This is a genomic window from Bradyrhizobium sp. 197 (assembly GCF_023073375.1).
In the GTDB taxonomy this organism is placed as follows: Bacteria; Pseudomonadota; Alphaproteobacteria; order Rhizobiales; family Xanthobacteraceae; genus Bradyrhizobium.
Window position 1 is genome coordinate 1 of the sequence record NZ_JADPJJ010000159.1, and the last position, 57,671, is coordinate 57,671.

General features: G+C 64.1%; 46 protein-coding genes and 1 pseudogene (1 of these 47 running past the window's edge). 15 read left to right on the forward strand and 32 right to left on the reverse strand.

All coding sequences use genetic code 11. The annotated features are described in order from the left end of the window. Window positions 1-155: 155 nt before the first annotated feature. The gene (locus IVB27_RS34970; RefSeq protein WP_247447265.1) at window positions 156-1,328 is read right to left on the reverse strand and encodes a M20 aminoacylase family protein; all 1,173 of its coding nucleotides are present in this window, start codon (window positions 1,326-1,328) and stop codon (window positions 156-158) included. A 174-nt stretch (window positions 1,329-1,502) separates the two neighbouring features. Between IVB27_RS34970 and IVB27_RS34975 the strand changes: the two genes are divergently transcribed. From IVB27_RS34975 to IVB27_RS35010, 8 genes are all read left to right on the forward strand, one after another. Next, window positions 1,503-3,122, forward strand: a complete 1,620-nt coding sequence (locus IVB27_RS34975) for a GMC family oxidoreductase (protein ID WP_247447266.1) — start codon at window positions 1,503-1,505, stop codon at window positions 3,120-3,122. A 9-nt stretch (window positions 3,123-3,131) separates the two neighbouring features. Continuing rightward, window positions 3,132-4,013, forward strand: a complete 882-nt coding sequence (locus IVB27_RS34980) for an alpha/beta fold hydrolase (protein WP_247447268.1) — start codon at window positions 3,132-3,134, stop codon at window positions 4,011-4,013. A gap of 113 nt (window positions 4,014-4,126) precedes the next feature. Then, a complete protein-coding gene (locus tag IVB27_RS34985; RefSeq protein WP_247447270.1) occupies window positions 4,127-5,071 on the forward strand; it encodes a metallophosphoesterase family protein in 945 nt (314 codons plus the stop codon). A gap of 23 nt (window positions 5,072-5,094) precedes the next feature. Next, complete coding sequence (locus IVB27_RS34990) at window positions 5,095-5,430, forward strand: cupredoxin domain-containing protein (protein ID WP_247349860.1); 336 nt, start codon at window positions 5,095-5,097, stop codon at window positions 5,428-5,430. A gap of 142 nt (window positions 5,431-5,572) precedes the next feature. Then, on the forward strand, window positions 5,573-6,121 hold the full coding sequence (locus tag IVB27_RS34995) for a sigma-70 family RNA polymerase sigma factor (protein WP_247349859.1): 549 nt from the start codon (window positions 5,573-5,575) through the stop codon (window positions 6,119-6,121). Next, a complete protein-coding gene (locus tag IVB27_RS35000) occupies window positions 6,118-6,885 on the forward strand; it encodes an anti-sigma factor family protein (protein ID WP_247447271.1) in 768 nt (255 codons plus the stop codon). Before IVB27_RS34995 ends, IVB27_RS35000 begins: the two co-directional genes overlap by 4 nt. A 68-nt stretch (window positions 6,886-6,953) precedes the next feature. Beyond that, complete coding sequence (locus IVB27_RS35005) at window positions 6,954-7,235, forward strand: type II toxin-antitoxin system RelE/ParE family toxin (protein WP_247447272.1); 282 nt, start codon at window positions 6,954-6,956, stop codon at window positions 7,233-7,235. Window positions 7,236-7,247: 12 nt separating this feature from the next. Then, on the forward strand, window positions 7,248-7,553 hold the full coding sequence (locus IVB27_RS35010; RefSeq protein WP_247349855.1) for a HigA family addiction module antitoxin: 306 nt from the start codon (window positions 7,248-7,250) through the stop codon (window positions 7,551-7,553). A 9-nt stretch (window positions 7,554-7,562) separates the two neighbouring features. Here the strand turns inward: IVB27_RS35010 and hpnO are convergent, their stop codons facing one another. Then, window positions 7,563-8,954 (reverse strand): aminobacteriohopanetriol synthase HpnO, encoded by a 1,392-nt coding sequence (hpnO, locus tag IVB27_RS35015; protein ID WP_247447273.1) that lies wholly within the window; start codon window positions 8,952-8,954, stop codon window positions 7,563-7,565. A 141-nt stretch (window positions 8,955-9,095) separates the two neighbouring features. Between hpnO and IVB27_RS35020 the strand changes: the two genes are divergently transcribed. Further along, the gene (locus tag IVB27_RS35020) at window positions 9,096-9,728 is read left to right on the forward strand and encodes a DUF2147 domain-containing protein (protein WP_247447274.1); all 633 of its coding nucleotides are present in this window, start codon (window positions 9,096-9,098) and stop codon (window positions 9,726-9,728) included. On the opposite strand, the gene hpnN is transcribed toward IVB27_RS35020, so the two are convergent. After that, on the reverse strand, window positions 9,696-12,284 hold the full coding sequence (gene hpnN / locus IVB27_RS35025) for a hopanoid transporter HpnN (protein ID WP_247447275.1): 2,589 nt from the start codon (window positions 12,282-12,284) through the stop codon (window positions 9,696-9,698). The genes IVB27_RS35020 and hpnN overlap by 33 nt on opposite strands. Before the next feature lie 542 nt (window positions 12,285-12,826). On the opposite strand from hpnN, the pseudogene IVB27_RS35030 reads away from it, so the two are divergent. Then, window positions 12,827-13,234: pseudogene (locus IVB27_RS35030) on the forward strand (4-hydroxy-3-methylbut-2-enyl diphosphate reductase); the annotation flags it as partial. Window positions 13,235-13,269: 35 nt separating this feature from the next. Then, entirely contained in the window at window positions 13,270-14,430 is a 1,161-nt protein-coding gene (gene hpnH, locus IVB27_RS35035) for an adenosyl-hopene transferase HpnH (protein WP_247349851.1), read from the forward strand. A gap of 94 nt (window positions 14,431-14,524) precedes the next feature. On the opposite strand, the gene IVB27_RS35040 is transcribed toward hpnH, so the two are convergent. The 6 genes from IVB27_RS35040 to IVB27_RS35065 form a co-directional block, all read right to left on the reverse strand. Next, window positions 14,525-15,274 (reverse strand): phosphorylase, encoded by a 750-nt coding sequence (locus IVB27_RS35040; protein ID WP_247349850.1) that lies wholly within the window; start codon window positions 15,272-15,274, stop codon window positions 14,525-14,527. Beyond that, on the reverse strand, window positions 15,271-17,268 hold the full coding sequence (gene shc, locus IVB27_RS35045) for a squalene--hopene cyclase (RefSeq protein WP_247447276.1): 1,998 nt from the start codon (window positions 17,266-17,268) through the stop codon (window positions 15,271-15,273). Before shc ends, IVB27_RS35040 begins: the two co-directional genes overlap by 4 nt. A 75-nt stretch (window positions 17,269-17,343) precedes the next feature. Further along, window positions 17,344-18,600: a hydroxysqualene dehydroxylase HpnE gene (gene hpnE / locus IVB27_RS35050; protein WP_247447277.1), complete on the reverse strand. Its 1,257-nt coding sequence runs from the start codon at window positions 18,598-18,600 to the stop codon at window positions 17,344-17,346. Continuing rightward, window positions 18,600-19,439, reverse strand: coding sequence for a presqualene diphosphate synthase HpnD (gene hpnD, locus IVB27_RS35055; RefSeq protein WP_247447278.1), 840 nt, complete (start codon window positions 19,437-19,439; stop codon window positions 18,600-18,602). Before hpnD ends, hpnE begins: the two co-directional genes overlap by 1 nt. Further along, on the reverse strand, window positions 19,429-20,313 hold the full coding sequence (hpnC, locus tag IVB27_RS35060) for a squalene synthase HpnC (protein ID WP_247447279.1): 885 nt from the start codon (window positions 20,311-20,313) through the stop codon (window positions 19,429-19,431). Before hpnC ends, hpnD begins: the two co-directional genes overlap by 11 nt. A gap of 188 nt (window positions 20,314-20,501) precedes the next feature. Continuing rightward, the gene (locus tag IVB27_RS35065; protein ID WP_247349845.1) at window positions 20,502-20,735 is read right to left on the reverse strand and encodes a hypothetical protein; all 234 of its coding nucleotides are present in this window, start codon (window positions 20,733-20,735) and stop codon (window positions 20,502-20,504) included. 461 nt (window positions 20,736-21,196) lie between these two features. Here IVB27_RS35065 and IVB27_RS35070 point away from each other — a divergent pair, with 461 nt between their 5' ends. Beyond that, on the forward strand, window positions 21,197-21,694 hold the full coding sequence (locus tag IVB27_RS35070; RefSeq protein WP_247447280.1) for a hypothetical protein: 498 nt from the start codon (window positions 21,197-21,199) through the stop codon (window positions 21,692-21,694). A 101-nt stretch (window positions 21,695-21,795) separates the two neighbouring features. On the opposite strand, the gene IVB27_RS35075 is transcribed toward IVB27_RS35070, so the two are convergent. The 4 genes from IVB27_RS35075 to IVB27_RS35090 form a co-directional block, all read right to left on the reverse strand. Then, the gene (locus IVB27_RS35075; protein ID WP_247447281.1) at window positions 21,796-24,162 is read right to left on the reverse strand and encodes an efflux RND transporter permease subunit; all 2,367 of its coding nucleotides are present in this window, start codon (window positions 24,160-24,162) and stop codon (window positions 21,796-21,798) included. A gap of 204 nt (window positions 24,163-24,366) precedes the next feature. Then, complete coding sequence (gene eutC, locus IVB27_RS35080) at window positions 24,367-25,152, reverse strand: ethanolamine ammonia-lyase subunit EutC (RefSeq protein ID WP_247447282.1); 786 nt, start codon at window positions 25,150-25,152, stop codon at window positions 24,367-24,369. Between the two features lie 6 nt (window positions 25,153-25,158). Next, window positions 25,159-26,745 (reverse strand): B12-binding domain-containing radical SAM protein, encoded by a 1,587-nt coding sequence (locus IVB27_RS35085; RefSeq protein WP_247447283.1) that lies wholly within the window; start codon window positions 26,743-26,745, stop codon window positions 25,159-25,161. A gap of 152 nt (window positions 26,746-26,897) precedes the next feature. Then, window positions 26,898-28,280, reverse strand: a complete 1,383-nt coding sequence (locus IVB27_RS35090) for an ethanolamine ammonia-lyase subunit EutB (protein ID WP_247447284.1) — start codon at window positions 28,278-28,280, stop codon at window positions 26,898-26,900. Between the two features lie 242 nt (window positions 28,281-28,522). On the opposite strand from IVB27_RS35090, the gene IVB27_RS35095 reads away from it, so the two are divergent. Beyond that, the gene (locus IVB27_RS35095; protein WP_247447285.1) at window positions 28,523-30,262 is read left to right on the forward strand and encodes a methyl-accepting chemotaxis protein; all 1,740 of its coding nucleotides are present in this window, start codon (window positions 28,523-28,525) and stop codon (window positions 30,260-30,262) included. 258 nt (window positions 30,263-30,520) lie between these two features. Here IVB27_RS35095 and IVB27_RS35100 read toward each other — a convergent pair whose 3' ends face one another. Further along, on the reverse strand, window positions 30,521-31,750 hold the full coding sequence (locus IVB27_RS35100) for an MFS transporter (RefSeq protein WP_247447286.1): 1,230 nt from the start codon (window positions 31,748-31,750) through the stop codon (window positions 30,521-30,523). 130 nt (window positions 31,751-31,880) lie between these two features. Here IVB27_RS35100 and IVB27_RS35105 point away from each other — a divergent pair, with 130 nt between their 5' ends. Next, on the forward strand, window positions 31,881-32,789 hold the full coding sequence (locus IVB27_RS35105; RefSeq protein ID WP_247349834.1) for a LysR family transcriptional regulator: 909 nt from the start codon (window positions 31,881-31,883) through the stop codon (window positions 32,787-32,789). 57 nt (window positions 32,790-32,846) lie between these two features. On the opposite strand, the gene IVB27_RS35110 is transcribed toward IVB27_RS35105, so the two are convergent. The 18 genes from IVB27_RS35110 to hpaR form a co-directional block, all read right to left on the reverse strand. Beyond that, on the reverse strand, window positions 32,847-33,338 hold the full coding sequence (locus IVB27_RS35110; protein ID WP_247349833.1) for a septal ring lytic transglycosylase RlpA family protein: 492 nt from the start codon (window positions 33,336-33,338) through the stop codon (window positions 32,847-32,849). Window positions 33,339-33,674: 336 nt separating this feature from the next. Then, a complete protein-coding gene (locus tag IVB27_RS35115; RefSeq protein WP_247447288.1) occupies window positions 33,675-34,895 on the reverse strand; it encodes an acyl-CoA dehydrogenase family protein in 1,221 nt (406 codons plus the stop codon). 193 nt (window positions 34,896-35,088) lie between these two features. Continuing rightward, on the reverse strand, window positions 35,089-36,297 hold the full coding sequence (locus tag IVB27_RS35120) for an ABC transporter substrate-binding protein (protein WP_247447289.1): 1,209 nt from the start codon (window positions 36,295-36,297) through the stop codon (window positions 35,089-35,091). 194 nt (window positions 36,298-36,491) lie between these two features. Further along, window positions 36,492-38,015 (reverse strand): FAD-dependent oxidoreductase, encoded by a 1,524-nt coding sequence (locus IVB27_RS35125; protein ID WP_247447290.1) that lies wholly within the window; start codon window positions 38,013-38,015, stop codon window positions 36,492-36,494. Window positions 38,016-38,042: 27 nt separating this feature from the next. Further along, window positions 38,043-38,669, reverse strand: a complete 627-nt coding sequence (folE, locus tag IVB27_RS35130) for a GTP cyclohydrolase I FolE (protein WP_247447292.1) — start codon at window positions 38,667-38,669, stop codon at window positions 38,043-38,045. Between the two features lie 136 nt (window positions 38,670-38,805). Continuing rightward, window positions 38,806-39,696 (reverse strand): alpha/beta fold hydrolase, encoded by an 891-nt coding sequence (locus tag IVB27_RS35135; RefSeq protein ID WP_247349827.1) that lies wholly within the window; start codon window positions 39,694-39,696, stop codon window positions 38,806-38,808. Window positions 39,697-39,743: 47 nt separating this feature from the next. Further along, window positions 39,744-40,571, reverse strand: coding sequence for a metal-dependent phosphohydrolase (locus IVB27_RS35140; RefSeq protein WP_247349826.1), 828 nt, complete (start codon window positions 40,569-40,571; stop codon window positions 39,744-39,746). A gap of 218 nt (window positions 40,572-40,789) precedes the next feature. Continuing rightward, on the reverse strand, window positions 40,790-41,668 hold the full coding sequence (locus IVB27_RS35145) for a transglutaminase family protein (RefSeq protein WP_247447293.1): 879 nt from the start codon (window positions 41,666-41,668) through the stop codon (window positions 40,790-40,792). Next, a complete protein-coding gene (locus tag IVB27_RS35150) occupies window positions 41,665-44,190 on the reverse strand; it encodes a circularly permuted type 2 ATP-grasp protein (protein ID WP_247447294.1) in 2,526 nt (841 codons plus the stop codon). Before IVB27_RS35150 ends, IVB27_RS35145 begins: the two co-directional genes overlap by 4 nt. Window positions 44,191-44,217: 27 nt before the next feature. Next, a complete protein-coding gene (locus tag IVB27_RS35155) occupies window positions 44,218-47,493 on the reverse strand; it encodes a transglutaminase family protein (protein ID WP_247447295.1) in 3,276 nt (1,091 codons plus the stop codon). Window positions 47,494-47,636: 143 nt separating this feature from the next. After that, on the reverse strand, window positions 47,637-49,160 hold the full coding sequence (locus IVB27_RS35160) for a D-arabinonate dehydratase (protein WP_247447296.1): 1,524 nt from the start codon (window positions 49,158-49,160) through the stop codon (window positions 47,637-47,639). Between the two features lie 158 nt (window positions 49,161-49,318). Continuing rightward, on the reverse strand, window positions 49,319-50,095 hold the full coding sequence (locus IVB27_RS35165) for an HpcH/HpaI aldolase family protein (RefSeq protein ID WP_247447297.1): 777 nt from the start codon (window positions 50,093-50,095) through the stop codon (window positions 49,319-49,321). Window positions 50,096-50,238: 143 nt separating this feature from the next. After that, a complete protein-coding gene (locus tag IVB27_RS35170; protein WP_247447298.1) occupies window positions 50,239-51,324 on the reverse strand; it encodes a malate/lactate/ureidoglycolate dehydrogenase in 1,086 nt (361 codons plus the stop codon). Window positions 51,325-51,396: 72 nt separating this feature from the next. Then, window positions 51,397-52,125 carry an ABC transporter ATP-binding protein gene (locus IVB27_RS35175; protein WP_148774473.1) on the reverse strand — a complete coding sequence of 243 codons (729 nt, stop codon included), beginning with the start codon at window positions 52,123-52,125 and terminating at the stop codon, window positions 51,397-51,399. Next, window positions 52,125-53,903 (reverse strand): branched-chain amino acid ABC transporter ATP-binding protein/permease, encoded by a 1,779-nt coding sequence (locus IVB27_RS35180; RefSeq protein ID WP_247349817.1) that lies wholly within the window; start codon window positions 53,901-53,903, stop codon window positions 52,125-52,127. Before IVB27_RS35180 ends, IVB27_RS35175 begins: the two co-directional genes overlap by 1 nt. After that, window positions 53,900-54,772, reverse strand: coding sequence for a branched-chain amino acid ABC transporter permease (locus tag IVB27_RS35185; RefSeq protein WP_247349815.1), 873 nt, complete (start codon window positions 54,770-54,772; stop codon window positions 53,900-53,902). Before IVB27_RS35185 ends, IVB27_RS35180 begins: the two co-directional genes overlap by 4 nt. A gap of 84 nt (window positions 54,773-54,856) precedes the next feature. Next, a complete protein-coding gene (locus tag IVB27_RS35190; protein WP_247447299.1) occupies window positions 54,857-55,999 on the reverse strand; it encodes an ABC transporter substrate-binding protein in 1,143 nt (380 codons plus the stop codon). Between the two features lie 290 nt (window positions 56,000-56,289). Further along, window positions 56,290-56,748 carry a homoprotocatechuate degradation operon regulator HpaR gene (gene hpaR, locus IVB27_RS35195; protein WP_249804427.1) on the reverse strand — a complete coding sequence of 153 codons (459 nt, stop codon included), beginning with the start codon at window positions 56,746-56,748 and terminating at the stop codon, window positions 56,290-56,292. 169 nt (window positions 56,749-56,917) lie between these two features. Here hpaR and hpaH point away from each other — a divergent pair, with 169 nt between their 5' ends. Beyond that, window positions 56,918-57,671: the 5' portion of a 2-oxo-hept-4-ene-1,7-dioate hydratase gene (gene hpaH, locus IVB27_RS35200; protein ID WP_247447300.1), read on the forward strand. It continues 53 nt past the right edge of the window; the window shows 754 of its 807 coding nt (coding positions 1-754); its start codon is at window positions 56,918-56,920; its stop codon lies off the right edge, out of view.

Consider the following 57,671-nt stretch of genomic DNA (forward strand, 5'->3'; position numbering starts at 1 on the left):
CACCTCACGATGACGCCCTTGCGCTTCGCTAATCCTTCGCCGCCATCAGGCTGGATAGAGGACTTCCACCTCCAAGCTGTCGTTCATACTCGGCACACAACACTAAGGGCCCGTGCGATGCACGGGCCCTTTTCATGTATGCCTCACGCTTGACCTTACGACGCCGCGAGCGATTCCTCGACCAGCTTGACCCAGTACGACGTGCCGTAAACGATCGCCTCGTCGTCGAAATTGTAGGCGGGGTGATGCAGGCCGGCGCTGTCGCCGTTGCCGCAGAAGATGAAGGCGCCGGGGCGCGCTTCCAGCATATAGGCGAAATCCTCGCCGCCCATCAGCGGCGACATCTCGCGCACGTTGGCCTCGCCCGCGACCTGCCCGGCGATGCGACGCGCAATTTCGGTCTCCGCGGCGTGGTTGTTCACCACGGGATAATTGCGCTTGTAGTGCAGATCGATCTTGGCACCGGTGATCTGCGCCACGCCCGCGACAACCTCGTGCACGCGCTTCTCGACCAGCTTGCGCACCTCCGGCGACAGCGTGCGAATGGTGCCCCTCAATGTCGCGGTTTGCGGAATGACGTTGCGGGCGTTGCCGGCGTGAAACTCACAGATCGAGATCACGGCCGATTCCAGCGGATCGACGCTGCGCGCGACGATCGACTGCAACGCGGTGATCACCTGCGCGCCGACCAGAACGGAATCGACGCATTTGTGCGGCCGCGCGGCATGGCCGCCGAGGCCCTCGATCATGATATCGACCTCGTCGGTCGCCGCCATGATCGGACCCGGCCGGATCGCGAACGAGCCGATCGGAATGCCCGGGCCATTGTGCATGCCGTAGACCTGCTCGATGCCGAAGCGCTCCATCATTCCGTCCTTGACCATGGCCAGGCCGCCGGCGCCGCCTTCCTCGGCCGGCTGGAAGATCACCACCGCATCACCGGCAAAATTGCGGGTCTCGGCGAGATAGCGCGCAGCACCGAGCAGCATCGCGGTGTGGCCGTCATGGCCGCAGGCATGCATCTTGCCGGGAGTCTTCGAAGCGTAAGGCAGGTTGGTCTGTTCCTCGACCGGCAGCGCGTCCATGTCGGCGCGCAGGCCGATGGTCTTGAGGCCCTCGCCGGCCGGCTTGCTGCCCTTGATCACACCGACCACGCCGGTCTGTCCGACGCCGGTCACGACCTCATCGCAGCCGAATTCGCGCAGGCGATCCGCGACGAATGCTGCGGTGCGGTGGACGTCATACAGCAACTCGGGATGCTCGTGGATGTCCCGGCGCCAGGCCTGAATATCGGGTTGAAGGTCGGCGACGCGGTTCACGATGGGCATGGAGGCTCTCAAGCTTTGTTGAAAATACAGGACTGTCTACCATGCAAGCACCAGTCCACCCAACTGCCGGGGATCGGGGTCTAGCCTGTCCGCTCGGCATGGCCGGGCTTGTCCCGATCCGCCGTCTCTGCGTATTAGGACGGCACGTTGCATGACCATCCGGGTGGAAGCAGAATGCCAAGGCGGCTCGAAGGTGAGTTTGACTATATTGTCGTTGGGGCCGGCACGGCGGGCTGCATCGTTGCCAACCGGCTGTCGGCCGTGCCAGGCAATCGCGTCCTCATCCTCGAAGCCGGCGGCGACGACAACTGGATCTGGTTCCACATTCCGGTCGGCTATCTCTTCGCGATCGGCAATCCACGCTCGGACTGGATGTTCAAGACCGAGGCCGAGCCCGGCCTGAACGGCCGCGCGCTCGCCTATCCCCGCGGCAAGGTGATCGGCGGCTCCTCGGCGATCAACGCCATGATCTCGATGCGCGGACAGGCCGCCGATTACGATCACTGGCGCCAGCTCGGCATGACCGGCTGGGGTTATGACGACGTGCTGCCGCTGTTCAGGCGGCTCGAGGATCATTTCCTCGGCGCGAGCGAGCACCACGGCGCCGGGGGCGGCTGGCGCATCGAGGCGCCGCGGCTGTCGTGGGACGTTCTCGACGCCGTCGGCGACGCCGCCGAGGAGATGGGCATCAAGCGCATTCCCGATTTCAACACCGGCGACAACGAAGGCACCAGCTATTTCCACGTCAACCAGAAGCGCGGCCGGCGCTGGTCGTCGGCACGCGGCTTCCTCAAGCCGGCGCTGAACCGCCCGAACTTGCGGCTCGAGAAGCACGTGCTGGTCGATCGTCTGATCATCGAGCAGGGCCGCGCCGTCGGCGTGCGCTTCGTCCAGAACGGCGAGATCATCGAGGCGCGTGCGAAACGCGAGGTGATCCTTTCGGCCGGCGCGATCGGCTCAGTGCAGGTGCTGCATCGCTCCGGCATCGGGCCCGCCGACTGGCTGGCCCCGCTCGGCATCGACATCGTGATGGACAAGCCCGGCATCGGTCGCAATCTCCAGGATCATCTCCAGCAGCGCGCGATCTACAAGGTTGAGGGCGTGCGCACGCTGAACGAGACCTATTGCAATCTGGTCCGTCGCGGCCTGATGGGCCTCGACTACGCCTTCCGCCGCCGCGGCCCGCTGACCATGGCGCCATCGCAGCTCGGCATCTTCACACGCTCCGATGCGACGCGCGCGCGCGCCAACATCCAGTTCCATGTGCAGCCGCTGTCGCTCGACAAATTCGGCGATCCGCTGCACCGCTTCCCCGCGATCACGGTGAGCGCCTGCAATCTGCAGCCGACCTCGCGCGGCACCGTACGTCTCCGTGCGGCGGCGCCGGACGAGAAGCCGATCATCGCGCCGAATTATCTGTCAACGGACGACGACCGCCGGGTCGGCGCCGACGCCATCCGCACCACCCGCCGCCTCATGCAGCAGAGGGCGCTCGCAAAATACCGCCCGAGCGAATATCTGCCCGGCCCCTCCGTCGGCGACGACGATGCCTCGCTTGCAAAGGCCGCCGGCGACATCGGCACCACCATCTTCCATCCCGTCGGCACGGCGAAGATGGGCGCGGTGAATGACCCGATGGCGGTGGTGGACGAGCGCCTGCGCTTTTACGGCCTCGAAGGCTTACGCATCGTCGACGCCTCGATCATGCCGACCATCACGTCGGGGAATACCAACACGCCGACCGCGATGATCGCCGAGAAGGGCGCGACGATGATCCTGGAAGATGGCAAGTAGCGCCCTACCATGATTCAAGCGCACCGCTTTTCGATCGGCCCCGCTGATGCGCAGATCGCCATGCTGCGATGGGGCGAGAGCGGAAGGACGCCTGCGCTTCTGCTTCACGGCACCGGCTTCGTCGCCGACGTCTGGGACGAGGTCGCACGCGATCTCGCCGCGACCTACACGGTCTATGCGCTTGACCGCCGTGGCCATGGCGCGAGCCACAAGCCCGGGGCCTATCATTTTCTGGACTATGCCGAAGATGTCTGCCGGGTGATCGATGCGCTCGGGCTGCGCAACGTCTACGGGATCGGCCACAGCGCAGGTGCGACCGATCTTCTGCTCGCGGCGAAACTCTTGCCCGGACGTTTCGCACGCCTGTTCGTGATGGAGCCAACTGTAATGGATACGCGCGCTGCGCGCTCCGGAGAATTGAGCGAAGACTCCTTGTCCCGCGTGCAGGGAACACTGCGCCGACGTGCCGAGTTCAACAGTGCCGACGCCGTATTCGAGCGCTACCGCGCCGCGCCGACGTTTGCGGACTGGACCGAGACTTCGCTTCGGGCCTATGTGCGCCATGGCTTCGCGCCGCTGGCGAACGGCCGGGTGCAGCTCTGCTGCACGCCCGAGATCGAATCGGCGATCCTGCGTCCGATCTACCAGGCGATGGAGCAGGTCTACGTCGGCGATGCGCGCGGCAATCCGTTTACCTCGCTCTCCGCGATCGACTGCCGGGTGCGGGTCACGACCGCCGCGAAGTCGGGACCGATCTACAAGGAGATGGCCTCGCGCGCCGTGTCGCTGATTCCGCGCGTCAGCACGCTGACGTTCGACGGTGCAGGGCATTGTGTGGCGCAGGAAGCGCCGGCGATCGTGGTGAAGGCCGTGCGCGAATTCGCGACATAGCGTCGTGCCTCGATCGAAACCAACTCACGAAATCGTCATCTCATCCGGGAATAAACCCACCCCTCCCCCAATCACCTCCCCGAAGCCCAATTCCGGGCGAGAGGAGACACGCGATGAGCGGACACGATCACGGGGACGACGGCTTAAGCCGCCGCAAGGTGCTCGAATGCATGACCTGGGCCGGCACCGGAGTGCTCTGGACCATCACGGGCGGCGTGCCGCGCTCGCTCGGCATCATTGATTCCGCGCAAGCCGCGACCGCGGCCGCGCCCGGCATGACCTTCCTCCAGATCAGCGACAGCCATGTCGGCTTCGACAAGCCGGCCAATCCCAACGCGCTCGGCACGCTGGAGGAAGCCATCAACAAGATCAACGCGATGCCGGTCAAGCCGTCCTTCATGATCCATACCGGCGACATTACTCATTTGTCGAAGGCCGCCGAATTCGACAACGCCGATCGCATCATCTCGCAGAGCAAGCTGGACGTGCACTACGTGCCCGGCGAGCATGACTTCCTCGACGAGGAGGTAAAGTTCTATCGCGAGCGCTACGGCCGCGGCACCAAGGGGGCGGGCTGGTATTCGTTCGACGCCGGCGGCGTGCACTTCATCGGCCTCGTCAACGTCGTCGATCTCAAGGCCGGCGGCCTCGGCAATCTCGGCGCCGATCAGCTCGCCTGGCTCGAGGACGACCTGCGCGGCAAGTCGAAATCGACGCCGATCGTGCTGTTTGCCCACATCCCGCTCTGGACCGTCTATCCGGAATGGGGCTGGGGCACGGAGGACGGCGGCCGCGCGCTGGAATACGTCAAGGGTTTCGGCTCCGTCACCGTGCTGAACGGCCACATCCATCAAGTGATGCAGAAGGTCGAGGGCAACGTCACCTTCCATACCGCGCGCTCGACTGCGTTCCCGCAGCCGGCGCCGGGGGCAGCTCCGTCGCCCGGACCGATGAAGGTCGAGGACGCAAAGCTGCGCGCCATGCTCGGCGTTGCCAGCGTCAACTTCAAGCAGAACGAGCAGCGGCTCGCGATCATCGACACGCCGCTCCAAGGTTGAGCAGAGCTGAACGGAAGCTGACAATGAAGACACTCAATCGCCGCGACTTCGCTGTCGACCTCGGTCTCGCTTTGGCCGCGGCTATCCTCTTGCCCGCAACAACCGCCCGTGCCGACGACATGGAAGTGCATATCGACAATTTCGTTTTCCAGCCGGCCGAGCTCAAGATCAAGGTCGGCACCACGGTGACCTGGTCCAACCGGGACGACATCCCCCACACCGTGGTGTCGGCCGGCAAGTTCAGGTCCAAGACCCTGGACACCGACGACAAGTTCTCCTTCACCTTCACCAATGCGGGCGACTACAAATATTTTTGTTCGTTGCACCCGCACATGACGGGGATGATCAAGGTTGAGTAACATCTCGAACCAAGGCATCAACGTCTTGCCCGGCCGGTGGTCCCACGCCGGCCGGGCTCGTGTGCCCTCGGTCACACACGCCGACCAAACGAATGTGGACGAAACGAAGCAACGCGCAGAACAAGAGGCAAAGCGAGGAGCGATGCCCGCCAACGACGATTTGCAGAAGGCGCAGCGCTTCCGCGAGGCAGCGCTGCCTCATCTCGACGACGTCTACACACTCGCACGCTATCTGCTGCGCGACGCCTCCGATGCCGAGGACGCGGTGCAGGAGTGCTATCTGCGCGCGCTGAAGCATTTCGACAGCTATCGCGGGCCGGCGATGAAGCCCTGGCTGTTTGCGATCCTGCGCAACGTCTGCAACGCCGAATATGGACGGCGCGCGCACAGACACAGCGCGATCGAGGATACGCCCGGCGCCGCCGAGCAGACGCCGATCTGGCAAGAGACCGAGGCGAGCCCGGAGACGGAAGTGCTGCGCAGCCGCGACGCCGGCGCGATCCGCAAGCTGATCGACGCCCTCGCCGAACCGTTCAAGGAAACCTTCGTGCTGCGCGAGATCAGCAACCTGTCCTATCGTGAAATCGCCGAGGCCGTCGGCGCACCCGTCGGCACCGTGATGTCCCGCCTCGCACGCGCCCGCGCCATGCTGCGCGCGGCATGGATGGCGGAAGAGGAGCACTCGAAATGAACTGCGACGAAGCAAAAATGCTGCTTCACGCGCTGCTCGACAACGAGCTCGATGCGGGCCATGCACGCGAGGTCGAAGCCCATATCGCAAGCTGCCCGGCCTGCGCCGCCGAGCTTGCCTCACAACGGGAAATGCAGCGCGTGCTCGCTGACACCAATTTGCGCTACACCGCGCCGACGAGTTTGCGCATCCGGATCGAGGCTTCGCTGCCGCAGCCGCAGCGCCAACAACCGAGCCGCCGCTCCGTGCTGCGCGGCTTTGCAATGGGTTCGGCGGTCTCTGCGCTCGCCGCCTCCGGTGTCGTCGCCGTGGTGCTGCGCCAGGACGACCAGCAGCGCATCCTGTCGGAGGTCGTCTCCGCGCATCTGCGCTCGCTCCAGGCCGGCCACCTCATCGACGTGGTCTCGACCGACCAGCACACCGTGAAGCCGTGGTTCAACGGCAAGCTCGACGTCGCCCCGCCCGTGATCGACCTCACCGCGCAGGGTTTTACGCTGGTCGGCGGCAGGCTCGATTATATCGACGCACGTGCCATCGGCGCGGTCGTCTACAAGCGCCGGCAGCACGTGGTCAATTTGTTCGTGGCGCAGACCTCAAGCACCGAACATCGTCCGCCGAAGACCCAGACCATGCAGGGTTTCAACTGCCGCCGCTGGGGCGAGCGGGGCCTGAATTTCTGGGCCGTCAGCGATATCGGCGCCGACGAGCTCGCCGAGTTCGTCGACAAGTTCGAGGCGGCGATGAAGGCGAATGTGGAGGGGTAACCCTGGAGTCGTATCAGAAATTGATACAAATCCCTTGCGCATGTATCAACCAATGATACATTGCCTGAGTGATCAGGACGTTTCGGGACAAAACGACTGAGGCGGTCTTTAACGGCGAAAGCCCCAAACGCTTTCCGGCCGACCTGGTGAAGGTTGCTCGCCGGAAATTGCGCTATCTTCACGCTGCGGGCGAACTCAGCGACTTGAGGGCACCACCCGGAAACCGCCTTGAGGCCCTCACGGGCGATCGCAAGGGACAGCACTCGATCAGGATCAACGACCAGTTCCGAGTGTGCTTCGTGTGGACATCACAAGGTCCCGTTCAGGTCGAGATCGTGGATTATCACTAGGAGAATGCGACGATGGCCAAGAAACTCAAGCCCATGCATCCTGGTGAGGTTCTGCGGGAAGAATTCCTGAGCCCGCTGGACATGTCGGCAGGCGCGCTCGCCAAGACATGCGGCCTGCCGCGTACGCGTATTGAGCGGATTGCGAGTGAGCAGACCGGAATCACCGCTGACACCGCGCTTCGGCTTGCCAAAGCGCTCGGCACGACCGCTGAGCTATGGCTCAATCTCCAGAACGATTACGATATTCAGATCGCCAAACGCGATCTCGGCAAGGCTCTCGACCGCATCGAGACTGTGAACAAGCCCAAGGCGGCCTGAGGGATCAGGTTACGCCGACCGCCTCACCGCGTTGTCCACCAGCGTCTTGCCGAGCGACCAGATCGCGCCGGGGACCTTGTGGCTGCCGGCGATGACGTCGTCGAAGGCGCGCTCGATCCAGCCGCAATCTTCCTCGGTGATGGTGAGCGGCGGCAGCAGCTTGATGGTGTGGCTGCCGTGGCCGGCGACCTGGGTCAGGATCTTGTGATCTTTGAAGAGCGGCACGGTGATGAGCTGGCAGAACAGGCCCTTGTTGGCGGCCTCCAGCACGTTCCACGAGGCTCGCAGCCGCAGCGATTTCGGCGGGCCGAACTCGATGCCAATCATCAAGCCCTTGCCGCGCACTTCCTTCAACAGCTCGTAGCCGGGCACCATGCGCGTGAGCGCAAGGCGCAGCTCGGCACCGCGCTTGGCGGCGGACTCGATCAGCTTCTCGGACTCCATGACGTCGAGCGTGGCGATGCCCGCGGCCATCGCCAGGTCGTTCTTGGAGAAGGTGGAGCCGTGCACCACCGCGCGGTCCATCTGGTTGAAGATCTTGTCGAAGATGCTCTTGCGCGTCAGCACCGCGCCGACCGGCACGTGGCCGCCGGACAGCGACTTCGACAGCAGCACCATGTCGGGCTCGACGTTCCAATGCTCGACCGCGAGGAAGCGGCCGGTGCGGCCCATGCCGGTCTGGATCTCGTCGGCGACGAACAGCGTGCCGTATTTCTTGCAGAGCGCAGCCGCACCTGGCAGGAACTCGTCGGTGGGCATGTTGACGCCCTTGCCCTGGATCGGCTCGACGACGAAGGCCGCCACCTCTCGCGAGGCCAGCGCCTTTTCGAGCGCGGCGAGATCGTTGAACGGGATCGAGGTGCAACCCGGCAGCAGCGGCTCGAAGCCGGTGCGGAAGTTCGAATCACCCGTCAATGACAGCGCGCCATAGGTCAGGCCGTGATAGGCATGGGCACAATAGACGATGCCGGGCCGGCCGGTGGCGCCGCGAGCGAACTTGATCGCGGCTTCGACGCATTCGGCGCCGGAATTGGCGAAGAACGCCTTGTCGAGATAGGGCACGTACTTCAAAAGCCGCTCGGCGAGCACGCCGGCGAGCACCGAGACGTCGAACTGGACGAGGTTGGGCAGGTCGGCATCGAGCACGCTCTTGAGCGCCTCGCGCATAACAGGATGATTGCGCCCGATCGCAAACACGCCAAAGCCGGACAAAAGGTCGAGATAGCGCGCGCCGTCTCGGTCGTAGAGGTACTGCCCCTGCCCCTTCTGGAAGCCGACATCATAGCCGATGGTCTTGAGCACCCGAACGAACTGCTCGTTCATATGCCGATTATGCAGGGCGCTGCGCTGGGCCTGACGGTCCGCGAATAGCTGAGACATGTCTGGATTTGGGCTGTGCATCCGTTACATACTTCGGTTGAGGGCCGTCTCGTCAACTGAAAACGGACCGTTGCCGAAAACGGTCTGTGCGGCCTTTTGCCCTTTTTCGGACCATCTTCGCAAGCACAGCTTTAGACCATGTTGCACTGCCAAGGAACTATCATGCGTTTAGCCCTTTACACCGGACTAATACTGACTGGCGGTTTCACCTGCCTGACCCCGGCGCTCGCCGCCGATCCGACCGGCGACTGGCGGGTTGCCGACGCCGTGGCCAACATTCGTGTCGCCCAATGCAATGGCAGCATGTGGGGCGCGGTTTCCTGGGAAAAAGAGCCCGGCGGCCGCGATGAATACAATCCCGACGCGTCGAAAAAGACCAGGCCCACGCTGGGCATGGCAACCCTGATCGACATGAAGAAAAAGCCCGGCGCCGATCAGTGGGAGGGTCAGGTCTACAACGCCAAGGACGGCCAGCTCTACAGCGCGACCATCACGCCGGCTGGCACCGACCAGCTCGAGATCAAGGGCTGCGTGATGGGCTTCCTCTGCGGTGGCGAAACCTGGACCCGCGTTGGCCCGCCTATTCCCTTGAGCACCGCCAATGCCATGGCCAAGGGCACGCCGAAGTCCACCGGCGCGGTGCCGAAGGCCCCGGGAACGACGGGCGCTACAGCGGCGCAGCCTGCGCCGGCAGCCCCGAAGGCCGCCGGCACTGCCAAACCTGGTCAGAAGGGCGCCGCCGACCCGGTCGGCGACATCTGCCTACTCCCTGAGATTGCGGGGTTTGCCCATTAGCGCCGGCTGAAACAGCAGCACGGCGGCGAGCGTCGTCACCAGCGACAGCGCGAGCAACTTGCCCATGCTGGACGTTCCCGGATGGCTCGACAGCCACAGGCTGCCGAATGCCGTCGCCGTCGTCATCGCGCTGAAAAAGATCGCACGCGTCAGGCTGGTCTGGAGCAGGTTTGTCCTGCCCGAGCGCCAGGCCACGACATAGTAGATCTTGAAGGCCACGCCGACGCCGAGCAGCAGCGGGAACGCGACGATATTGGCGAAGTTGAGCGGCAAGCCGATCAGCACGCAGATCTCGAGCGTTACCGCGCCGGCAACCAGGAGCGGCACCAAGGTCATCAGCACATCCACGAACCGGCGCAGCGTGATCCACAGCAACAGGCCGATCACCAGCAGTGCGTAAATGCCGGCATGGATAAACGCCTTCACCACGGTGTCGCCGGATTTCAGGATCGAGACCGGGCCCCCGATCGCGGTCGGCTCGGCAACGAGCACGGCCGCCGCAAATTTGCGTAGCGTGTCGTTGTCGTTGGGATCGCCTTTGGGCAGCGCCTCGACGCGGATGATGCCGTCCTTGCTCTTCCAGGCGCTGATGAGGTCGGGTGGCAATGACTTCAGGGTGACCGGCTCGGCCTGCATCGCGTTCCGGAGCTGGTCGAACACGATCTTCATCGGCGCGACGAACACGTCCTGCGCCTTGTTCCGCGTAGCCTCGTCGCCATTGGCGAGCTTTTCGAGCGCGTCCGCGAGCCGGCGCGAGGCGACCGCACCCGGGCCCTTCGCATCGCCTGCGGTCCGGCGCAGATTGTCGACCGAGGATTTCAGCGAATCGACGTTCTCCTTGTCCGTCGGCGCCGCGTCGATCTGGTCAGGATTGAGCGCAGGGTTCAGCACCTTGGCGCCCTGTGCAAGCAGCTTCAGCTTCGGCGGCTGGTCCTCAGGGACGAAGCTGTTGAGGGACATCACCCGCAGCACTTCGGGCACCTTCTCCAGCTTCGCCTCCACCTGCTTTGCCTGCTCCTCCGACGTGGTCATCACGTTGATGGCATTGGCGCCGGTGTTGGGATCCTTGCGCAAATCGAGGAAGGTCGCGATCGATTCGGCCTTCGGATTGCGCAGGTTCATCGGGTTGAAGTCGAACTTCATGAAGTAGAGCAGCGGCAGGCCGGCGACCGCGAGAAAGATCGTACCACCGACGACCAGCACGCGGTGCTTCTCAAGGAAGTGATCGAGCGGCGCCAGGAAGGCGTAGCCGACCGGCTCCTTCTCGCCGGGCGGATTCAACAGCTTCAGCATCGCCGGGAGTACGGTGATGCTGGTGAGGAACGCGACCAGCATGCCGACGCCGGCGATCTGGCCGAGCTCCGATATGCCCTTGTAGTCGGTCGGCATGAAGCAGAGGAAGCCGGCCGCGGTTGCCATCGCCGCCAGCGACAGCGGTATTGCCGAGCGCTTCGCGGCCAATACCAGCGCACCCGAAAGGTCGTTATGCTTATAGCGCTCGGAGCGATAGCGGACGCTGTACTGAATGCCGAAATCGACGCCGAGGCCGACGAACAGCACGGCGAACGCGATCGACAGCAAATTGAGCGAGCCCACCATCATCAGACCGGCGGCGGTTGTCAGCGCAAGACCGACGAAGAGATTGACGAACACCGCGAAGATGATCTTCGCCGAATGCAGCGCCAGCCACAGAATGAGCAGCACGACCAGAACCGTGCCGATGCCGTTGACGACAGCGCCTTCCTGGACGGTTGCATATTCCTCGTTGGCGATCGGGACCGGACCGGTCAGCCGCACGCGCGCCTGGTATTTGGTTGCAAACTCCAGATCGGCTGCGGCCTTGCGGATCGCGTCGGTGGCGCCCTTGCCGGGCTCCAGCGCGTTGTAGTCGAGGATCGGCTTGAACTCGATGAAGGCGCGCTTGTCCGAATCCGTCAGCGGCTCGTCACTGACGAGCTCTCGCCAGGAGAAGCTCGCACTGCCCTTGTTGAGCACGGTCTCAACCGTTTGTGCGATCTGGTTGAAGGGCCGTTCGGTGTTGTCGAGCTTCACTTGCCCGCGCTTGACGCCGGCAAGACCCGTCTCGAGCGCACCGGTCAGGCCGCGGATCGAGGGATCGCCCGCCATGATCTCGATCAGGGGCGCGGCGGATTCGAACTGGCCGGTGACCTTGGCGACCTCCTCGGTCGGCAGGAACAACAGGCCGTTCTTCTCGAAGAACTCGCCAGTGCCGAGCTGTTGCATCGACTGGAAGTCGGTTTTGTCGTCCTTCAGCTTGGCATAGAGCGCGTCCGACGCCGCAGTCGCCATCTCCGGCGTTTTGGCTTCGACCACCGCCGTGATCGTCGCATCGCGGTCGAAAGCGCGATCGAATTGCTGGTCGCGTTGGCGCCAGTCCAGATTTTGGGCAATCAGCGAATTGATGTCGGTGTTGATGGCGAAGTGATGGACCGTGTAGTAGCCCGCCCCCACCGCCAGCAGGAGCCCGAGAACGACGACGATGGGGGCAAACCGGGTGCAGGCCCTGACGATGGCAACGACTACGCTTTGCAGCACTTCTTTTCTTTCTGCGTTAACAGCTTCCCGGAAACGCCCGCTGTTTATCGGAGTTCCCGGGCGAAACCTATTGCTGTTTTGAGTGGCTCTTCCCGCCAGAAGGTTCGAGCTGAACGGCGGGAGGCCGTGGCAAAATCATGCGGGGCGGTCGGTATAGCCGAGGAGTTGAGGCGGGAAAGTGACCGAGGGCCGCGCACAAATGTCGCCGTTTCGCCGACCGGAACCTTCTCTACTATAGTACCGCAAATGGATCCTGCAGGGAACCAAAGTTCATAGGTCCCTTTCCTTGCTGCCGATTTTTTGACACAAAGTATTGCGCCTTCCATGTGTACCCGCGTGGGCGACGGCTGCGTGCCGAAACCGATGGTGCGGATATTGCAGCTCATTGGTACCCGGGTGCTCCGGGGACTCAAGATGCGGATCGGTGCAACTTGCGTGATGGACGTCCAATGGAAGTTTATCTGGCGCAATCGCGCGGTTTTTGCGCGGGCGTAGTGGGTGCAATGGGGAGATTGAAGAACAAAGCCGCAACCACGGTGTACGAGGACATTCCCGGGGCACTTCAGGCCCGCTTTACAGATATTCAAGGCCCGGACATCCGGGATATCTGCTATGCGACACAGAACCGCCAATCTGCGGTAAGGAACTGGAGCAAGCTGGTCGACGTGATCTTGGTGGTGGGCGCTGCCAATAGCTCGAACCGGCTCCGCGAAATCGGCACTGAGGCCGGCGTCGCGAGTTATATGATTGCCGACGGCAGCGCGCTCGATCCGGAGTGGTTGAAAGATGCCAGGACCGTCGGCGCCACGGCCGGCGCTTCGGCGTCCGGGGTACTCGTGGATGACGTGATCGAAGCGATGCGGCGGATCGGACCGGTACAGGTCTCGGTGCTGCCGGGCCGCGAGGAGAACATCGAATTCCGGCTTCCGGCCCAACTGGCTGCGAGCTGACCCACCCGAATTTCAAGCCCAGAAAGAAACTCGTAATGGCTATCCCCTTCTTCAAGGAAATGCGTATCGGCGGCTATTTGATCAAGCAGAAGCTGCTTGGCCGCAAGCGCTATCCGCTCGTGCTGATGCTGGAGCCGCTGTTTCGCTGCAACCTCGCCTGCGTCGGCTGCGGCAAGATCGATTATCCGGACGCGATCCTCAACCGCCGCATGAGCGCGCAGGAGTGCTGGGACGCAGCCGATGAATGCGGCGCGCCGATGGTCGCCATTCCCGGCGGCGAGCCGCTGATCCACAAGGAGATCGGCGAGATCGTGCGCGGCCTCGTCGCGCGCAAGAAGTTCGTCTCGCTCTGCACCAACGCGCTGCTGCTCGAAAAGAAGCTCGATTTGTTCGAGCCCTCGCCCTATCTGTTCTTCTCGGTGCATCTCGACGGCCTGAAGGAGCACCACGACAAGGCGGTGTCGCAGAAGGGCGTGTTCGATCGCGCCGTCTCCGCGATCAAGGCGGCCAAGGCCCGCGGCTTCACCGTCAACGTCAACGCCACCATCTTCGACGGCCATCCGGCCGAGGAGATTGCAAAATTCCTCGACCTCACCGTCGAGCTCGGTGTCGGCGTCTCGATGTCGCCGGGCTATGCCTATGAGCGTGCGCCCGACCAGGAGCACTTCCTCAACCGCACCAAGACCAAGAAGCTGTTCCGCGACGTCTTTGCGATGGGCAAGGGCAAGAAGTGGAATTTCATGCATTCCGGCCTGTTCCTCGACTTCCTCGCCGGCAACCAGGAATACGAGTGCACGCCCTGGGGCATGCCCGCGCGCAACATCTTCGGCTGGCAGAAGCCCTGCTATCTGCTCGGCGAAGGCTACGCGAAGACCTTCAAGGAGCTGATGGACACCACCGATTGGGAGACCTACGGCACCGGCAAGTACGAGAAGTGCGCCGACTGTATGGCCCATTGCGGCTACGAGCCGACGGCGGCGACCGCAGCCATCAGCCACCCGCTGAAGGCGATGTGGGTGTCGCTGCGCGGTGTCAGGACCACGGGTCCGATGGCGCCCGAGATCGACATGACCAAGCAGCGCCCGGCGCAATACATCTTCTCGGCGGAAGTGCAGAAGCGCCTGTCGGAGATTCGCAAGGACGAGGCCGCCGCCGCGCAGGAGAAGGCAGCGCGGAAGGCTTCGACGGCGGCGTAAGCGCGCAAGTCGGCCTTGTAGCCCGATCAAAAAACAAAGGCCCGGGCGCCAATGGCGAACCGGGCCTTTATCTTTTGTCGGATCGGAAAACCGCTCAGGCCGCCTCGGAGACCAGAGCCTCGCTCTCGACGAGCTCGGTGCCGATCAGGAAGTCGCGGCAGCCGCGAAGCGAGCGCAGCGCGCGGTTGAAATCGATACCGGTCGAGACCAGTCCATGCAGCGCGGTCGGGTTGCGCGCGATGCCGCGCAGCACGGCCAGCACGTCGATCTGGCCGTTCGGCTTGATGGCGGCGCGGGCGAGCGCCGGCAGCGCGCGATGGGCGGGATCGCTGATGACGCGGACCGCGGCGAACGGCAAGCCGGCTTCGGCGGCGTAGGCGGCCGCGATGTGGCTTTCCATGTCGACGGCGGCCGCTCCCGTCTCCGAATGCAGCGCCGCCTTGCAGGACCGCCCCGTGACCACTTCCTCGGCACCGGCGAGGCTGCCGCGCACCACGCGGCGGCGTCCCGACGTCAGGCGGTCGATGAGGTCGTCGCCGAGCGACAGCCCGGCGGCCCAGCGGGTGTCGCCGGCGAGCACTTCGGTCGCCAGCACGACGTCGCCGGAGCGCAGCGTCGGGTCGAGGCCGCCGGCCACGCCAAAGGAGATCACGCCGCGAATCGTCTCAGGATCCAGCACCGTCAGCAGCGCCCGCAACTGGGTCGGGCTGCTCGACGAACAGATGACCGCCATTCCGGGCCCGGCCGCGATGCGGGCCTCCTGAACCAGTCCGGTCACGATCAATATCGGCCGCGGATCAATGGCATTGCCCGCGGTAAGGTAGTCCCCCGTCCCCAAAGTCACATTCCGACCCCTACCACCCTGCTGTTGGTGTCCCTCAAGTTCCGATACCGGGCCAGCGCCCACAGCGGGAAGAACTTCGGGTAACCATGGTACCGCAGATAGAACACGCGGGGGAAGCCTGTGGCGGTGTACCGCTGCTCGTCCCACAGTCCTTTTTTGTTCTGTGTTGCAATCAGGTACTCCACCCCGCGGGCGACGGCCGGGTGATCAACCTCGCCGGCAGCCATAAGGGCGAGCAAGGCCCATGCCGTTTGCGATGCGGTCGAGGGGGCTGCCTCCCAGCCGGCGTAGTCCAGGCGGTAGCTGACGGCGTCCTCACCCCAGCCCCCGTCCTGGTTCTGGATCGAGGCCAGCCAGCCGGCCGCCTTGCGCATCATCGGGTCGTCGTGACGGACGCCAGCCATGTTGAGGGCGCACAGCACCGACCAGGTTCCGTAGATGAAGTTCATGCCCCAGCGGCCATACCAGGACCCTTCCGGGTGCTGGGTCTTGCGGAGGTAGGCGATCCCGTCGGCGACGTGCTTGCTGGTCTTCGCGGTCTCGCCGAGCTGGGCCAGCATCGAGACACAGCGTGCGGTGACGTCCTCGGTCGGCGGATCGAGCAGCGCGCCATGGTCGGAGAACGGGATGTTGTTCAGATAATATTCGAGGTTGTTGACGTCGAAGGCAGCCCAGCCGCCGTCGTCGCTCTGCATGCCTTCGATCCACTCACGGGCACGGTCGATCGCGGCGTCATAGCCGGTCGCGCCGTGCTCCCGGCGCATGCGGTCCATCGACATCACGACCACCGCGGTGTCGTCGAGATCGGGATAATGGGCATTGTTGTACTGAAAGGCCCAGCCGCCCGGACGGACATTGGGCCGCTTCACCGCCCAGTCGCCCTTCACCGCGAGCTCCTGCTTCGGGATCAGCCAGTCGAGGCCCTGCTTAGCGGCAGGCACCGCCTTGTCACCGCCGGCTTCCAGCAGCGCGTGCGCGGTCAGCGTCGTGTCCCACACCGGTGAGACGCAGGGCTGGCAATAAGCCTCGTCGTCCTTGATCACGAGCAGCTTGTCGATGCCTCGGCGCGTGATCGCACGCGGCGGAAAATTCTCGTCCTTGCCGAGCGCGTCGTACATCATGACGATGTTGGCCATCGGCGGATAGATCGCGCCCATGCCGTCCTCGCCGTTGAGCCGATCCTCGGTGAAGGCGAGCGCCGCGTCGATGGCACGCTTGCGCAGGCTCTTGGGAAACATCGGCTCGACCACACGCAGGATGTGGTCGAGCGCGCGGAACAGCGCGAACCAGGCCAGGCTCTGGTGCGGCGCCTTGGCAGTCATGCCGATCGAGCGCGGATCCTGGAGGAACAGCTCGTCGATGCCGACAGCCTTCGGATTCCTCGCGCGCGGCTTGAGCGCTGCGAGCACCATCAACGGCACCATGGTGGTGCGGGCCCAGTAGGAGATCTTGTTGAGATGGAACGGCGACCAGAACGGCAGCAGCACGATTTCGATCGGCAGCACCGGCACGGCGCGCCAGGTCACGATGCCGTACATCGCAAGCAAGAAGCGCGTGAAGACATTGCTGTTGATCGCGCCGCCGCGGGCGTGGATCGCCTCGCGCGCACGCACCATGTGCGGGCTGTCAGTGGAATCGCCGATCATCTTCAGCGCGAAATACGCCTTCACGCTGGCACTCATGTCGAACTCGCCGTCATGCACCAGCGGCCAGCCGCCATGAGCCCCCTGAACGCGGCGAAGATAATTGGCGATCTTGGCCTCGAGCACGGCATCGACCGGCTCGGCAAGATAATGACGAAGCAGGACGTATTCGGCCGGAATGGTGCAATCGGCCTCGAGCTCGAACACCCAATGGCCGTCGGATTGCTGGAAGCCGAGGACGCCTTCGATGGCCGACGCAATGCTCGAGTCCAGGTTCCTGGATTCCAGGTTCCTGGAGTCCAAGTTCATAGATTCTCGGGCTTCGCGGTTGGTCGCGTTCACGGACTCCATCTCGCTCGATTGCTCCGTTAGTCGATTGAAATAGACCGAAATTGACCGGGGACAAATGCCCGTCAGGGCCGCCTGTCAGTATCCCTTGGCGGCCAGAACCAGATCGGCGGCGCGATCGCCGGATCGGACCGATCCCTCGATGGTTGCAGGCAATCCCGTAGCAGTCCAATCGCCTGCAAGAAACAGGTTTTTGAACGCAGTGACCGGCCCCGGGCGCAGGGCATTCTGCGCCGGCGTCGCCGCAAATGTGGCACGGCGCTCGCGCACGATCTGCCAGGGGGGCAGCTCGCCGGAAACGCCACCGGCCTTGCAGACATCGTTCCAGATCACCTGCGCGAGTTCCTCGCGCGGCATGTCGACCAAGCGGTCGCCGTTGCTGATGGTGACCGAAAGCCGGTTCGGGAACGCAAACAGCCACTCCACGACGCCGCCGATCACGCCGAGGATCGGAGCTGATCCCGCTGGCGGCTCAACGCGGAAATGCGCATTCACGATGGCGCGGAATTCGGTCGGCGTCTTCAGGCCGGGCAGCAGGTTGGAGGCGGCGCGCGGCGGCACCGCCATCACGACGACGTCGCCAGCGCCGATCTGGATCAGATCCTCGCCGCCGAAATTCAGCGCGCCGACCTTGCCGTCATTGTTCGCAAAGGAACGCAGTTCGTGGCCGAGTTGAACGGAGTGCCCGCGCTCGGTCAAGAATTTCACGGCGGGCTCGATCAGAACGTCACTGAGTCCGTCGCGCGCGATCAGGGGGCGACAGGCCTGCCCGCCGGCGAGCAGCGTCTCGCGCACGATCGCGCCGGCAAGCCCCGCCGAGCCTTCGGGAGGATCGACGTTGAGCGCTGCGAGCAGCAGCGGCTGCACCAGGCGCTGATAGAGCACGCCCTCGCAGGGAATGGATTTGCCCACCAGCGTCTCTTCAGACGCCCAGATCAGCGGCGCCAGCTTCAGATAATCGGTGAGCCCGGTGTCGGGAACGCGGCGACTCTCGTCGAGCACCCAGGTCGGCAGCCGACCGTCGCCGAGATCGATCTGCCAGCGCTGCCCGGTCGTGATATCGACGAAGGGAAACTGCGCGCGCTCCGGTCCGACCAGGCCCGCCTCGGTGCCGATCGATCGCGCATAGGCGCGCGCATGGCTGTTGCCCGACAGCAGCAGATGATTGCCATTGTCGATGGTGAGATTGGTGGCGCCGTCGAAATACGAACGGCAGCGGCCGCCGGCGTGGTGCGTCGCCTCGTGCACGGCGACCTTGAAGCCGGCATTGGCGAGCCGCACGGCGGCGGAGAGGCCGGAAATTCCGGCGCCGATGATGTGAGCTGTTTTTTGCATCAGATGAGAGCGTAACGGAGCAGGATCAAGATGCGCGTGACTTTCGACACACGCACCGGCTCTCGCGGCGCGTCGAAACCGCGCGCGATCAGGAGGTCCAGAATGGCATGGTAGTATTTCGACATCATCCGCGGCGCGCGCACCGCGCGGCGCCGGTTGCGGTTCATGATCTCGTCCGACTTCTCGAAATACACCTTGGCGCGCTGCGCCAGCGGCAGGCAGACCTTCGGCAGCGCACGCTCGAGGATCACGCGGTCCGGATCGTTGGAGGTGATGCCGGCATGCAGCAGCGCCTCGCGCGGCAAATAGAGCCGGCCGAGACCCGCGTCCTCGTCAATGTCGCGCAGGATATTGGTGAGCTGGAGCGCCCGGCCAAGATGATGGGCGAGTTCGACGCCGTCTTCTTCCGGCAGGCCGAACACCCGGACCGACAGCCGCCCCACGGCGCTCGCGACGCGATCGCAATAGAGATCCAGCGTCGCCATGTCGGGCGCGCGGATGTCCTGCGGCACGTCCATCTCCATGCCGTCGACGATGGCGAGGAAATCCTCGCGCTTGAGGCCGAAGTTCTTCACCGAGGCGACGTAGTCCTTCAGCCGCGGCGGCGGGTTGCCCTGGTAGAGCGCATCGATGTCGTTGCGCCACGCCTGAAGTGCGGCGAGCCGCTCGTCGCGCGGGCCATCGGAATCGGCGATGTCATCGACCTGACGGCAGAAGCTGTAGATCTGGAACATTGCTTCGCGCTGGTCGTGCGGCAGGATGCGCATCGCGGCGTAGAACGAACTGCCGGATGCGGTCGAGCCATAATTGGCGCCGGGCGAGGTCGCCTCAAGCGTCATGTGCAGTCCCCGGTCTGGAAATGGCCTTGCGTCCGATCGCGCGGCGGCCGACTTCGCCGATCATGCCGGCGATGCTGAAGGTGAGGAGCTCGAACCTGTTCAGGTGCACGCGCTCGCGCAGGGGATCGCGCACCTTCAACAGACGCACGATGCGGTCGGCATAGGCCTGGATCACCGAGACTTCGACGCCGAGGCGGAAGTCCCTGATCTCCGCGCTGAGCGACCTGCCCTCGTTGAGCAGCGCTTCGTTGCGCACGGCAAGCGCCTGAAGGCAGGCCAGCATCGCCGGCGGCGATTGCGTCAGCCCGAGCTGCTCGACCGAGGCGCCGCTTGCGGCCAGCGCATCGCGCGGCAGATAGACGCGATTGAGCTCGCGGAAATCCTTGCCGCAATCCTGAAGGTGGTTGTTGATCTGCAGCGCCGCGCAGAGCGCATCCGACGCGGCCCAGGTCGATGTGCTCTCGCCATGAACGTCGAGCATGAAGCGGCCGACCGGCATTGCCGAGTAGCGGCAATAGTGGATGACCTCGTCCCAGTTCTCGTAGCGTAGCTTGGTCACGTCCATACGGAACGCGATGAGCACGTCGAGTGCGTGGCGCGGCGCCATGCCGCGTTCGGCCAGTGCGCGCCGCAAGCTGACGGCCTCGGCCTGGGTGTCGCCCGTGCCGAGCAATTCCGCCTCGAGCAGGTCGAGATAAGCGAGCTTCTCGTCGCCCGGCAGCGTGGCGTGGTCGGCAATGTCGTCGGCGGTGCGGACGAAATTGTAATACGCCAGGATCAAGGCGCGATGACGCGGATGAATGATCCAGGACGCGACGGGAAAATTCTCGTCGCGCTCACCCTTGCCGGATCGCAATTCGGTCGCAGAGGTCATCGAGGGCTGGTCTACAATCGTTTGGACAGGAAGGGCTTTTTCGCTCGCGCGGGCTCATGCCGGCGATGCCGCCGCGGCCCCCATATAGGGGAATACGGCCGCAAAACCAATCCTGTCTCTCGATGGCTGCCCTTCCGGGTCCGGCTCGAAAAGGCGACCCCGGGGCCGCCTTGGGCCAGTGGCCGAGCTTACTGGTTGTGGTTCTTCAGGACCTGGTCGCAGGCCTGCGAAATCTTGGCCCGGTTTTCCTTGAGGCAGGCCAGAATGGTGAAATCGCCCTGATCGATGACCGGCCGGCAGAGCTTCTGCACATCGCGCGAGCAGGCCTTCTGCTCGGAGTCCGTGCCGCGCCCTTGCTGGGCGAACGCTGCGGTCGAGAGGGAGGCCGACAGCAAGGTGAGAGCGACGAGAAGCTTACGCATTGTATTCCTTCATTCTGACGGCAGAATCGCGCCGATCCCGGACCACACAGGGGGACGACCGGAAACGGATTGTTCTGATGGCAAGTTGCCGCGGAAAGTGCAGCCTCGGAGAAGGCACAAGCACTGGTAAATGCGGCCAAATTGGCGCCAGATCCACCAAATCAGGTCTTCCCTGCACCTTCTCTGGCAAATGTAAGAGATTGATACTACGTCATAATTCAGGCACGCCGCGTTTTGCTGCGCACCTGTTGCAGAGCTGCATCTCTCGACCCGGCCTTGGGCGCCAGAAACATGCCGAAATACCGCAAATCGCGAGGTCGGAGCATGGCGCGAGGCGTCGTGAACCGCCATCTCTGGCAGTCAGGCATTGAACCTGACACTGGCTCGGAACACTAAACTTTCGATGTGGCGAGACGTTCTTGGTGAAAAGCGGACGTCCTTCTAAAACGGGATATTTTGAGATGAAATTCTTTGGGCGATCTGGACAGGCAATCAAGGCGGCCGGCATCGGGGCTGCGCTGCTCTTCTCAGTTTCGGCAAGCCAGGCTCAGTCGTCCGGACCATTTGCAGGTTTCGAAGGCGCGTGGACCGGCACCGGCACGGTGTCGCTGTCCGACGGCTCCACCGAGCGCATCCGCTGCAAGGCGGACTACAAGGTCGCCGGTACCGGTCTCAGCCTCAAGCAGGCGTTGCACTGCGCGTCCGACAGCTACAAGTTCGACCTCACCAGCGACGTGACGAGCCAGGGCGAGCGCATCTCCGGCAATTGGAGCGAGGCCAACCGCAACATCTTCGGCAATTTGCAGGGCACCGCCGGCGGCGGCCAGATTGAGGTGTTCGTCGAAGCCAACGGCTTCGCCGCCAATTTGTCGCTGCGCACCAATGGCACCAAGCAGACGGTGCAGATTTCCTCCAAGGGCGAGATCCGCGGCGTCAACATCACGATGACGAAGGGCTGATAGCCTTCACGCTTCCCAGACGTCAGATCAAAACAAACCCCTGGCTTTCGCCAGGGGTTTTTCTTTTATCAGAATATGGTCGACCGTTCGTCGCGATCGATTCAGATCGCGCGCTTGTCCGCGCCCTGAAGCTTGGCGTGCAGATTGATCAGCCACATCGCCGTCGGCCGCAGGATGAAGAGATCGGCGACGAGGGCCATGACCATCGAGAAGGCGCTGAGCCAGCCGAACAGCCGCAGCGACGGCAGGTCCGAGAACACGGTGACGACGAGGCCGCAGGCCAGCACCAGCGTCGTCAAGATCAGCGCCGGGCCGACCAGCACGGTCGCGCGCTCCACCGCGAGCGCCGAACCGACGCCCGGCTTGCTTTCGAGCCTGAGTCGGTTGAGGAAGTGGATTGTTGCGCTCAGCCCCAGGCCGAACGAGACGGTCAGCGCCACGACACTGGCGAATTGCAGGCCCTCGTCCATTGCCCACAGCACCGTTCCCGACATCACCACCGGGAATATGCCCGGCAGGATGCAGGCGAACATCACGACCCAGGAGCGGAAGGCGAGGCCGATGAAGATCGCGACCAGCGCGAATTCGACGGTGAGCCCGCGATTCAGCTTCTCGATCATGCCGGCCGAGTTGCGCGCCGCGATCGCGGCAAGACCCGTCACCGCCACCTCGTAGCCGGGGTGCTTCTTGCGAACGGCGTCGAGCTCGGAATCGAGCTTGTCGACAATCGGCAGGAGCTGGCTGGAATCCTTGTCGGGCACGCGGCCGGCCACCAAGACCGCATCCTGTTGGGCATCGATGAAACGCCGCACCAGATGCTCAGGAATGACGCTGACATATTCCTTCAGCGTCGCGACGTCGGCGCTGCCGGCCTTGTCCGCAAGCCAGCGGCGCAGAGTCTCGACCGACCAGACGTTGCCGACACCGGCCGCCTTCTCCACGATCGCATGCACATCCGCGATCGTTTGCAGCGTCTCCGGCGAATAGAGCGTTTCATCCTTGGGGAACTTGATCAGCACGTTGACCGGGTTGGCGCCGGTGAGCTTGGCATCGAGCCGGTCGCTGGCGGCGACGGCCTGGCGCTTGTCCGGCACTTGGTCGGCGAGCCGGTAGCGCGGCTCCAGATTGGCGTAGATGACGCCGAGGCCGGCGACGAACACCACCGCGATCAGACTGAACAGGCCGGGGCGGCCCACCATGCGCACCGCGATCCAGTAGCAGAAATTGCGCAGCGCCTGCACGCCCGCATCGGCACTCTGGAATTTGGTCGCGAACGTCTGCTCGTTGCGCACCAGCAGTACGCCGAACACCGGCACCAGTGACAGCACCGCGACCAGAGCGATCATGGTTGCGGCGAGACCCGCCTCGCCGAATTTGCGGATCAAGTCGGAGTCGGAGAACTGGAGCGCAATGAACGAAATGCCGGCGGTGCCGTGCGTCAGCACGCAGGCCGGCCCCACCACCAGCACCGCGTTCTTGAACGCGGTATACTTGTCCTGACCTGCGATCAGCCGGTCGCGCGCGGCGAAGGTGAGCTGCATCGAATCGGAGAAGCTGATGACCATGATGAGCGGCGTCATCACGTTCAGGAACATGTTGAGATTGAAATTGGCCCAGCCGAGCGCGCCGAGCGCCAGCAGGATCGCGATCATCGGCGGGAACGCCGCCGCCACCATGAACGAAACCTTGCGGAAGAAGATGATGGCGATGACGCAGCCCGCGAGAATGCCCAGGATGTTGTAGGTGAGCCCGTCGCGCTCGACCGCGTTGCGGATCTCGAGCTGCATGACCGGCACGCCGGAGAGCTGCACGTTGAGCCCGGTATCGCTGAGGTCTTCCTTCATCAGTGCGCGGATGTCGGCGACGGTCTTGGTCAGCTTGTTGGAGGCGACCACCTCCGGATCGAGCGAAAGCACGATCAGCGCCAGCGTGCCGTCCTCCGACAACAGCTTGCCGCGAATGATCTCGTTGTTTTTGACGGTCTCGATGAACTTGTCATAGGCCTCGCCCTCAGGCAGGTCGGCCGGGAACAGCGCGGCCGGCAGCTTGCCCGGCGCCGGCGCCTGACGCGCGGAGAACAGCGAGACCAGGCCGCGCGTGCCCTCGACCAATTGCATGTCGGTGACGAAGTCGCGCAGCTTCTCGAGGTTTTTCCGCGCCAGCAGGGTCTTGCCCTCGACCACGACGAGGACGTCGAACTCCTCGGCCGGGAACTTCTTGGTCACCTCTTCATACTGGTGGAATTCGCGGGAATTGGAGCGGAAGAGCTGCGACAGCGAATCGTCGATCTTGATCCGGTGAATGCCGAACACGGCGCCGACGATAAGCACGAGCAGGACGATGCAGGAAACGATCGGTGCCCGGACGGCGATCAGCCCGATGCGCTCAAGCCCGAAGGCGATCGAGGACGCAGGTCCCTGCTCGACCTTCTCGACATGAACCTCATTCTCACGGTGCTTTTCGAGCATGCCTTGTCCAGTTCCTAAATCGGCTCGGTCTGTGAGCTTGTTGCGCCCCGCGAACGGCCTGAAAATGCCATACCAATGGGAGGCTTGCCTTTGAAAATGCGCGGAAAATCGCCGCGAGGGGTTTAGCAGGACAATCACCCCTCTCGCAAGCAGGCGAAGTGTGGCCAAATCGATCAAGATGTGGCGATTTTGCCGTAATGCCCGTCATAAGGGCAAAGCCATGCCAATTCGACGCGGCGCGCGGTCCGCGCTCTCGTCTTTCAGCGCCACGCCGGTGACCTCCCGGGCCAGCCCTTCGCGGACCAGCCAGGCGATCTTGAAAGCAGCCTCGTCATAGCTCAAACCGGCCTTGTGGATGTTCGACACGCAATTGCGCTCGGCATCGGTGCGGCCCGGCTTCGGTGCGAAAGTCAGATAGGCGCCGAGGCTGTCGGGCGCCGACAGGCCCGGCCTCTCGCCGATCAGCGTCAGGACCATGCGCGCACCGAGAATGGCACCGATCTCGTCGCCGAGCGCGACGCGCACGCCTGAGGCGACGACGACATGGCCGATCGCGACATCATCGTCGGCTGCGAGCAGCCGCATCAGACGCGTCATCAGCGCGGCCGCATGGGCGTGGACCGCTGCCGCCGACAGGCCGTCGCCGATCACGACCGCGAGTGGGCACGGCCCCGAGGCACTTCGCGTCAGAGCCTCGACTGATCCGGCATCGAGCTGCCTGCCCAGATCGGGACGCCGCAAATAGTCCCTGCGGTCGACCGCCCGGCTCCGTGCCTCGGTGGCGACGAGGCCAAGCGCGCGGAGATCGGCGACCAGTCGCGGCGCGTCGAAAGCGGCATGCACGGCATCGCGGGCACGGGCATGGTCCAGCGTGAAGTCGAGCAGCGCGCGCGTCGGCACGCTCGCGCCGCTGCGCCCGAGCGCGACGCGCGCAGGCGTGAGCGACCGCAGATCGAGGGTCGGGCGGCGCGGAACGGCCGGGTCAGACATGTTGCGTCATTCGGCGGGAACGGAAGCCTCGCGCAGCCGCAGCGAATAGTTCGACGCATTCGTCTCGCCGCTCGATGCTTCACGCGCAAAGGTGATGAGATGGTGCGCAATCAGGGTGCAGCCGATCAGGCCTTCGAGATCGCCGCGCTTGATGCGCCCCAGCGCGAACTTCCAGAACACGCGCTTGTAGTCGCCAAGCACGCCGACCTTCCAGAAGATATTTCGCAGCATGACAAGGCCGCGCCTGATGTTGGGCCAGGTCTTCATCTCGTCCGGCGTCGGCATCTTCAGGCGGTGCACGTAAACGTGGTCGCATTGATATTGGAAGCGCGCGTAGACCTTCTCGGGCTCGTAGGCGACGGCCATGGCATGCTTCCAGGATGCGACGACGTCGTCATAGGGCAACAGGAAGTTGACATTGGAATCGCGGCCGTCGTCCTCGACCAGGCGTCCCTCGCGCTCCAGGCGGTCCCACAGCGGCGTCTTCGGCAGCGCCTGAAGCAGGTTGATCGTGAGCAGCGGAATCCGGGAGTCCTCGACGAAGTCGAGCAGCACCTCGGACGTGTTCGGCTTGTCAGTGTCGAGCCCCATGATGATGCCGGACACGACCTCCATGCCGTAGGAATTGATGGTCTGCACGCCCTCGAGGATCGGGACCATCATGTTGTGGTCCTTGTGCATCGCCTTCAGTGCATCGGGATCGGGCGTCTCAATGCCGCAGAAGATGGTGACGAAATAGGCCTCGCGCATCTTCTCGAGGATTTCCGGCCGCTTGGCGATGTTGAGCGTGGCCTCGCAGGCGAGGCGCACCACATAGCCGGTCCTCTTCTGCCATTCGATCAGATGCGGCAAGAGGTCCAGCGCCGCTTTGCGGTTGCCGATGAAATTGTCGTCGACGAAATAGACCGTGTCGGTCATTCCGCATTCGCGCAGGCGGTCGAGCTCGGCGATGATCTGCTCCGGCGATTTGAGGCGCGGGTTGCGGCCGTAGAGGCCGGGGATGTCGCAGAACTCGCACTGATAGGGACAGCCGCTGGAATACTGGATGCTGCCGAGGAAGTATTTCTTCACGTCGGCGAGCTCGTAGGCCGGGATCGGAAACTCCGTCATCGGCACACGGTCCTTGGTGGTCAGCACCACTTGGGCCTCGGGACGCGAGATGTCGCGCGACAGGATCTCGAACAGCTGATTGGTGGCGTCGCCGAGCTCGCCGACATGGAGATAGTCGAACGACGGATAATAGTCCGGACAGGCGCTGACCGAGGGACCGCCGAGCGCGACCGGCAGATCGAGTTCATGGGCGCGGCGGCAGATGTCGTTCATATGCTGGCGCTGGATGTGCATGCCGCTGACGAAGACCGCTTCCGCCCATTCGAACTCCTCCTTCGTCGTGCGGCGAAGGTTCTCGTCGACGAATTTGACCTGCCATTCCCTGGGCAGATAGGCCGCGAGCAGCAAAAGCCCCTGCGGCGGCATGAAGGCGCGGACGCCATCGGTCAGGGGATAGGAATGCTCGAACGTTCCGAACGACGAAGTGTATCGCGGAAACACGCAGAGAATCCGCCGGGAGGTACCGTTACTTTCAGCTCGCATCAAAGCTCCCCCGCCACGCTCGACATAGCCGCGGAAATTGCCAGCCCGACGTATAGCGTAATGCTGTCGCCGGAATTTCTCAATATTGTGGCATGAGCATAATTCCCGGAGGGACCAATGGTTTCCTCAAGCCGCCGGGTGCTTCCGCCGCGTCACGCGATCAGCCGGGAGGCAAAATCGGGCAGCAGGCCAGCATCGCCGGCAAGCCGGAAGTCAGCGCCCACAATGCCCGACTGCGCCAGCCAGTCGTCGAATTCCGGCGCACGACGCAGTCCGAAGACGTCGCGGACGTAGAGCGCGTCGTGAAAAGACGTGGACTGATAGTTCAGCATGACGTCATCGGCGCCGGGGACGCCCATGATGAAGGTGACGCCGGCGGCCGCGAGCAGCGTCAGCAGATTGTCCATGTCGTCCTGGTCCGCCTCGGCATGGTTAGTGTAGCAGATGTCGATCCCCAGCGGCAGGCCGAGCAGCTTGCCGCAAAAATGATCCTCCAGCCCCGCCCGGATGATTTCCTTGCCGTCGCAGAGATATTCCGGGCCGATGAAGCCGACCACGCTGTTGACCAGGAGGGGCGCAAAGGCGCGGGCGACCGCATAGGCGCGGGCCTCGCAGGTCTGCTGGTCGACGCCGTGATGGGCATTGGCCGACAGCGCCGAGCCCTGCCCGGTCTCGAAATACATCATGTTCTGCCCGACCGTGCCGCGCTTCTGCGACAGCCCGGCGTCCTGCGCCTCCTTCAGCAGCGCGAGGTCGACACCAAAACTGCGGTTGGCAGCTTCGGTGCCGGCGACCGACTGGAAGACGAGGTCGACCGGCACACCCTGCCCGATCAGCGATAGCGTCGTGGTGACATGGGTCAGCACGCAAGCCTGGGTCGGGATTTTCAGCCGCGCGATGATCTCGTCGAGCAGCCGCAGCAATTGGCCGATCACAGCCGGGTCGTCGCTCGCCGGGTTGATGCCGATGCAGGCATCGCCGGCGCCGAGCAGGATGCCGTCCAGGATCGAGGCGGTGATGCCCCTGGCGTCGTCAAACGGATGGTTGGGCTGGAGCCGGGTGCTCATCCGGCCCCTCAGGCCGATGGTGTTGCGGAACGCGGTGGTGACCTCGCATTTTCGCGCCGCCAGGATCAGATCCTGGTTGCGCATCAGCTTTGAGACCGCGGCCGCCATCTCCGGCGTGATACCGGGCGCCAGCTTGCGCAGGATTTCTGGCGTGGCGGCATCCGACAACAGCCAGTCGCGGAAGGCGCCGACGGTCAACGAGGCCACCGGCGCGAAGGCCCTGGCGTCGTGGCAGTCGATGACGAGGCGGGTGACCTCGTCGGCTTCATAGGGGACGACGGCTTCCTGCAAGAACTGCCCGAGCGGGACGTCGGCGAGCGCCATCCGCGCCGCGATCATCTGCTCGGCGCTGGCGGCGGCAATCCCCGCCAGCCGGTCGCCGGAGCGCGGCGGGGTTGCTTTGGCGAGCAGGTCGCGCAAATCCGGGAACGTGTAGGTCGTGGCGTCGATGGTGTGGCGGTAGACCAAGGGTCTCTCCGGGGGTTCGTCGGCCAGTGACCGAGTCCAGCACGATCCCAAGACTATCACGAACCCAAGACTATACCTTCAGATCAAGACGCTGAAATATCTTACCTTTCTTTCGACCAAGGGCGAAGGGGGGCAAACCCCGCGTTAACGCAGCGTCCATCTTCATTCTGCATAATTTTGCATCAATTTTGCACGACCGCGCTCTCCCGGCCGCTCCTGGCCATTCAGGGCCCTTGAACATCATGACCATCAACCAATCTGGGAATGCCGCCGGCCTGGCAGGCCGCTTTACGCTTGCCAACAAGCTGTACGCGATCTTCGCGCTGTTCGCGCTGCTGACGGCGGCGATCGCGATGCTGTCCGACTACAACAGCCGCCGCGGCGCCGACCTGACCAGCGCGATCGAGACCGCGAACGCCGCCGCGCTCAACGTCGAGCGGGTCAACTCGCTGGTCTATGCGGTCGTGATGGAATCGCGCGGCGTCTACATGTCGACGGAGCCTGCCGTCGTCAAGAAATACGGCGAGGGCCTGCTCAAGTTCAACGCCCAGATCCTCGACGTCGTGAAACGCTGGCAAACCATCGTCCGGGCTGACGATGCCGAACAGTTCGCCACCTTCAAGAAGCGCATCGAGCAGTTCGTCGAATTCCGCAAGGAGCTGGTGCGGCGCGGCGTCGAGATCAATGCGGCCGCAGGCCGCGAATGGGGCGACAACGACGCCAACCGCGCCGTGCGCTCGGCGCTGAACAAGGATCTCGAGGCGCTGTCCAAGGTCTATGCCGAGCGCGGCAGGCAGATCGCGCATGAGATCGAGACCAATCGCATCCTCTCGCTCGTCCTGACCTGCCTCGGCGGCGTGGCGCTGGCGCTGGTCGTGATCGGCATCGTCATCATCGCCCGCTCGATCGCCCGGCCCCTCTCCGCCATCACCGCGACCATCAAGCAGGTCGCAGACGGCGCCGAGAACGTCGTGGTGCCGCACGCTGACCGCGCCGACGAGATCGGCGCGCTGGCACGCGCGATCCAGATCTTCCAGGACGCGATGGGGCGCAACCGCAACCTCGCCTCGCAGGTCTCGCAGGACTCCGCCGCGCGCGGGGAGCGCGCTCGCCATATCGAGCAATCCGTCGACATTTTTCGCGAGGCGATCGGCGCGATCATGCGCGGCCTCAGCGACAGCGCCTCCGTCATGCGTGAGACGGCGCAGACCATCACCCGCGTCACCGCGGATGCGAGCAGCCGCGCCGGCACGGCGGCGAACGCCACCGAACAGGCCTCCCACAATGTCACGGCGGTCGCGGGTGCAGCGGAGGAGCTGTCGGCATCGGTGGTGGAGATCGGCCGGCAGGTGCGGCAGTCGGCCAGCGCGGTCGAGCAGACCGGCCAGCGCACCGAGAAATCGATCGCCGAGATCGAGAGCCTGGCGGCCGCCACGCAACGCATCGACGGCGTGCTCAGCCTGATCCAGGCGATCGCCGAGCAGACCAATCTGCTCGCGCTCAACGCGACCATCGAAGCCGCCCGTGCTGGCGACGCCGGCCGCGGCTTTGCCGTTGTCGCACACGAAGTGAAGGCGCTTGCCGGCCAGACCGCGAAGGCGACCGCCGATATCAGCGAGAACGTCTCGATGATCCAGTCCTCCACCCGCAATGCGGTCGAGGCCGTGCGCGAGATCGGCGGCGCGGTCCGCGAGATCAACGACGTCACCTCGGCAATCGCCGGCGCCATCGGCCAGCAGGACGCCGCCACGCGCGAGATCTCGTCCAACGCGCAGTCGGCTGCCCAAGGCAACGAAACCCTCGTCGCCAACATCACCTCGCTCCGCGACGCCATCGGCGAGACCGATACGGCGGCATCCTCGGTGCTCACGGCGGCGAGCAGCCTGACCGCAACCGCGGACACGCTGTCACGCGAGGTGGAAAAGTTCTTCCAGAATTTGCGGTCGGGAGCGGCGGACAGCGGTATCGCAAAGGCGGGATGACGGCGCGTCCACCGCCAGCGAGGGCGGGGACAGGCATACCAAAACAAAAAACTGAAAAACAACCCCATGCACAGTAGCCCGGGGCAGCGATATCAATGACTTGGCGGCCCCCGCAACGCCTTGCGGATTTTACGAAGCCGTTTGACTCGTCGGGCAAAACACCGGCAGGATGGCATCATGCAGTCCGGCTCGAACCATCTTTGATGTGCCTGGGCTGCTGTCTGGTGGTCTCCTTTTCGGCGTGTCGGCGAGGCTGCGTCACAAGGCCGGGCTCGCCGACCCGCAAGCAGCGCATCGAACGTCGGCTGTTGCCTTGCGTCGAAGGGCTCCGACCAAAATGACGGACGATGAGAGAGCGAGGATGGCGGCGCTGAACAGAAAGGTGCTTTGATAGCCGCTGTAGTCGAAGAGAACGCCGCCGCCGGCCGCTCCCGTGGTGATGGCCAGTTGCACCACCGCGACCATCAGGCCGCCGCCTGCTTCGGCATCATTGGGCAAAGCCTTGCTGACCCACGTCCACCAACCCACGGGCGCGGCCGTCCCGATGAAGCCCCACAGGAACATCAGCGGGGCAATTGCAATCGGTGACGAACCGAATGCCGTCACTGCGACGGCTATCAGAGCCATCGCGAACGGCATGATAATGAGGGACATGTAGAGACGTTCGCGGATGACGAACCCGATGATCGACGTCCCGATGAGACCCGCAACCCCCATGAGGAGCAGGAGCGCCGAGATCGTCGTGACATCGACGCGCGTTACCGTTTCGAGGAACGGCCGCAAATACGTGAAGAGTGCGAACTGTCCGAGGAAGAACAGCGCGGCTGCGAGCATGCCGTAAGGCACTTGCGGGTGGCGCAAGACCTTGAACGCTACCGCCACGCTGGCCCGCGCCTGGCTCGGCATCGCCGGCAGCGTGAGGAACTGCCAGACAAAAGTTAGCGCGGCGACGGGAACAACACAGAAGAACGCACCGCGCCAGCCGATGTATTGGCCGAGAAAGCTGCCGAGCGGCGCAGCAATCGTGGTCGCGAGCGCATTGCCGCCATTGAGAACCGCAAGAGCGCGCGGCACGTCGGTGGTCGGGACCAGGCGGATCATCGTCGCGGCCGACAGCGACCAGAAACCGCCGATCGTGATCCCGACAAGCGCCCGTCCGGCGATGAAGACTGGATAATTGGGAGCGAAGGCTACGATGACCCCAGATACCAGCATCAGGCCGGTCAGCCACAGCAAGAGCGAGCGACGATCGAAGCCAGCCGTCGCCGCCGAGATGAACAGACTGGCCAGAACGGCGAACAGCCCGGAAACGGAAATGGCCTGTCCTGCCTGTCCTTCCGTCAGGTGAAGGCCGCTGGCGATCGGCGTAAGCAGGCTGACAGGCATGAACTCGGACGCGACGAGCGTCGAGGCGCACAGCGACAGCGCGAAAACCGCACTCCATGCGGCCATTGGCTGCGTTGTCTTCTGATCGGTTGTGACGTCCATCGGGCATCCATATGTCGAGAGGCGCCCAGGCTGGCGCTGTTCCTGACAACAGATAGAGGCCCGGTCGGTGCTCGATTAGACGATATAATTTGCTTGCATTGATCGATGCGGGCCATGAATAGTCGCAGCCATGGCAAGCCAGGATTTCAACGATCTGCTGGCTTTCGTAGCCGTCGCCCGCGAGCGCAGCTTTACGAAAGCCGCCGCGAAACTGGGCGTCGTGCAGTCGACGCTCAGCCATACGATCAAGCGCCTGGAATCGCAGATGGGCCTGCGGCTTCTCACGCGCACGACCCGCAGCGTCGGCCTGACCGAGGCGGGCGAGCGACTTCAGGCCTCGGTTGCGCCCCGCATCGAAGAGATCGAGCGCGATATCGCGGCGCTGATGTCCCTGCGCGACACGCCGTCGGGGACCGTCCGGATCACGCTCTCCGAACATGCGCTGGAAACGGTCGTCTGGCCAAAGCTGTCGCCGGCCCTGAAAAAATATCCCGATCTCAAAGTCGAGTTCAGCCTCGACACGGCCTTCCGCAACATCGTCGAAGACGGTTTCGATGCAGGCATACGCCTCGGTGAGAGTGTCGAGAAAGACATGATCGCGGTGCGCATCGGCCCGGATTGGCGGCTCGTCGCGGTCGCCTCGCCCGGATATCTGAAAGAGCACCCGAAACCAAAGCATCCGCAAGATCTGTTAGATCACGTCTGCATCAAACGTCGCGAGGCGGCGGGCGGTCATTATGTATGGGAGTTCGCCAAGAACGGTTCTGACTTGCGGGTACGCATCGAGGGACAAGTGACCTTCAATGAGTCGCGCGCGATGATCGACGCCGCCGTGAAGGGCTTCGGCATCGCCTATGTCCCCGAAGACATGGTGGCGCAGCACATCCGGTCCGGCGAACTCGTCATCGTGCTCGACGACTGGTCGCCGAAATTCGATGGCTATTATGTCTATTATCCGACCTCGCGGCAGAACTCGGCTGCATTCAAGGTGATCGTCGACGCGCTACGCCATCACGACGCGCGAAGGAAGCGCGGTTAGTACGAAGCTTTTCCGCCATCCCGGAGGGCTGTGCTGTGCCTCCTTCGGGTATAGCGTTCAGCCAACAGGCCCAGGAATCCAATCGTCGCCGGACAGTGGCTTGACTGTGACGTCAGGAATGACACCGAGCTCCATGCTCGGATCGAAATGGCGCATCGTCCGCTCATTGAGGTCAATGATGCGGCCGGGCCTGAGCGGCCCCACGTCATTTATCTTGACGATGACCTTCTTGCCGACGGCCTCGACGAGAGCATATTTCGGTCGCGCCCCGAATTGGACCCCACCAAATTTCCGACGCAAGCTCGTCTTGATGGCAGCCGTCCATACCGAGGGATCATAACGCTCGCCGGAGGCTGTGCTCGGGCCGCCTTCCTCTTTACCGGGCTTGAATGGATTATACGTGGATGCTGCGCCAACGATCGCATCCCCAGAGGCGGCATCGACGACAGCGCTTGGCTGAACCTCACTTGTTGCACTTCGAGCAACGGTAACGGAAACGGCAAGCGCAACCAGGGCGCCGCAAATTGCGGCGCTCGAGCGGAACAACATCAGATCTCCTTTGATTTTCCGGATCGTGCGGTTCCCGATGCCGCAGAACATGGTCAAGCGAACGCGGAGGCGTTTCGAACTTGCGCCAATTCTTTGCGGATTCGAGAACCCCGGCTGCGGAACCTTTGTGGGAACCAGATCGGTCCCGCACAGTGTTTTAGTTGTAGCCGTCTAAGACAGGAATTGCGTCAGCAGCATGACTCCGAGAGCCGCGGATTTCGACTTCCGGAGTCTTACGTGCTCAGCGATAGAAGCGAATTGCGGGACTTCCGTGAAAGCCGCAACAGCGCGAGACTGCAGGAGACGTTGCATATCGTCGTTCGGCAGCAGGAGGCTCTAGCCTACGCCGATCACCCCGCCGCGCTTGATCAGCTCCTTCCCCACTGCCGCAAGATGCACCTGATCCGGTCCGTCGCCGATACGGATGAAGCGGGCGTAGACGTAAGCACGCGCGAGGAACGTATCCTGCGAGACGCCGGCAGCGCCGTGGATCTGGATGGCGCGGTCGATGACGCGGACGGCCATGCTGGGCACCACGATCTTGGCGGCCGCGATCAGGTCGCGCGCGGCCTTGTTGCCTGCGCGGTCCATCCTGTCGGCTGCTTGCAGCGTCAAGAGCCGCGCCTGCGCGATCTCGCAGAATGAATGTGCGATGTCCTCGCGCACCGAGCCCTGCTCGGCGAGCGGCTTGCCGAAGGCTGTGCGGGAGACTGCGCGCTGGCACATCAATTCCAGCGCGTGCTGGGCGCAACCGATCAGTCGCATGCAATGATGGATGCGGCCGGGGCCGAGCCTACCTTGCGCAATTTCGAAGCCGCGGCCTTCGCCGAGCAGGATGTTCTCGGCGGGCACACGGACGTTCTCGTAGACGATCTCGGGGTGGCCGACCGGCGCGTCGTCGTAGCCGTAAGTCAACATATCGCGGACGATACGCACGCCTGGCGACGCCTTCGGCACCAGGATCATGGATTGCTGGCGATGACGATCGGGATCGTCGGGCGCGGTCTTGCCCATCACGATCAGGATCTCGCAATCCTCGTTCATTGCGCCTGACGTGAACCACTTCCGGCCGTTGACGACGTAGTCGCCGCCGTCGCGCTTGATCTGGCACTGGATGTTGGTGGCGTCGCTGGAGGCGACCTGCGGCTCCGTCATCGAGAAGCCGGAGCGGATGCGTCCTTCCAGCAGCGGCTTCAGCCAGCGCTCCTGCTGCGCGGGCGTCCCGTAATTTGCCAGCACCTCCATGTTGCCGACATCGGGCGCCGAGCAGTTGAAGATTTCGGGCGCCCAGAGGATGCGGCCCATGATCTCCTTCACGGGCGCATATTCGAGGTTTGTCAGCCCCGGTCCGTGCTCGCCGGAGAGGAACAGGTTCCAGAGCCCCTGCTCGCGCGCCAATCGCTTCAGATCCTGCAACACTTGCGGCGTCTTGTAGCGCGTCGCTTCCGGCTTCACCTGCTCGTAATAGAGCTCCTCGACCGGCTCGACATGCGTCCGCATGAACTGGCGGACGCGCTCCTGCAGTTCCAGCGAACGGTCGGAGTGGTGGAAATCCATTTTGCTCTCCTGTTCGCTGAAGGTGACGCCTCGCCCTTCGAGACGACCGCTTCGCGGTCTCCTCAGGGTGAGGCTAAGCGGCATTCGCGCCTATTGAACCTGCCGCCGCGCACTCCGCCCTCATCCTGAGGAGCCCGCGAAAGCGGGCGTCTCGAAGGATGCGCTGTCACCAACCGCGATAGCCGGCTTGCCATCACGTGCCGCGCAATAGCTCGCTCGCCACGATCCAGTCGTTGCCGTCGAACTGGAGCATATAGCCGTCCTTGATCGGGCGGAAATCCTGCGGCGTGGTGTTGAGCGTGATGCCGGGCATCAGCAGCGACAGCGGCACGTTCTTCAGGTTCGCCGCCTGCGCCATGATGTTCTCGCGCGTCAGATTGTCCTTGCACTGCTTGAGCAGCACCACCAGCGCCTCGGCGACGGTGTAGCCGTAGAGACCGGCAACATTGTTGACGTCGGCATTGGGCAGGCGCTTCTTCATGAAGTCGATATAGGCCGTCATCGCCGGATCGTCCTTCGGCACCTCGACGAACGGCTTGAGCGAGCCGAGCGAGAGCACGCCCTTGCCGGCGTCGAGCCCGGCTGGCACCATCACAGTCGCCTTGTTGGCGCAGCCGGAGGCGAGGAAACGCGTCGCCTGCCAGCCGACCTCATGGGCCTTGCGGATCGCCTGCGCGCAAGCGCGCGGCGTCACCGAATAGATCATGAAGACGTCGGCCTTGGTGTTGGCGAGCGTCAGCACCTGGGAATCGACAGTGGGGTCGGCGACCTCAAAGCTCGACGCCATCGCGATCGCCTTGTCGGCGTCAGCACCAAGCGCTTCCTTGACGCCGCGCAGATACTCCTTGCCGGCGTCGTCGTTCTGATAGAGCACCGCGAAGCGCGCATTGGGGTTCTTGGCGCGGGCATAGGCGACGTCGATCGCGGCTTCGCTGGTGTAGTTCGGGGCCCAAGGCAGCGCCATCGACCAGGGCATGTTGGCGGGGTCGTTCCACTTCGAGGCCGAGCTGATCAGAAATAGCTGCGGCACCTTGTTGCTGTTGAGATATTTCGCGATCGCCGAGCTCGGGGCCGTGCCCATGGTCGCGAAGATGAAGGCGACGCCGTCGCCCTCGACCAGCCGCCGTGCCGCTTCCATGGTCTTCGGCGGCGAGAACGCGTCGTCGAGCGACAGCAGATTGAGCTTGCGGCCGTTGACGCCGCCCTTCTCGTTGACCTCGTCAAAATAGGCCGCGATCACCCTGCCGGTGATGCCGAGCGGCGACGCAGGCCCGCTATAGGGCATGGTGTTGCCGATCTTGATCTCGGTGTCGGTGACGCCGGGACCATAGGATTTTTGTGCGGAGACCGGCGCAGACAGGCAGGCAGCCAGCGCTGCGGCCAGGACAAAAGCGGTTTTCATGGTTTCTCCCCGGTGATGGTCGTCCGCGCGAGGCAGGCGCGGCGTGCTGCTTCTGTCAGCGCGTCAGATCAGCGGAGTTCCGCGAGGCGGTCTTGCGTCGAGTTGCTGGTTAGTGGCGCCGCCGGGACGACAGCCAGCACAGCAGCCCTCGCGGGGAGCATACATTGACGCAAACCAAGATCGGAAGCGGCGCCTCAGCCGCGCGTCCGCTCCATCTCCAGCTCGGCCTTGAGGTTGTCGAGATCGCGATAAATTGAAGCAACCGCAAGGACGCGGCCGCCCTTGCGGTACTTCAGCAGGCAGTCTTTGCCGGAAATGCTGCCGTCGATCGCGATGTCGTCGAAGCTCTCGGCGTGGCCGACATAGTTGATCGGCACATCATAGTGCTGCGACCAGAAGAACGGCACGGCGTCGAAGCGCTCGCGCTTTCCGAGCATGTTGCGCGCTGCGGTCTGGCCCTGCCGCTCCGCCACGACCCAGTGCTCGACGCGGATGGTTTGCCGCGAATGCGGATCGGGCCAGCGCGCGATGTCGCCGGCCGCGAAGATGCCGGATACGCTGGTCTCCAGATATTCGCTCACGCTGACGCCCCGGTCGACCGCAAGCCCCGCCTGCTCGGCGAGCGCGAGGCGCGGCCTGACGCCGATTCCGACCACGACCAGTTCGGCCTCGATCACGCCGCCGCTCTTCAACGTGGCGCGCGTGCCGTCCAGCTTTTCCACCGTGTCCTTGAGATGGAAGTTGACGCCATTCTCCTCATGCAGCGCGCGCACGAAGTCGCCCATCTCGGGACCGAGCACCTTCTGCATCGGCCGTTCGTCCGGCGCGACCACGTGCACCTCGATCTTGCGTGCCCGCAAGGAGGCGGCAACTTCGAGGCCGATGAAGCTGGCGCCGATCACCAGCGCACGCTTGGCGCTGCCAGCCGCCTTGATGATGGCGCGGCTGTCGGCGACGGAGCGCAAGGTGTAGACATGAGGCTGGTCCGCACCCGGAATCTGCAATCTGACCGGCTCGGCGCCGGTCGCGAGCAGCAGCCGGTCGAACGGCAGCCTGTCGCCGTTGCCCAGCGTCACGCCGCGCGTCTTCGCCTCGATCGCGGAGACATTCGTGCTGAGTCTGAGGTCGATGCCGGCGTCCTGATAGTAGTCTTCGCCCCGCAGCGGCAGCCAATCCTCCGGAGCGTTGCCCGCGAGGTAATCCTTGGAGAGATTTGGCCGGTCGACCGGCATCGCGCTGTCATTGCTGAGCATCGTGATAGCGCCGGCAAAGCCCTCGCGGCGGAGCGTCTGCGCCGCCGCGAAAGCCGCCGCGCCGCCGCCGATGATGACGAATTTTTCCGGCGCTGGCGCTGTACGGTGAGGCACCGAAACCTTCGGCATCTCGCGCTTGCGCTGAACGATGATCTTGTCCTGATCGCGCGAGACCTCCCACACCGCCAGCGCATTCAGCGCCGGCGGACGGGTCGCCTCGCCTGACCGCAAGGAGAAGCAGGCGTGATGCCAGGGGCAGCGGATGGTGTCGGCAACCACCAGGCCTTCGGCGAGCGGACCGTGATAGTGGCTGCAGGCCGGCTCGATCGCAAAGATCTCGCTGCCGGCCTGCACCAGCAGGACATCTTCCTCGCCGACATGGCCGAGCAATTTGCCGTCCTTGAACTCGGCGAGCGACACGCCCCTGCACAGGTCGGGCCCGCTTGGCTTCTTGTCCTCGGTCATGGCGTCGCCTCCTTGAACTGTCGCGGATCAATCGACCGAATTGGCCAGCCCCAGCAGCTCCTGGCGTGTCAACGCATTGTCGCGGAACACGCCGAGCATGCGGCTGGTGACGAGATCGGTCCCGGGCTTGTGCGCGCCGCGCGTGGTCATGCAGTGATGCGTTGCCTTGATGATGACCCCGACGCCTTCGGGCCTCAGCACATCGTTGATCGTGTTGGCGATCTGCGCGGTCATCTTCTCCTGGATCTGAAGCCGTTTGGCGTAGATGTCGACGAGACGCGCGAGCTTGGAGATGCCGACTACGCGCCGTTGCGGGATATATGCGACCCAGGCGCGGCCGACGATCGGTGCCATGTGGTGCTCGCAATGGCTTTCGAAGCGAACGCCGCGCAGGACGATCATCTCGTCATAGCCTTCGATCTCCTCGAACGTCTTTTGCAGAATTTCGGTCGGATCCTGCGCATAACCGGAGAAATACTCCTCGAAGGCGCGCGTGACCCGGTCCGGCGTGTCGCGTAGACCGTCGCGCGCGGGATCGTCGCCGGCCCAGCGGATCATGGTGCGGATCGCCTGCTCGACCTCGGCCCTCTCAGGCCGTTCGCTCGGCGCCTGCGCGACCGCGACACGTTCCAGCCTGCGTGTTTGTGTCTTCATCGAGAACCTCCCCTGCAACGAACCGCATACAGAAAGCGGCCCCACAGCTTGGACGGCTGCGATTGGAAAAGGTTCCCGGAATCAGGAAAAATCGGAAGCTGGCAGGCGGCGAGACAGTGGGACGAGAAACCCGGCTCTATGACGCCGCTTGCCGCACATCAAGCACGGCCTGCGCCCATTCCGCCGGCCGCTCCTGCGGCAGGTTGTGACCGGCATCCGTGAGCACGCGTGCCTCGAAAAAGCCCTCGAACTTGCGCGCGTGATGCGCCGTGCCGAAATTGACGCCATCGCTGTCGCCGTCGACCGCGATGGTCGGGACACGGATCGGCGGCTGGCCTGCGAGCCTTGCCTCGATCGCGGCGTATGCGGGATCGCCCGCGACCAGCGCGTAACGATGTCGATAGGAGTGGATCACGACATCGACGAAATCAGGGTTGTCGAACGAGATTGCGCTGTTCTCGAACGTCGTGTCGTCGAAAGTCCATTTCGGCGACCACATCGCCCAGAGCTGGCGCGCAAAGCCGCGCCGATTGCGCTCCAGCGCGCGGCGGCCGCGCTCGTTGTGGAACAGATATTGATACCAGAGTGCCGCCTCCTCCGGCGGTGAGGCCGGCTCCATGGCGCGGGCGATGTTCTGGATGTTGTAGGAATTGCCGGAGACCAGCCCGATCACGCGCTCGGGATACAGCACCGAGACCACACAGGCCGCGCGGCCGCCCCAGTCATAACCGCCGACCACCGCGCGCTTGATGCCGAGCGCATCCATGAAGGCCAGCAGATCGGCACCAAGCGCCGCCTGCTCGCCGGAGCGTAGCGTCTCTGGAAAGCGGAACCGCGTCGGTCCGTAGCCGCGCAGCCAGGGCACCAGCACCCGCGCGCCCGCCTGCGCGATGATCGGCGCGGTCTCGGCATAGGCGTTCACGTCGTAGGGAAAGCCGTGGCCCATGATGCAAGGCCAGCCGTCCGGCGCGCCGTATTCGCGATAGGCGATGTCGAGGATATCCGTGCTGATTGTTTTTTGCTGCATGATTGGCTTGCGGACTCGCTCGAAGACCTAGCCCGACTACCCGGTCGTTACTTCTGCGGGCCGGACAGCGAGATGTCGCGCTCGGCCCGGAATACGTTGCTGTAGAGATTGGCGATCCACTGCCGGCCGATCTCGGTCTTGTTGAGATAGCCGATCTCGGTCTGGATGTGCGGTGCGACGCTGTTCCAGTAAAATTGCGGATAGCGGTTCACGACGTCGGCCGGCGAGTCATAACCGAGCTGACGATTGATGCCGACCTCCTCGAACTCGTAGTAAAGTGCGTTGGCCTTGCGCAGATAATTGGGGTCGCCGAGCTGGCCGATGAAGTCGGCAGCGCGCAGGATCGAGGCCTCGTCGTCATAGTCCTGGCCTTCCTGGGCCGGAAACCGCGTGCCCTCAATGGCGCGAGCAATGCGTTCCGGATCCAGCCCGGGAATATGCCGCAGCCGCCGCGTTACATAAAGCTTGGAACGATCGACGTGATACATCATCAAACTCGCGTCCGATGCACCGCGCGGCAACGAGATCTTGGTGTCGGCCGCATCGATCACGAAGCCGTCGGCGTCATCCTCCTCGAACAGGCCGCGCACATAGCCGATGTCGTGGGCGAGGCAGGCGATCAGGACATGGACGTAGTCCGCGGCCGACAGATGCGTATGAAGACTTCGGCCGCTGAGAATGGAATGGCCGACCAGCGTCACCAGCATCGTATGCTCGATATTGTGATAGAGCGCATCGCTGTTGCCGATGCATTCCATCGCGGTGCGGGTCGCGCTCTCGACAATACTTGCGGACGTCTCGTCGTACCGGCGACGCATGAACGTACCGAGCAACTTCTCGAGGGACTCGGCCGCCAGTCTCGGCAACGTCATCATGGATGCAGCCCCGCTTGTCGGTGGTGTCCCACGCCTACTCCCGACGTCTCATTGTAGTCCTCGACGCAACCGTCAGCATAGCCCATCTTGGGCCGCGTGACCAAATGCCGTGACGAAAATACGGAAATATGTTGCGGTTGTGTCCCGCGATATCGCGGTTGCGGTGCCGGCTCGATACACCCAGTCCTGGGGCGGCGCCGCGACGGCAGGACCCGCAATCATTCCACCAGCAGCACGTCGACGGCGACGTCGAGCTTCTGCTTCGGCGAGCCGACGATGATGCCGTCGACCGGCGAGACGTCGGAAAAGTCGCGGCCGACCGCGAGCACGATATGGTCGCCAGCGACCATAAGATCGTTGGTCGGATCGAAATCGACCCAGCCAAGCTCCGCCCCGCACCACAGCGACACCCAGGCATGGGTGGCGTCGGCGCCCTGCAGGCGCGGCTGGCCCGCCGGCGGAATGGTGCGCAAATATCCGCTGACATAGGCCGCGGGCAGGCCCAGCCCGCGCAAGCCCGCGATCATCACATGGGCAAAATCCTGACAGACGCCATGGCGCTTGGCGAAGACCTCGTCGAGCGGCGTCGAGATCACCGTCCCCTTGGGGTCGTAGCGAAACTCGGTCCGGATGCGATGCATGAGATCGACCGCTCCCGCGAGGATGCCCGCGCCGGGCGCAAAGCTGGTCGCCGCATAGGCGCTGACCGGCCCCAGCACCGGCACCAGCGGGCTCGCAAAGACATAGCCGACCGGCGAGGACGGCCCGAGGCTCGTCGCCTCGAAGGCGATGTCGCGAACGCTCTCCCAGGCCGGGCTCGCAGCGGCGCGCGCCGGCGGCTGGCGCGACACCTTCACGCGCGAGCGCGAATCGATGCGCAGAGTGCGATGCGCGGCCTCGATCACGACGCTCTCGGTCAGGGTGCCGAAAAAATCACGGCGAACATGACGCTCAGCGGGGCGCGGACGGATCTCGACATTGTGCGAGATCAGCTCCTGGTCATTGCCGCCCCTCGGCTCCAGCCGCAGCGTGCAGCGGGCGAAGCTGACCGGATTCTCATACTCGTAAGTGGTGACGTGACGGATGTCGTAAATCACGCGAGCCCCGTCAGCTTTTCCGGGCGGCTGGCATTGGCGCCGTGCGGGAAATAGTGCTGCCCGACCGCCTCGGCGAGGCTGAGCAGATCCTGCTCCAGCGCGAACAGCGTCTTGACCTCGAGCTTCTCGGCCTCCGCGGTCGCAAGCATTGCCTGCATCGCGACCGCAAGCCGTTGCGGCTTCTCGATCAGGCCGTGCTCCTTCAGGCTCGGCAGCGCGGCGATATGCTCGTTCAGCGCCGTCACCTGGAACGCCACCGAACGTGGATTGTAGCTGTCGAGCACGGCGAGGTCGCGCACCGGTGCCAGGATCGGCGCCAGCAGATAGCGCGAGCGGTAGGTGATCTGGCAATCCACCAGCGTCAGCAGGATATCGAGATCCTCGTCGCCGGCCTCGTCATAGGCGAACTGCCGGGCAAACCGCGTGGTGTTGATGGCGCGCTCGGTGCGGCGGCCGATATCGAGGAAGCGCCAGCCGGCGGCGCGGTTCATGTTCTCATGCGCAAGGCCGGCAAAGCTCGCGAGTTCCTGCAAGGTCAGCTCGGCCGCGCTCAGCACGCCGTCGTCGCCCTCGACCTCCAAAGCCAACCGCTCGGTCATCTCGGTGATGACTTGCCAGGCATCGGGCGATAGCCGCTCGCGCAGGGAGGTCGCCGTGCGCTGGGCCGCGCGGACCAGCGACAATGCCGAGCCGAAACGCTCCGGGCTCTGCAGCGCTTCGGCAACGATGCGGCCGGGCGCCGCTCGCGATGTTTGCGAGATCGCGCCCCAGGCCACCAGCAGGCGCTGGATACGCTCGGCAGATTGCAGCGAGGCCGCGGTGCCCTTGTTGGGCCCGCTCGGCGAGCCCAAAGCCCGCACCAGCCGCAGCGTCGCCTCGGCGCGTTCGAGATAGCGGCCGAGCCAGTACAGATTGTCGGCGGCGCGACTCGGCAGCACGCCGGCGATGCGGCGGATGCGCACCTTGTCGGTCGCAGGCAGCAGCGTCGCGGTCGGGACCTGCTTGTCCGAGACCACCCAGACGTCGGCGGAGCGCGCGCCGTCGCCCATCGACACCGCGCGCGCATCCGACTGCTCGGCGATCCGGCAGAAGCCGCCGGGCATGATGGCCCAGCCGTCGGGCGTCGCAGCTGCGAACACGCGCAGCACGAAGGGACGGGGCGTGATCTGCCCCTGCTCCCACACCGGCATGGTCGAGAGCCGCACCACCTCCTGGCCGACATAGTCCATGCCGCGCGCAGCGATGGCGTCGGTCAGGCGCCGGCGTGCGCCGGCGTCGAGCTCGCTCGCGAGCACCGGACCGTTGTTGTCGAAACCGGGAACGCCGCGCCGGTAGGCGCCTCCGATCGCGACCTCGTCGAGCCGCGACAGCACCTCATCGCGCGCCGAGCGCTGGCCGCACCACCAGGTCGCGATGTGCGGCATCTTCAGTTCTTCGCCGAGCAGGCGGCGGCTGAGCGCCGGCAGGAAGCCGAGCATCGCGCGCGCCTCCAGCACGCCGGAGCCCGGCATGTTGGCGACGACGACGCCGTCCTTGCGCAGCACGTCGATCAGGCCGGCGACCCCCAGCCGCGAGGAGGCATCGAGCTCGAGCGGATCGAGCGAATTGGAATCGACCCGGCGCAGCAGCACGTCGAGGCGCTTGAGGCCCGCAACCGTGCGGATGTGGATATGGTCGTCGCTGACGGCGAGATCGTCGCCCTCGACCAGCAGGAAGCCGAGATAGCGCGCCAGCGTCGCGTGCTCGAAATAGGTCTCGCTGAAGCTGCCCGGCGTCAGCACGCCGATCCGCGGCTCGTCGCGATCGGCGCGCGCACGAAGACTATCTCGAAACGCCTCGAAGAACGGCGCGACGCGCGGGACGTTCATCGACTTGTAGAGATCGGAGAAGGCGCGCGAGAGCACCAGGCGGTTCTCCAGCGCATAGCCCGCGCCCGACGGCGCCTGCGTGCGGTCGCCGAGCACCCACCAGCGGCCGTCGGGTCCGCGGCCGACGTCGGCGGCATAGAGCGAGAGATAGCGCCCGCCGGGAGGCTCCACGCCGCAGACGGGACGAAGATATTCGGGACTGCCGGCGATCGCGGCGGCCGGCAACGCGCCTTCGGCGACGAGCCGGCCCTCGCCATAGATGTCGCGCAGCACGAGCTCGAGCAGCTCGGCGCGCTGGGTGATGCCGTCGGACAGCTGCTTCCAATCCGCCTCGTCGATCAGCAGCGGCAGATGGCTGATCGACCACGGCCGGTCGGCGCTCTCGCCGGGCGCGCGATAGGTGACGCCGGCCTCGCGCAGATGTCGGTCGGCCATGCCAAACCGCCGCTCGACCTCGTCGGGCGCGAGCGCGCCGAAGGCGTCGAAGAACCGGCTCCAGACCGCGCGCGGGGCGCCGTCGGGCCCCAGGAATTCGTCGGGGATGCCGGGCAGGCGGCGATAGTCGCGGACCCATTGCGCGAAGCGGCGCTGACCTTGACGTTGGCCTTGCGCCCTACCCGCCTTGTCGTCCTCTTCGGCTGCGCCCTCGGCCATGCGCCTCTCCCTGCCCCGGCATCATACTCATTGCAGGAGCGGGGTCCGCAAGTCGAGGGTCAGCGGAAACTCATTTGTGCGTTCTTCGGGCGGCGGCTGCATCGGCCCCGGCGTGTGGCCGTGGTCCTGGAAGCGCGCCAGCCGCCTCGCCTCGGCCTCATAGGTGTTGACGGGCTTGGTGTCGTAGCTGCGGCCGCCGGGATGGGCGACGTGATAGACGCAGCCACCGAGCGAGCGGCCATTCCAGGTGTCGATGAGGTCGAAAGTCAGAGGCGCGTGCACCGGAATGGTCGGATGCAGGCCGGAGGCCGGCTGCCAGGCTTTGAAGCGGACACCGGCCACGGCTTCCCCGGAGCGACCGGTGGAGGTCATCGGCAGGCGGCGGCCATTGCAGGTGACGATATGGCGACCCTCGACAAAACCCTCGGCCTTCACCTGGAGCCGCTCGACCGATGAGTCGACATAGCGCACGGTGCCGCCGGCCGAGCCCTCCTCGCCGAGCACGTGCCAGGGCACCAGCGCCTGCCGCAATTCCAGCGTCACGCCGCCATGATGGACGCGGCCGAAGGCGGGAAAGCGGAATTCGAGTTGGGCCAGATACCATTCCGGCTCGAACGGATAACCGAACTGCTTCAGCTCGCTGAGCACTTCGAGGAAATCTTCCCAGATGAAGTGCGGCAGCATGAAGCGATCGTGCAGCGCGGTGCCCCAGCGCACGAACTTGCCGGCCTGCGGCTCGCGCCAGAGTTTTGCGATCAGCGCGCGGATCAGCAACTGCTGCGCCAGCGACATGCGCGGATCGGGCGGCATTTCGAGCGCGCGAAATTCGACGAGGCCGAGCCGGCCGGTCGGTCCATCCGGCGAATAGAGCTTGTCGATGCAGATCTCGGCGCGATGGGTGTTGCCGGTGATGTCGACGAGGAGATGCCGGAACAGGCGGTCCACCAGCCACAGCGGCGCCTGATAGCCCGGCGGCGGAACGTGCGAGAGCGCGACCTCGAGCTCGTAAATGCTATCGTGACGGGCTTCGTCGATGCGCGGCGCCTGGCTGGTCGGGCCGATGAACAGGCCGGAAAAGAAATAGGACAGCGACGGATGACGCTGCCAGTACAGCACTAGGCTTTTCAGTAGATCCGGCCGGCGCAGGAACGGCGAGTCCTGCGGTGAGGAGCCGCCGAGCACGACATGATTGCCACCGCCGGTGCCGGTGTGGCGGCCGTCGACGAGGAAGCGATTGGCGCCGAGACGAATCTTGGCGGCATCCTCATAAAGCCCGACGGTGATGTCGACCGCCTCACGCCAGTTCTTTGCCGGTTGGACGTTGACTTCGATCACGCCGGGGTCAGGCGTCACCTTGATGACGTCGATGCGCGGATCGAACGGCGGCGGATAGCCTTCGACATGGACCTGGAGCTGCATCTCCTCGGCGGTCGCTTCGAGGGCTGCGATCAGCTCGAGATAATCCTCGATGCGCTCGACCGGCGGCATGAAGGCGCAGAGCACGCCGTCGCGGACTTCGATCGACATCGCGGTGCGGACCGGCTCCGATTTGTCGAGACTTTCCGGCGCGAGCTGCGGCGCCGCAGATTGCGGGCGCGGCATGCGGCCAAACACCGGCAGCTTGGCCCGCGTCTCTATCGGGTCCTGTTCGACGATATAGGGATAGCGATCGGGCGGAACATATTCGAGCGCCTTGAGCGGCAACCGCAGTCCGAGCGGGGAATCGCCGGGCATCAGGAACAGATGGTTGCGACGCAGACTCCAGCGCTCGCTGCGCCAGCGCGGCGCTTCCGCGTTCCAGCGCTGCACCGGCAGCACGAAGCCCTTTGGCGTAGCGAGCCCCTCGTCGAACACCCGCGCCATACGCGCGCGCTCTTCCGGATCGGATAGCTTGGAGTCGGAAGGATCGACGTTGACGGGAAGCTCCCCCTCCTTCTGCAACCAGTAGGCGGGATCTTCATAGGCCGGCATGATGTAGCCGGGATTTAGGCCGAGCCGTGCCGCCGTGCCCTCGATAAAGGCTTCGGCGTCCCTGACCTCGGCACGCCGCGGCGTCCCGACCGTGGCGATGAGGTCGGCATTCTTCCAGATCGGCACGCCGTCCTTGCGCCAGTAGAGACCAAAGGCCCAGCGCGGCAGGCTCTCTCCGGGATACCATTTCCCTTCGCCGTAATGCAGCAGGCCGCCCGGCGCAAAGCGGGTGCGGAGGCGGCGGATCAGATCGTCCGCCAGCGCGCGCTTGGTCGGACCGACGGCGTCAATGTTCCATTCGGCCGCTTCGAGGTCATCGACGGAGACGAAGGTCGGCTCGCCGCCCATGGTGAGCCGGACGTCCTGCGCAGCGAGATCTCCGTCGACCCGCTCGCCGAGATCGTTGAGCCGCGTCCAGGATTCGTCGGAGAAAGGCTTTGTGATGCGCGGCGCCTCGCGGATGCGCCGGACGCTCATGTCGAAGGCGAACTCGACCTCGGCGAAGCCGGCGCCGCCGGAGAGCGGCGCCGCCGAGCGGTAGTGCGGCGTGGCGGCAACCGGGATGTGCCCCTCGCCCGCAAGCATGCCCGAGGTCGCGTCGAATCCGATCCAGCCCGCGCCCGGCAGATAGACCTCGGCCCAGGCGTGCAGGTCGGTGAAATCATTCTCGACCTCCGGCGGCCCCTCGATCGGATCGATGTCGGGACGGACCTGGATCAGATAGCCGGAGACGAAACGGGCGGCGAGACCGAGATGACGGAAGGTCTGGATCAGAAGCCAGGCGGAGTCGCGGCACGAGCCGGCGCAGGAGGTGAGCGTCTCTTCGGGCGTCTGCACGCCCGCCTCCATGCGAATGACGTAGCGAATCTTCTCCCGCAGCCGCTTGTTGAGATCGACCAGGAAGTTGACCGTGTTCGGGGCTTCGTGCGGGATCGTGTCGAGGTATTTCGCGAACAGGCGATCGGGCTTGATCGTCTCGAGATAAGGCGCGAGCTCTGTCTTCAGATCCTGGGTATATTCGAACGGAAAGCTGTCGGCATAGGGCTCGACGAAGAAGTCGAACGGATTGACCACGGTCATCTGCGCCGTGAAATCAACCTCGATCTTCAGCTCCGTCGCCTTCTCTGGGAAGACGTAGCGCGCCAGCCAATTTCCCTGCGGATCCTGCTGCCAATTCACGAAGTGATTGGCGGGGGTGACCTTGAGCGAATAGCTCAGGACCGGCGTGCGTGTGTGCGGCGCCGGCCGCAGGCGAATGGTCTGCGGGCCGAGATCGATCGGGCGATCGTATTTGTAGTGGGTGACGTGGTGTAATGCGACGTAGATCGACACGGGGTGCGGTGCTCCAGCAGCTTTTTTGAGCAGAACACCGCTGGTGACCTCGATCAAGCATGAACAACGGGCAGACCGTGCCTATGAAAGTATCCGCCGTAGCCCGGAGTGGAGCGTAGCGCAATCTCGGCTACACAGTCACATTACATCGTCGCGCCGAGCACCCAGGGCGCAAACTCGGCGCCACCAAAATCGAAGCTTTCGCTCTTGGTCGGCTGGCCCGACGCCGTCTTGAGGATAAGCTCGAAGATGCGCTGGCCGCACTGCTGGACGCTCTCCTCGCCTTCGAGGATGGTGCCGCAATTGACGTCCATGTCCTCTTCCATGCGCTTGTACATGGGCGTGTTGGTGGCGAGCTTGATCGAGGGCGCCGGCTTGCAGCCGAACACACTGCCGCGGCCCGTGGTGAAGCAGACCAGATTGGCGCCGCCTGCCACCTGCCCGGTCGCAGCGACCGGATCGTAGCCGGGCGTGTCCATGAACACGAAACCTTTTTTGGTGATGGGCTCAGCATAGCGCAGCACCTCGACGAGGTTGGTGGTGCCGGCCTTCGCCATCGCGCCGAGCGACTTCTCCAAGATGGTGGTAAGGCCGCCGGCCTTGTTGCCGGGGCTCGGATTGGCATTCATCTCGGCGCCTTCGCGCTCGGTATATTCGTCCCACCAGCGCATAAGATCGACCAGCTTCTCGCCGACCTCGCGGCTGACGGCACGGCGCGTGAGCAGATGTTCGGCGCCATAGGTCTCCGGCGTCTCCGACAGGATCACAGTGCCGCCGTGACGCACGATCAGATCGCTGGCCGCACCCAGCGCCGGATTGGCGGACACACCGGAATAGCCGTCCGAGCCGCCGCATTGCAGTGCCACGGTCAATTCACTCACGGCGACGCTCTCGCGCTTGACCTTGTTGGAATCCGCGAGTGCCTCGCGCACGAAGGCGATGCCGGCTTCCACCGTCTTGCGGGTGCCGCCAACCTCCTGGATGTCCATCGCGCGCAGGCGGCCGGCGAGCTTCTGCTCTTCCATCAGGCCGCCGATCTGGTTCACCTCGCAGCCGAGGCCGAGCACGATCACATGAGAGAAGTTCACATGCCGCGCGTAACCGCCGAGCGTACGGCGGAGCAGCGCCAGCGGCTCGTTCTGCGTCATGCCGCAGCCGGTCTTGTGAGTCAGCGCGACCACGCCGTCGACATTGGGGAAATCGGCCAGCGGATTGTCGCCGGTGAACGGATTCTTCTTGAAGACGTCGGCAACGAGGCTCGCGACATGCGCACTGCAATTCACCGAGGTGAGGATGCCGATATAGTTGCGCGTGGCAACGCGCCCGTCCGGGCGGCGAATGCCTTCGAAGGTCGCCGGCAGGTCGAAATTCGGCGTCGGCTTGACGTCGACGCAATAGGCATAGTCCTTGGCAAAGTCGCCCATGCCGCAGTTCTGCACGTGCACATGCTGGCCCGGCGCGATCGGCGTGGTCGCAAAGCCGATGATCTGGCCGTAGCGAATGACCGCCTCGCCAACGGCGATCGGCTTGATCGCGACCTTGTGGCCGGAAGGAATCCGCTCGACCGTGGTCACGCCGTCGGCCACCAATGTGCCCGGCGGCAAGCTTGCGCGCGCGATCAGCACGCCATCATCGGGATGCAGGCGAATGACGGGGCTGATGGTCATGGGAGTCTCCTATATCGCAACTATCGTGCCCCGGACGCTGCGAAGCGCGAAAGCAATGCGCAGCGTCCAGGGCCAATTTGTCGTGTCTCTCGCAAGCGACTGGGTCCGGCTCTGCGGAGCGGCACTGCGCGCCGCACCGCGTCCGGGACACAGAGAGCTCACGCCTTGCCGGACGAATCCTTGCGGGTCGCGTTGACCTGCATCTTGGCGTAGGTGGTCATCAGGCCGACCTCGTTCGAGAGCGTCACTAGCTTGAAGCCCATGTTGATGGCGCGTGCGGCACCTTCGGCGCCACTGCAATGGATGCCGGGGTTGAGGCCCCGCTTGCCGCACTCCTTGATGATCTTCTCATAGATCGCGAGGATCTCCGGCTCGGTGCGATCGAGCTTGGGCTCGAGGCCGTAGGAGAAGCCGAGATCGGACGGGCCGATATAGACACCGTCGATGCCTTCGACGTCGAAGATCGCTTCCATGTTCTCGACCGCGGTCCTGGTCTCCATCATCGGCAGCAGCACGATGTCGTCGTTGGCCGTCTTCTGATAGGAGCCCGCGGTGCCGTACATGCCGGCGCGGATCGGGCCGTTGGAGCGCACGCCCTTCGGCGGATATTTGGCATAGGAAACGAGATTCCTGGCTTCCTGCGGCGTATTGACCATCGGGCAGATCACGCCATAGGCGCCGCCGTCGAGCACCTTGCCGATGATGCCGGGCTCGTTCCAGGGCACGCGGACCATCGGCGTGACCGGATGCTTGTCCATCGCCTGGAAGCACTGCACCATCGACAGATAATCCTGCACGCCGTGCTGCATGTCGACGGTGACGCTGTCGAAGCCGCATTGCGCGACCATCTCGGCCGAGAAGCCGGAGGGAATCGCCAGCCACGCGTTGACCACGGCCTTGCCCGACTTCCAGATTTCCTTGACCTTGTTCGCCACGTTGCCTTCCTTCTTTGTTGTTTTGACCGTGTTTATTTGGACCGTGTTATTTGGACCTTCGTCACCATGACGAGCGTCGCGACAGCACAATCTGCTGTTACCGCGAACCGGGGCGCCGCGCTACGCTCGCAATGACGCAAGACCTATGCGGTTGCCCGCTGGATGCTGACTTCGCTGACGCCGACCTCGCGGGCGGTGTTCACTATTGCCGCCCAGGTGTCATCCGGCAAGGGGATGCCGTTTCGGGTCCGCTCAGCCCGGGTTTTCCGCTCGGGATCGCCGGGAATCAGGACCTGATCGACCCCGGCCACCGGCTTGGTGGCACGGATGAAGTCGGCATAGCGCGACACCTCTGCGTCGAAGACATGGGAGGTATCGACCACTTTCGGATCGACGTAGAACGTCAGCATGCCGTTGGCAAAGCGGCGACCGCCGGAAGTGGCCCCGGTTCCGGTCAGCGCGCCGCCGAGCAGCTCGCACATGAAGGCAAGCCCCGAGCCCTTGTGCTCGCCGAAGGCGCGGATCGCCCCGGTACCCTTGGTGTGATCGCGCGGACCTTCCGGCGTATAGGGGCCGTAGAGCACGGCGGGGTCCTCGCTGAGGCTGCCGTCGGCATCGACCAGCGCGCCCTTGGGCAGCTTCTTGCCGCCGCGGCTCGCGACCAGCACCTTCCCCTCCGCCACGACCGAGGTCGCAAAATCGAGCACGATCGGGTCCTGGCCCTCGCGCGGGATACCGACGCAGTAAGGCGCAGTGGAGAGCCGCTTCTCGACGCCGCCGAACGGCGCCACCAGCAGCGAGCCCGCGGCATTGACGAAATGCACCGAGATCAGCCCTTCGGCGGCGGCCATCTCGGCCCAATCGCCGACGCGGCCGATATGGCCGGCATTGCGCAACGCGACCGCGGCGAGTCCCGCCTTCTTGCATTTCTCGATGCCGATCCTGACCGCCTGCGGAGTCACGGTCTGGCCGTAGCCGAACTTGCCGTCGACCACCGCGAGCGAGGGCGTATCGAGCACGATTTCGGCGTTCTGGTTCGGGACCACAAAGCCCGTCTTCTTCCAGCGGATGTAGACGGGCACGCGGATGACGCCATGGCTGTCATGGCCGGTGAGATTGGCCGTGGTCAGATAGGTCGCAATCCGCCTCGCCTCCTCCGGAGAGGAGTCCGCGTGGCGGAATACCTCGCCGACGAAATCGATGAGGTTCTGGACCTGGATCGTGACCATGAATTGACCTCCCGGTTATTGTCTGGGCATGATCTTTTCGGAAAACCGCTGCACACTTTTCCGGATCATGCCCTAAGCACTCACCTTGGCATGGCCGCCGAGATAGGCGGCACGGATGGCTTCGTTGCCCCACAGCTCGTCGGGTTTGCCGCCGAGCACGATACGGCCGGTCTCGAGAACGTAGCCGTAATCAGCCACCGACAGCCCCATGCGCGCATTCTGTTCGACGAGCAAGACTGTCGTGTTGCGCCGGATCTCGGAAATGATCTTGAACACGGCCTGCACGATGACAGGCGCAAGTCCAAGCGACGGCTCGTCCAGCAGCAGCAGCCGCGGCTTGGCCATCAGTCCGCGCGCGACAGCCACCATCTGCAACTGGCCGCCGGACAGCGTCCAACCCAGCGCATTGGTGAATTTCCGGATGTCCGGAAACAGATCGAACATCGCATCCGCCTCGCGCGAGATCTCCGAAGTCGCTGCCCGGCGATTGGACGCACCGAGCATGATGTTCTCTTTCACAGTCAGACCCGGGAACACGCGGCGGCCTTCCGGCACGTGCGAGATGCCCATGCGGACGATGGCTTCCGGGCCGAGGCCTGCGATCGATTTGCCATCGTACAGGATGTCGCCCGACGTTGGTTTCGCGAGCCCCGAGATCGCGCGCAGCGTCGTCGACTTGCCGGCACCATTGGCCCCGAGCAAGGTCACGACCTGCCCCTCCTCCACGGCGCACGTGACGCCGCGCAGCGCTTCGATCTCGCCGTAGCGCACCACCAGATTGCGGATTTCGAGCAACGGCATCATTCGCTCCCGAGATAGGCGGAGACGACGTCGGGATGACGCAGCACGGCCATGGATTCGCCGTCCGCGATGCGGCGTCCGAAGTTGAGCACGGTGATGTGCTGGGCTGCTTCCGAGACCAGCGTCATGTCGTGATCGATGATCAGGATGGTCAGCCCCTGGGCGGCGATGCGCTTGAGCAGCTCGTGCAGCTCGAGCTTCTCGGTCGAGTTCAGCCCGGCCGCGGGTTCGTCGAGCAGCAAGAGCGTCGGGTTCGAGGCCAGTGCGCGTGCGATCTCGATCAGGCGCTGATGGCCATAGGAGAAGCTCGATATCAGCTCGTTGGCGCGGTTGCCGAGGCCGACGAAGGTCAATGCCTCCATCGCGCGCTCGGTGAGGGCGTCGTCGCCCTTCCCGACCATGGTGTTGCCGGGCCGCTCCGCGCCGATCTCGACGTTCTCCAGCGCCGTCATCGAACGGAACAGGCGGATGTTCTGGAACGTGCGCCCGAGACCTGACGCCGTGCGCTGATGCGGCGGCATGTTGGTGATGTCGGTGCCGTCGAGCACGATCTTGCCCGCCGTGGCCACATAGAGGCCCGAGAGCACGTTGAGCGTGGTGGTCTTGCCCGAACCGTTCGGCCCGATCAGCGCGTGCACGCCGCCGCGCTTCACGGCGATGTCGACGCCATCGACGGCCTTGAGGCCGCCGAAATATTTCGAGAGACCGGTGACTTCCAGCACGGTATCGCCGCCGGTCATCGCCGGCTTCAACTGCAAGGCACCTGCCACCGGAGGCGCCGCGAGCTTGGCGCGCCAGCGCGCGAAGGCATCCGCGACAAAACCCCAGATGCCGTCGGGCATGAAGCGGATGATCAGGATCACGAACAGGCCGTAGATCGCGAGATAAAGGCCCGGCACGCTCTTGAGGAAGCGCAGCCACTCCGGGATCAGGATGAGCAAACCGGTGCCGATCGCCGAGCCGATCGGCGAGGCCACGCCGCCGAGCAGCGACATGGTCAGGAACACGATCGATTCCGCGAAGGAGAACTGATCTGGGCTGACATAGGCGAAGCCGCCGGCGAACAAACCGCCCGCAAGCCCGCCGAGAAGGGCGCAGAGCGCGAACGCGTAGATCTTGGTGCGGAAGACGTCGATGCCATTGACGCCGGCCGCAAGCTCGTTGTCGCGCACCGCCCGCATGGCGCGCCCGAGCTTGGTGTCGGAGAGATGCCAGACGAGATAGCCGACAATCGCCAGCATCGCGACGCAGAAGGCGAGATAGCTCTGCGACGACTGGAACAGGTCGGGACGCCCGATGTTGGAGACGCCGTCGGGACCATGCGTCAGCCAGATCGCGTTGATCATGACCAGCGTGACGATCTGCTGGAACGAGATCGTCACCATGGCGAGGTAGTGCCCGCCAAGCCGCAAGGTCGACATGCCCAGAAAGGCGCCGGCCAGCAGCGAGATCACGCATCCGCCGACGAGGCAGAGCCAGAAGCTGACATGCAGATCCGTCGTCCCGATGCCGACCGCATAGGCGCCGAGCCCGAAGAACGCGGCCTGCGCCAGATTGATCTGGCCGCACAGGCCGAGCACGACCGAGAGCCCGAACACCGCGATCGCGAACGTGGTGGCCTGGAGCAGGATGTTGTGAACGTATCCGTCGAAGCGCATGTTGGCCGCGAGCGCGACCAGGATCGCCGCACCGATGAAATACGGCAGGTGCCGGATCAGCAGCGGCTTCGAGTGAATGGCGGGCGCCGGAATCGGCATGTTGTCGCTGGGGGCGCTCATGCCTTCTCCGCCACGCGTTCGCCGAAGATGCCCTGCGGCCGGAAGATCAGGAAGGCGATCAGGACCAGGAAGGCGAAGCCGTCCTTGTAGGGCACCGAGATATAGGCTGCGCCAAAGGTCTCGATCACGCCGAGCGCGAGCCCGCCGATGATGGCGCCGGCGACATCACCGAAGCCGCCGATGATGGTTGCCGCAAACGCCTTCAGCGCGATCGTCGAGCCCATCTGGATCGAGACGAACAGCACGGGCGCGACGAGGATGCCGGCAAGGCCGCCGAGCACCGCCGAATAGATGAACGTGATCATGATCATGGTGGAGACGGAAATGCCGAGCAGCGAGGCCATTTCCTTGTCCTGCGAGGTCGCCTGCAGCTTCTTGCCGAGTAGCGTCTTCTCGAAGAACCAGAAATTGAAGATCACGAGGCAGATGGTGACGCCGATGATCAGGAGATACTGGCTGTCGAGATAGACCGGGCCGACCTGGATGCCGGGCGTTTCGAACCAGCCTTCCAGCACCTGCGGCTGCGGGCCGTAGATCGCGAGCACGGAATTGGCGAGCAGGATCGAGGCGCCGATGGTGGCGATGATCACAGGCAGATAGGTGCGGTGGCGCAGCGGATAATAGACGCCGAGATTGAAGACGACGCCGACCAGCGCCATGCCGAGGAGCGCGACGATGAAGGCCGCCCAATAGGGCAGACCGGCCTCGACCGCGACGACCATCAGATAGGCCGCGACCATGGAGAATTCGCCCTGGGCAAAATTCACCACATTGGTGGCACGGAAGATCAGCACGAAGCCGAGCGCGACGAGCGCGTAGACGGCGCCGATCCCGATCCCGGTAAAGAGCAGTTGTAGGGCGAGATCCATGACAAGCGTTCTGTTGGAGGTTGGATGCGTTCGCCGAAAAACGTTCCGACCTCTCCGATGATCATCGGGGAGGTCGCGTGAACGTCAGTCGTTGAACTCGATGTGCTTGTCGAAGACGATGGCGCCCTTCTCGTTCTTCACGATGTTGTAGCCGTGAAGCCCATCGCCGTTCTGGTCGAAATTGTATTCGCCTTCGGCGCCCGGGAACTTCTTGATCCCGAGGATGGCTTCGCGAATCTTGCCGGGATCGGTCGAGCCGGCCTTGTTGATGCCCGCCGACAAGACGTTGATTGCATCGAAAGTCCAGGAGCTCTGGTTGTCAGGCGCGACCTTGACGGAATCGCGGTAGATCTTGCCGAACGCCTTCGAGCCTTCGCTGGAATTTTCCGCGTAGTCGGCAACGCCATAGGTGTTGTGGAGCGCGGGACCTGCGAGCTTCAGAGCAGTGATGTTGACGATCGAGGGGGAGCCGACCCAGGGGATGTTCACGCCGAGCTGACGGAGCTGGCGGGCGAAGATGCCGAGATCGTTCTCGAAGGTGAAGTAGGAGCCGAGAATGTCGGCGCCTGACTGCTTGATCGCGAGCACGACCGGCGTAAAGTCCTGGCTCTGGTTGGCATAGCCCTGATCGAAGGTCGTGCAGCCAAGCTTCTCGAGCGCACCGGTGAGCGCGTTGCCGCCGGCGGTGCCGAACGCGTCGGTCGAATGCAGCACGGCCCATTTCTTCTTGCCCAGCGTGTTGACGCCGAATTCGGCGATGACGCGGCCGGAATAACTGTCATTGGGACGGAAGCGGAACAGCCACTGATTGCCCATATGGGTGAGTTTCGGATCGGTGCCGCCGATCATCACAGGCTTTCCGAGCTTGATGACGTCGGGTGCCATCGCATGGACCTGAGTCGAACGGATCGAACCGAGGAACCCGACGATGTCAGGTTGAGAGGCGAGCTTGGAGAAGGCGAGCACGATGCCGGGATTGGTGGTCTGATCATCCTCGACGATCAATTCGCCCTGCTTGCCCAGGATGCCGCCGGCCTTGTTGACGGCTTCGAGCGCAAGCTTGGCGCCCTTGATGGCGTAACCGCCGGATTCAGCGGCAGGTCCCGTGACTGGCGCGCACATGCCGATCTTGATGGTGGCGCCTTGCGCATTTGCGCTTTTGATGAGGTAGGGCGCGGCAATGCCGGCAGCAATTCCGGTCGCGAAGTCGCGTCTCGTCAGTCTCATTCATTCCTCCCTGGGGCCGGGCATCCTTGTCGGCCCTTCTTGTCTTGGCTCTATCACTGAATACAGAGCCGGATGCTAGTTACGAATTCTGCCGATACGAGTAAATTGATATTGCGCCAACATCGGCTAAGTGCGCAGATCTCTCGTCCCGCGATGACTACCCGCGATGGTTATCTATTCTGAGCGATTTTTACGGGCTTTTTGCGGATTTCGCTTCGCTCGGCCTGCCTAAGGGATAAGCAATAATGGCAGTCATGCGTGAGCAGACAAGTCATCATGCAAATTTGCCGTCACATATTGTCAGTGATCTCGTCACCCGCGTCGCTGGAAGCGAGACACAACTCCAATTGTCCGAGCATCTCCTGCAACTCGGCGAGCTTGCGCGCGCCAAAGCGTCGCGTGATCTCGGCATAGATCGCTTCGGAGGACGGTGCCACCGAGGCCATCAGCTTCACGCCCTTTTCCGAGATCGAGACCATGCTGCGGCGCTGGTCCGCCTTCGCAGTCTTGCGCTCGATCAGATTGCGCGCGTCGAGATCGCGCAGGATGCGCGACAGGCTCGGTCCGAGCAGGAACGCCGTGCGCGCGAGTTCCGTGACCTCAACGGCATCGATCGCCGCGAGCGCGCGCAGGATGCGCCATTGCTGCTCGGTCAGGCCATGCGCACGCAACGAGGGACGGAATTGCCGCATCACCGCCTCGCGTGCCCGCAGCAGCGACATCGGCAGCGAGCGCGAGAAGTCGCGCATCGGCACCTGTCGCGGGGCGGCGGCGCCGTCGTCCGCTGGATCAGCCGGTCTCTTCAAGATGATGCCCTTTCAACCGCAAAATGTTTGCAGTGCAGCAAGCCAAATTGTGTTTGACGCATTCACTTAACATGTTAAGTATCTTCGGGCACCACGATTTGCAAGATCACAAATGGCGCTTTCCAACGACGATATCCGAGCTTGCGCGAGCCGTCTGCACCAGGCGGAGAGGACCCGTACGCAAATCCGGCAACTCTCGCAGGACTTTCCCGGCATCACCATCGCTGACGCCTACGCGATTCAGAAGGCGTGGATCGAGGTCAAGATCGCCGAGGGGCGCATCGTCAGGGGACACAAGATCGGCCTGACCTCGAAAGCGATGCAAAGCGCGCTTGACATCAACGAGCCGGATTCAGGCGTGCTGCTCGACGACATGTTCTTTGCCGATGGTGGCCTCGTCCCGACGGAGCGCTTCATCGCGACCCGCGTGGAAGCCGAGCTCGCCTTCGTCATGAGCAAGCGCCTCGCGGGGCCCGACTGCACGCTGTTCGACGTGCTCAACGCCACCGACTTCGTCGTGCCGGCGCTGGAGATTCTGGATACGCGGATCGAGCGCGTCGATCCCAAGACCAAGGCGACGCGAAAAATCTTCGACACCATCGCCGACAATGCAGCGAATGCCGGCATCGTGCTCGGCGGACGGCCGATCCGCCCGCTTGACGCCGATTTGCGTTGGGTCGGCGCGCTCTGTTTCAAGAACGGCCAGCTCGAGGAAACCGGTCTTGCCGCCGGCGTGCTCAATCATCCCGCGACTGCAGTCGCCTGGCTCGCCAACAAGATCGCGCCGCTCGGCCTTGCGCTTGAGCCCGGGCAGGTCGTGCTCGCCGGCTCCTTCATCCGTCCGATCGAGACCCGCAAGGCCGACA

Coding starts and splice junctions, on each gene's coding strand:
- hpnO (WP_247447273.1), bottom strand. CDS start 8,954: ATGCACAGCCCAAATCCAGACATGTCTCAGCTATTCGCGGACCGTCAG.
- IVB27_RS34975 (WP_247447266.1), top strand. CDS start 1,503: ATGCCAAGGCGGCTCGAAGGTGAGTTTGACTATATTGTCGTTGGGGCC.
- folE (WP_247447292.1), bottom strand. CDS start 38,669: ATGAAGACACAAACACGCAGGCTGGAACGTGTCGCGGTCGCGCAGGCG.
- IVB27_RS35180 (WP_247349817.1), bottom strand. CDS start 53,903: ATGAGCGCCCCCAGCGACAACATGCCGATTCCGGCGCCCGCCATTCAC.
- IVB27_RS35150 (WP_247447294.1), bottom strand. CDS start 44,190: ATGGCCGAGGGCGCAGCCGAAGAGGACGACAAGGCGGGTAGGGCGCAA.
- IVB27_RS35185 (WP_247349815.1), bottom strand. CDS start 54,772: ATGGATCTCGCCCTACAACTGCTCTTTACCGGGATCGGGATCGGCGCC.
- IVB27_RS35175 (WP_148774473.1), bottom strand. CDS start 52,125: ATGCCGTTGCTCGAAATCCGCAATCTGGTGGTGCGCTACGGCGAGATC.
- IVB27_RS34990 (WP_247349860.1), top strand. CDS start 5,095: ATGAAGACACTCAATCGCCGCGACTTCGCTGTCGACCTCGGTCTCGCT.
- IVB27_RS35135 (WP_247349827.1), bottom strand. CDS start 39,696: ATGCAGCAAAAAACAATCAGCACGGATATCCTCGACATCGCCTATCGC.
- IVB27_RS35170 (WP_247447298.1), bottom strand. CDS start 51,324: ATGGTCACGATCCAGGTCCAGAACCTCATCGATTTCGTCGGCGAGGTA.
- IVB27_RS35085 (WP_247447283.1), bottom strand. CDS start 26,745: ATGCGAGCTGAAAGTAACGGTACCTCCCGGCGGATTCTCTGCGTGTTT.
- IVB27_RS35075 (WP_247447281.1), bottom strand. CDS start 24,162: ATGCTCGAAAAGCACCGTGAGAATGAGGTTCATGTCGAGAAGGTCGAG.
- IVB27_RS35000 (WP_247447271.1), top strand. CDS start 6,118: ATGAACTGCGACGAAGCAAAAATGCTGCTTCACGCGCTGCTCGACAAC.
- eutC (WP_247447282.1), bottom strand. CDS start 25,152: ATGTCTGACCCGGCCGTTCCGCGCCGCCCGACCCTCGATCTGCGGTCG.
- IVB27_RS35095 (WP_247447285.1), top strand. CDS start 28,523: ATGACCATCAACCAATCTGGGAATGCCGCCGGCCTGGCAGGCCGCTTT.
- hpnH (WP_247349851.1), top strand. CDS start 13,270: ATGGCTATCCCCTTCTTCAAGGAAATGCGTATCGGCGGCTATTTGATC.
- IVB27_RS35070 (WP_247447280.1), top strand. CDS start 21,197: ATGAAATTCTTTGGGCGATCTGGACAGGCAATCAAGGCGGCCGGCATC.
- IVB27_RS34985 (WP_247447270.1), top strand. CDS start 4,127: ATGAGCGGACACGATCACGGGGACGACGGCTTAAGCCGCCGCAAGGTG.
- IVB27_RS34980 (WP_247447268.1), top strand. CDS start 3,132: ATGATTCAAGCGCACCGCTTTTCGATCGGCCCCGCTGATGCGCAGATC.
- IVB27_RS35010 (WP_247349855.1), top strand. CDS start 7,248: ATGGCCAAGAAACTCAAGCCCATGCATCCTGGTGAGGTTCTGCGGGAA.
- hpaR (WP_249804427.1), bottom strand. CDS start 56,748: ATGCGCGACTTCTCGCGCTCGCTGCCGATGTCGCTGCTGCGGGCACGC.
- IVB27_RS35115 (WP_247447288.1), bottom strand. CDS start 34,895: ATGGATTTCCACCACTCCGACCGTTCGCTGGAACTGCAGGAGCGCGTC.
- IVB27_RS35110 (WP_247349833.1), bottom strand. CDS start 33,338: ATGTTGTTCCGCTCGAGCGCCGCAATTTGCGGCGCCCTGGTTGCGCTT.
- IVB27_RS35020 (WP_247447274.1), top strand. CDS start 9,096: ATGCGTTTAGCCCTTTACACCGGACTAATACTGACTGGCGGTTTCACC.
- IVB27_RS35100 (WP_247447286.1), bottom strand. CDS start 31,750: ATGGACGTCACAACCGATCAGAAGACAACGCAGCCAATGGCCGCATGG.
- IVB27_RS34970 (WP_247447265.1), bottom strand. CDS start 1,328: ATGCCCATCGTGAACCGCGTCGCCGACCTTCAACCCGATATTCAGGCC.
- IVB27_RS34995 (WP_247349859.1), top strand. CDS start 5,573: ATGCCCGCCAACGACGATTTGCAGAAGGCGCAGCGCTTCCGCGAGGCA.
- IVB27_RS35190 (WP_247447299.1), bottom strand. CDS start 55,999: ATGAGACTGACGAGACGCGACTTCGCGACCGGAATTGCTGCCGGCATT.
- IVB27_RS35105 (WP_247349834.1), top strand. CDS start 31,881: ATGGCAAGCCAGGATTTCAACGATCTGCTGGCTTTCGTAGCCGTCGCC.
- IVB27_RS35140 (WP_247349826.1), bottom strand. CDS start 40,571: ATGATGACGTTGCCGAGACTGGCGGCCGAGTCCCTCGAGAAGTTGCTC.
- shc (WP_247447276.1), bottom strand. CDS start 17,268: ATGGAGTCCGTGAACGCGACCAACCGCGAAGCCCGAGAATCTATGAAC.
- IVB27_RS35125 (WP_247447290.1), bottom strand. CDS start 38,015: ATGACCGAGGACAAGAAGCCAAGCGGGCCCGACCTGTGCAGGGGCGTG.
- hpnE (WP_247447277.1), bottom strand. CDS start 18,600: ATGCAAAAAACAGCTCACATCATCGGCGCCGGAATTTCCGGCCTCTCC.
- hpnD (WP_247447278.1), bottom strand. CDS start 19,439: ATGACGCTTGAGGCGACCTCGCCCGGCGCCAATTATGGCTCGACCGCA.
- IVB27_RS35065 (WP_247349845.1), bottom strand. CDS start 20,735: ATGCGTAAGCTTCTCGTCGCTCTCACCTTGCTGTCGGCCTCCCTCTCG.
- hpnC (WP_247447279.1), bottom strand. CDS start 20,313: ATGACCTCTGCGACCGAATTGCGATCCGGCAAGGGTGAGCGCGACGAG.
- IVB27_RS35160 (WP_247447296.1), bottom strand. CDS start 49,160: ATGACCATCAGCCCCGTCATTCGCCTGCATCCCGATGATGGCGTGCTG.
- IVB27_RS35120 (WP_247447289.1), bottom strand. CDS start 36,297: ATGAAAACCGCTTTTGTCCTGGCCGCAGCGCTGGCTGCCTGCCTGTCT.